The organism is Ectobacillus ponti, from assembly GCF_024294785.1.
Lineage (GTDB): Bacteria > Bacillota > Bacilli > Bacillales > Bacillaceae_G > Ectobacillus > Ectobacillus ponti.
Genome location: NZ_JANCLT010000008.1, coordinates 57,672 through 114,405, shown reverse-complemented (window position 1 = coordinate 114,405; position 56,734 = coordinate 57,672). Strand labels below are relative to the sequence as shown.

At 51.0% G+C, this 56,734-nt stretch carries 58 protein-coding genes and 1 riboswitch (2 of these 59 only partly in view); of the genes, 15 read left to right on the top strand and 43 right to left on the bottom strand.

Annotated elements, in window-relative coordinates:
- Positions 1-455 carry the 3' portion of a L,D-transpeptidase family protein gene (locus NK662_RS15480; RefSeq protein ID WP_254759846.1) on the top strand. Its footprint begins 982 nt before the window's first position, so the window shows 455 of its 1,437 coding nt (coding positions 983-1,437); its start codon lies beyond the left edge, outside the window; its stop codon occupies positions 453-455.
- Here the strand turns inward: NK662_RS15480 and NK662_RS15475 are convergent.
- Entirely contained in the window at positions 452-634 is a 183-nt protein-coding gene (locus tag NK662_RS15475; protein WP_254759845.1) for a hypothetical protein, read from the bottom strand. The genes NK662_RS15480 and NK662_RS15475 overlap by 4 nt on opposite strands.
- A gap of 70 nt (positions 635-704) precedes the next feature.
- Positions 705-1,301, bottom strand: a complete 597-nt coding sequence (locus NK662_RS15470; RefSeq protein ID WP_254759844.1) for a YdeI/OmpD-associated family protein — start codon at positions 1,299-1,301, stop codon at positions 705-707.
- A gap of 294 nt (positions 1,302-1,595) precedes the next feature.
- Between NK662_RS15470 and NK662_RS15465 the strand changes: the two genes are divergently transcribed.
- A complete protein-coding gene (locus tag NK662_RS15465; RefSeq protein WP_254759843.1) occupies positions 1,596-2,285 on the top strand; it encodes a YczE/YyaS/YitT family protein in 690 nt (229 codons plus the stop codon).
- Positions 2,286-2,383: 98 nt separating this feature from the next.
- On the opposite strand, the gene NK662_RS15460 is transcribed toward NK662_RS15465, so the two are convergent.
- From NK662_RS15460 to NK662_RS15425, 8 genes are all read right to left on the bottom strand, one after another.
- Positions 2,384-5,464: an MMPL family transporter gene (locus NK662_RS15460; RefSeq protein ID WP_254759842.1), complete on the bottom strand. Its 3,081-nt coding sequence runs from the start codon at positions 5,462-5,464 to the stop codon at positions 2,384-2,386.
- Entirely contained in the window at positions 5,461-5,988 is a 528-nt protein-coding gene (locus NK662_RS15455; RefSeq protein ID WP_254759841.1) for a MarR family winged helix-turn-helix transcriptional regulator, read from the bottom strand. Before NK662_RS15455 ends, NK662_RS15460 begins: the two co-directional genes overlap by 4 nt.
- A 225-nt stretch (positions 5,989-6,213) precedes the next feature.
- Positions 6,214-7,368 carry a DUF4317 family protein gene (locus tag NK662_RS15450; protein ID WP_254759840.1) on the bottom strand — a complete coding sequence of 385 codons (1,155 nt, stop codon included), beginning with the start codon at positions 7,366-7,368 and terminating at the stop codon, positions 6,214-6,216.
- Positions 7,369-7,622: 254 nt separating this feature from the next.
- Positions 7,623-8,606: a tRNA dihydrouridine synthase gene (locus NK662_RS15445; protein WP_254759839.1), complete on the bottom strand. Its 984-nt coding sequence runs from the start codon at positions 8,604-8,606 to the stop codon at positions 7,623-7,625.
- A gap of 411 nt (positions 8,607-9,017) precedes the next feature.
- Entirely contained in the window at positions 9,018-9,779 is a 762-nt protein-coding gene (locus NK662_RS15440) for an HIRAN domain-containing protein (RefSeq protein ID WP_254759838.1), read from the bottom strand.
- A complete protein-coding gene (locus NK662_RS15435) occupies positions 9,776-10,684 on the bottom strand; it encodes a HipA domain-containing protein (RefSeq protein ID WP_254759837.1) in 909 nt (302 codons plus the stop codon). The genes NK662_RS15440 and NK662_RS15435 overlap by 4 nt, the downstream gene beginning before the upstream one ends.
- Positions 10,685-10,767: 83 nt before the next feature.
- Positions 10,768-12,147: a 23S rRNA (uracil(1939)-C(5))-methyltransferase RlmD gene (gene rlmD / locus NK662_RS15430; protein ID WP_254759836.1), complete on the bottom strand. Its 1,380-nt coding sequence runs from the start codon at positions 12,145-12,147 to the stop codon at positions 10,768-10,770.
- 11 nt (positions 12,148-12,158) lie between these two features.
- Positions 12,159-13,010, bottom strand: coding sequence for a DNA-3-methyladenine glycosylase family protein (locus NK662_RS15425; RefSeq protein WP_254759835.1), 852 nt, complete (start codon positions 13,008-13,010; stop codon positions 12,159-12,161).
- A 117-nt stretch (positions 13,011-13,127) separates the two neighbouring features.
- On the opposite strand from NK662_RS15425, the gene NK662_RS24355 reads away from it, so the two are divergent.
- Positions 13,128-13,304 carry a DUF6954 family protein gene (locus NK662_RS24355; RefSeq protein ID WP_438503630.1) on the top strand — a complete coding sequence of 59 codons (177 nt, stop codon included), beginning with the start codon at positions 13,128-13,130 and terminating at the stop codon, positions 13,302-13,304.
- Between the two features lie 127 nt (positions 13,305-13,431).
- Here NK662_RS24355 and NK662_RS15420 read toward each other — a convergent pair whose 3' ends face one another.
- The 4 genes from NK662_RS15420 to NK662_RS15405 form a co-directional block, all read right to left on the bottom strand.
- A complete protein-coding gene (locus NK662_RS15420; protein ID WP_254759834.1) occupies positions 13,432-14,889 on the bottom strand; it encodes an NAD-dependent malic enzyme in 1,458 nt (485 codons plus the stop codon).
- A 196-nt stretch (positions 14,890-15,085) separates the two neighbouring features.
- The gene (gene pdaA / locus NK662_RS15415; RefSeq protein WP_497717178.1) at positions 15,086-15,898 is read right to left on the bottom strand and encodes a delta-lactam-biosynthetic de-N-acetylase; all 813 of its coding nucleotides are present in this window, start codon (positions 15,896-15,898) and stop codon (positions 15,086-15,088) included.
- A gap of 116 nt (positions 15,899-16,014) precedes the next feature.
- Complete coding sequence (locus NK662_RS15410) at positions 16,015-17,538, bottom strand: fumarate hydratase (RefSeq protein WP_254759900.1); 1,524 nt, start codon at positions 17,536-17,538, stop codon at positions 16,015-16,017.
- 186 nt (positions 17,539-17,724) lie between these two features.
- Positions 17,725-17,907, bottom strand: coding sequence for an SE1561 family protein (locus NK662_RS15405; RefSeq protein ID WP_254759832.1), 183 nt, complete (start codon positions 17,905-17,907; stop codon positions 17,725-17,727).
- Positions 17,908-18,032: 125 nt separating this feature from the next.
- Here NK662_RS15405 and yfkAB point away from each other — a divergent pair, with 125 nt between their 5' ends.
- Positions 18,033-19,160, top strand: coding sequence for a radical SAM/CxCxxxxC motif protein YfkAB (gene yfkAB / locus NK662_RS15400; RefSeq protein ID WP_254759831.1), 1,128 nt, complete (start codon positions 18,033-18,035; stop codon positions 19,158-19,160).
- A 36-nt stretch (positions 19,161-19,196) separates the two neighbouring features.
- Here yfkAB and NK662_RS15395 read toward each other — a convergent pair whose 3' ends face one another.
- The 3 genes from NK662_RS15395 to cax form a co-directional block, all read right to left on the bottom strand.
- Positions 19,197-19,991 carry a YfkD famly protein gene (locus NK662_RS15395; protein ID WP_254759830.1) on the bottom strand — a complete coding sequence of 265 codons (795 nt, stop codon included), beginning with the start codon at positions 19,989-19,991 and terminating at the stop codon, positions 19,197-19,199.
- Positions 19,992-20,085: 94 nt separating this feature from the next.
- Positions 20,086-20,691, bottom strand: coding sequence for a YczE/YyaS/YitT family protein (locus NK662_RS15390; RefSeq protein ID WP_254759829.1), 606 nt, complete (start codon positions 20,689-20,691; stop codon positions 20,086-20,088).
- Between the two features lie 120 nt (positions 20,692-20,811).
- Entirely contained in the window at positions 20,812-21,867 is a 1,056-nt protein-coding gene (gene cax, locus NK662_RS15385) for a calcium/proton exchanger (RefSeq protein WP_254759828.1), read from the bottom strand.
- A gap of 149 nt (positions 21,868-22,016) precedes the next feature.
- On the opposite strand from cax, the gene NK662_RS15380 reads away from it, so the two are divergent.
- From NK662_RS15380 to NK662_RS15360, 5 genes are all read left to right on the top strand, one after another.
- Positions 22,017-22,433, top strand: coding sequence for a pyridoxamine 5'-phosphate oxidase family protein (locus NK662_RS15380; protein ID WP_254759899.1), 417 nt, complete (start codon positions 22,017-22,019; stop codon positions 22,431-22,433).
- A gap of 185 nt (positions 22,434-22,618) precedes the next feature.
- Entirely contained in the window at positions 22,619-22,765 is a 147-nt protein-coding gene (locus NK662_RS15375; RefSeq protein ID WP_254759827.1) for a BH0509 family protein, read from the top strand.
- 151 nt (positions 22,766-22,916) lie between these two features.
- Entirely contained in the window at positions 22,917-23,426 is a 510-nt protein-coding gene (locus tag NK662_RS15370; RefSeq protein WP_254759826.1) for a processed acidic surface protein, read from the top strand.
- Positions 23,423-23,740 (top strand): sortase family protein, encoded by a 318-nt coding sequence (locus NK662_RS15365; RefSeq protein WP_254759825.1) that lies wholly within the window; start codon positions 23,423-23,425, stop codon positions 23,738-23,740. The genes NK662_RS15370 and NK662_RS15365 overlap by 4 nt, the downstream gene beginning before the upstream one ends.
- Positions 23,664-24,005: a sortase gene (locus NK662_RS15360; RefSeq protein WP_254759824.1), complete on the top strand. Its 342-nt coding sequence runs from the start codon at positions 23,664-23,666 to the stop codon at positions 24,003-24,005. Before NK662_RS15365 ends, NK662_RS15360 begins: the two co-directional genes overlap by 77 nt.
- Before the next feature lie 32 nt (positions 24,006-24,037).
- Here NK662_RS15360 and NK662_RS15355 read toward each other — a convergent pair whose 3' ends face one another.
- A complete protein-coding gene (locus tag NK662_RS15355; protein ID WP_254759823.1) occupies positions 24,038-24,649 on the bottom strand; it encodes a DedA family protein in 612 nt (203 codons plus the stop codon).
- Between the two features lie 70 nt (positions 24,650-24,719).
- Positions 24,720-25,226, bottom strand: coding sequence for a GNAT family N-acetyltransferase (locus NK662_RS15350; RefSeq protein WP_254759822.1), 507 nt, complete (start codon positions 25,224-25,226; stop codon positions 24,720-24,722).
- Between the two features lie 101 nt (positions 25,227-25,327).
- Between NK662_RS15350 and NK662_RS15345 the strand changes: the two genes are divergently transcribed.
- Complete coding sequence (locus NK662_RS15345; protein ID WP_254759821.1) at positions 25,328-26,236, top strand: NAD(P)/FAD-dependent oxidoreductase; 909 nt, start codon at positions 25,328-25,330, stop codon at positions 26,234-26,236.
- A gap of 1 nt (position 26,237) precedes the next feature.
- On the opposite strand, the gene lepB is transcribed toward NK662_RS15345, so the two are convergent.
- Positions 26,238-26,774 (bottom strand): signal peptidase I, encoded by a 537-nt coding sequence (gene lepB, locus NK662_RS15340; RefSeq protein ID WP_254759820.1) that lies wholly within the window; start codon positions 26,772-26,774, stop codon positions 26,238-26,240.
- A 78-nt stretch (positions 26,775-26,852) separates the two neighbouring features.
- Positions 26,853-27,797, bottom strand: a complete 945-nt coding sequence (locus tag NK662_RS15335) for a DMT family transporter (RefSeq protein WP_254759819.1) — start codon at positions 27,795-27,797, stop codon at positions 26,853-26,855.
- 236 nt (positions 27,798-28,033) lie between these two features.
- Here NK662_RS15335 and NK662_RS15330 point away from each other — a divergent pair, with 236 nt between their 5' ends.
- Positions 28,034-29,965: a heavy metal translocating P-type ATPase gene (locus tag NK662_RS15330; protein ID WP_254759818.1), complete on the top strand. Its 1,932-nt coding sequence runs from the start codon at positions 28,034-28,036 to the stop codon at positions 29,963-29,965.
- 279 nt (positions 29,966-30,244) lie between these two features.
- Here NK662_RS15330 and NK662_RS15325 read toward each other — a convergent pair whose 3' ends face one another.
- Genes NK662_RS15325 through NK662_RS15315 form a run of 3 tightly spaced genes read right to left on the bottom strand, consistent with a single transcriptional unit; the run spans position 30,245 to position 32,143 of the window.
- The gene (locus NK662_RS15325) at positions 30,245-31,108 is read right to left on the bottom strand and encodes a YihY/virulence factor BrkB family protein (protein WP_254759817.1); all 864 of its coding nucleotides are present in this window, start codon (positions 31,106-31,108) and stop codon (positions 30,245-30,247) included.
- Positions 31,109-31,121: 13 nt separating this feature from the next.
- On the bottom strand, positions 31,122-31,646 hold the full coding sequence (locus NK662_RS15320; RefSeq protein WP_254759816.1) for a hypothetical protein: 525 nt from the start codon (positions 31,644-31,646) through the stop codon (positions 31,122-31,124).
- Between the two features lie 17 nt (positions 31,647-31,663).
- Positions 31,664-32,143 carry a low molecular weight protein-tyrosine-phosphatase gene (locus tag NK662_RS15315; protein WP_254759815.1) on the bottom strand — a complete coding sequence of 160 codons (480 nt, stop codon included), beginning with the start codon at positions 32,141-32,143 and terminating at the stop codon, positions 31,664-31,666.
- Positions 32,144-32,278: 135 nt separating this feature from the next.
- Between NK662_RS15315 and NK662_RS15310 the strand changes: the two genes are divergently transcribed.
- Both NK662_RS15310 and thiT read left to right on the top strand, forming a co-directional pair.
- Entirely contained in the window at positions 32,279-32,503 is a 225-nt protein-coding gene (locus tag NK662_RS15310; RefSeq protein WP_254759814.1) for a DUF1128 domain-containing protein, read from the top strand.
- 64 nt (positions 32,504-32,567) lie between these two features.
- Positions 32,568-32,668: riboswitch (TPP riboswitch) on the top strand.
- A 72-nt stretch (positions 32,669-32,740) separates the two neighbouring features.
- Positions 32,741-33,328 carry an energy-coupled thiamine transporter ThiT gene (gene thiT / locus NK662_RS15305; protein ID WP_254759813.1) on the top strand — a complete coding sequence of 196 codons (588 nt, stop codon included), beginning with the start codon at positions 32,741-32,743 and terminating at the stop codon, positions 33,326-33,328.
- Positions 33,329-33,458: 130 nt separating this feature from the next.
- Here the strand turns inward: thiT and NK662_RS15300 are convergent, their stop codons facing one another.
- The 3 genes from NK662_RS15300 to NK662_RS15290 form a co-directional block, all read right to left on the bottom strand.
- Entirely contained in the window at positions 33,459-34,274 is an 816-nt protein-coding gene (locus NK662_RS15300) for a hypothetical protein (RefSeq protein ID WP_254759812.1), read from the bottom strand.
- A gap of 294 nt (positions 34,275-34,568) precedes the next feature.
- The gene (locus tag NK662_RS15295; RefSeq protein ID WP_254759811.1) at positions 34,569-34,826 is read right to left on the bottom strand and encodes a hypothetical protein; all 258 of its coding nucleotides are present in this window, start codon (positions 34,824-34,826) and stop codon (positions 34,569-34,571) included.
- Positions 34,827-35,009: 183 nt separating this feature from the next.
- Positions 35,010-37,274, bottom strand: a complete 2,265-nt coding sequence (locus NK662_RS15290) for an SH3 domain-containing protein (RefSeq protein ID WP_254759810.1) — start codon at positions 37,272-37,274, stop codon at positions 35,010-35,012.
- A gap of 288 nt (positions 37,275-37,562) precedes the next feature.
- Here NK662_RS15290 and NK662_RS15285 point away from each other — a divergent pair, with 288 nt between their 5' ends.
- Positions 37,563-38,555 carry an NADPH:quinone oxidoreductase family protein gene (locus NK662_RS15285; RefSeq protein WP_254759809.1) on the top strand — a complete coding sequence of 331 codons (993 nt, stop codon included), beginning with the start codon at positions 37,563-37,565 and terminating at the stop codon, positions 38,553-38,555.
- A 16-nt stretch (positions 38,556-38,571) separates the two neighbouring features.
- Here the strand turns inward: NK662_RS15285 and NK662_RS15280 are convergent, their stop codons facing one another.
- The 6 genes from NK662_RS15280 to NK662_RS15255 all read right to left on the bottom strand — a co-directional run bounded on the left by NK662_RS15280 (position 38,572) and on the right by NK662_RS15255 (position 44,373).
- The gene (locus NK662_RS15280; protein ID WP_254759808.1) at positions 38,572-38,895 is read right to left on the bottom strand and encodes a thioredoxin family protein; all 324 of its coding nucleotides are present in this window, start codon (positions 38,893-38,895) and stop codon (positions 38,572-38,574) included.
- An 18-nt stretch (positions 38,896-38,913) separates the two neighbouring features.
- The gene (locus NK662_RS15275) at positions 38,914-39,285 is read right to left on the bottom strand and encodes a DnaJ family domain-containing protein (RefSeq protein ID WP_254759807.1); all 372 of its coding nucleotides are present in this window, start codon (positions 39,283-39,285) and stop codon (positions 38,914-38,916) included.
- 72 nt (positions 39,286-39,357) lie between these two features.
- On the bottom strand, positions 39,358-41,016 hold the full coding sequence (locus tag NK662_RS15270; protein ID WP_254759806.1) for a DUF2357 domain-containing protein: 1,659 nt from the start codon (positions 41,014-41,016) through the stop codon (positions 39,358-39,360).
- Positions 41,000-42,952, bottom strand: a complete 1,953-nt coding sequence (locus tag NK662_RS15265; protein WP_254759805.1) for an McrB family protein — start codon at positions 42,950-42,952, stop codon at positions 41,000-41,002. Before NK662_RS15265 ends, NK662_RS15270 begins: the two co-directional genes overlap by 17 nt.
- A complete protein-coding gene (locus NK662_RS15260) occupies positions 42,949-43,986 on the bottom strand; it encodes a hypothetical protein (protein ID WP_254759804.1) in 1,038 nt (345 codons plus the stop codon). The genes NK662_RS15265 and NK662_RS15260 overlap by 4 nt, the downstream gene beginning before the upstream one ends.
- A gap of 219 nt (positions 43,987-44,205) precedes the next feature.
- Positions 44,206-44,373, bottom strand: a complete 168-nt coding sequence (locus NK662_RS15255) for a hypothetical protein (protein ID WP_254759803.1) — start codon at positions 44,371-44,373, stop codon at positions 44,206-44,208.
- Between the two features lie 186 nt (positions 44,374-44,559).
- Between NK662_RS15255 and NK662_RS15250 the strand changes: the two genes are divergently transcribed.
- Positions 44,560-44,916 (top strand): PH domain-containing protein, encoded by a 357-nt coding sequence (locus NK662_RS15250; RefSeq protein WP_254759802.1) that lies wholly within the window; start codon positions 44,560-44,562, stop codon positions 44,914-44,916.
- A 29-nt stretch (positions 44,917-44,945) separates the two neighbouring features.
- Here NK662_RS15250 and NK662_RS15245 read toward each other — a convergent pair whose 3' ends face one another.
- The 10 genes from NK662_RS15245 to NK662_RS15200 form a co-directional block, all read right to left on the bottom strand.
- A complete protein-coding gene (locus tag NK662_RS15245; RefSeq protein WP_254759801.1) occupies positions 44,946-45,635 on the bottom strand; it encodes a YqjF family protein in 690 nt (229 codons plus the stop codon).
- A 15-nt stretch (positions 45,636-45,650) separates the two neighbouring features.
- On the bottom strand, positions 45,651-46,607 hold the full coding sequence (locus tag NK662_RS15240; protein WP_254759800.1) for an NAD(P)/FAD-dependent oxidoreductase: 957 nt from the start codon (positions 46,605-46,607) through the stop codon (positions 45,651-45,653).
- A 159-nt stretch (positions 46,608-46,766) separates the two neighbouring features.
- Positions 46,767-48,092, bottom strand: coding sequence for a type I glutamate--ammonia ligase (gene glnA / locus NK662_RS15235; protein ID WP_254759799.1), 1,326 nt, complete (start codon positions 48,090-48,092; stop codon positions 46,767-46,769).
- 251 nt (positions 48,093-48,343) lie between these two features.
- Positions 48,344-49,576 (bottom strand): aminopeptidase, encoded by a 1,233-nt coding sequence (locus NK662_RS15230; protein WP_254759798.1) that lies wholly within the window; start codon positions 49,574-49,576, stop codon positions 48,344-48,346.
- Positions 49,577-49,713: 137 nt separating this feature from the next.
- Complete coding sequence (gene ilvA, locus NK662_RS15225; RefSeq protein ID WP_254759797.1) at positions 49,714-50,922, bottom strand: threonine ammonia-lyase; 1,209 nt, start codon at positions 50,920-50,922, stop codon at positions 49,714-49,716.
- 215 nt (positions 50,923-51,137) lie between these two features.
- Positions 51,138-52,859, bottom strand: coding sequence for an acetate--CoA ligase (gene acsA, locus NK662_RS15220; protein ID WP_254759796.1), 1,722 nt, complete (start codon positions 52,857-52,859; stop codon positions 51,138-51,140).
- Positions 52,860-53,032: 173 nt separating this feature from the next.
- Positions 53,033-53,788 carry a glucosamine-6-phosphate deaminase gene (gene nagB / locus NK662_RS15215; protein WP_254759795.1) on the bottom strand — a complete coding sequence of 252 codons (756 nt, stop codon included), beginning with the start codon at positions 53,786-53,788 and terminating at the stop codon, positions 53,033-53,035.
- Positions 53,775-54,953 (bottom strand): N-acetylglucosamine-6-phosphate deacetylase, encoded by a 1,179-nt coding sequence (nagA, locus tag NK662_RS15210; protein WP_254759794.1) that lies wholly within the window; start codon positions 54,951-54,953, stop codon positions 53,775-53,777. Before nagA ends, nagB begins: the two co-directional genes overlap by 14 nt.
- A gap of 105 nt (positions 54,954-55,058) precedes the next feature.
- On the bottom strand, positions 55,059-55,988 hold the full coding sequence (locus NK662_RS15205) for a D-2-hydroxyacid dehydrogenase (protein ID WP_254759793.1): 930 nt from the start codon (positions 55,986-55,988) through the stop codon (positions 55,059-55,061).
- A gap of 41 nt (positions 55,989-56,029) precedes the next feature.
- Positions 56,030-56,734 carry the 3' portion of an ATP-binding protein gene (locus NK662_RS15200; RefSeq protein WP_254759792.1) on the bottom strand. It continues 504 nt past the right edge of the window, so 705 of the gene's 1,209 nt are visible here — the last part of the coding sequence; its start codon lies off the right edge, out of view — the gene reads right to left on this strand; the stop codon is at positions 56,030-56,032.

Sequence of the window (56,734 nt, the reverse complement as noted above, 5' to 3'; positions counted from 1 at the left end):
ACATTTCCGGGAATGGCTGGGAAGGCGAGGGCTACGGCTACAACACGACTGCGAACAACGGCATCGGTGACACGTATGCCGAAGTTTCCATCCAAGAGCAGCGCATTTGGCTGTACCGCAACGGCCAGCTTGTGTTCACCACACCTGTTGTAACAGGACGGCATAACACAGCGGAAGACACATCACCGGGTGTTTGGTACATCCTGTACAAGCGGACTCCTGCCACCCTGAAGGGCACCTCGGTAGGCCACGGCGGAAGCTACTCGGTGAAAGTCGATTACTGGGCGCCGTTCACCAACAGCGGACAGGGCTTCCACGATGCGAGCTGGCGCACCAACTGGGCAAGCAACGCCTACCTGACTGCCGGCTCCGGCGGCTGCGTCAACGTTCCTCCGAGCGTTGCGAAAACCGTGTATGATAACCTCACTACACATCAGCCGGTGGTTGTATATTAAAAATAAAAGAAGGAAGTCGTCATGGCTTCCTTCTTTTTCTTTGTGCTGTAAGTCGCATGGGAGCCCAACTGCCAAAACCTGCAGGCAGCTGTTCCCTCTATGCTATAGCTCTGCTTTACAAGCTGCAGAAGCGCTTGGCCGGACGGTATGGAATATGTAACAGGAAAAAATGACACCATTCCCACCTTCCTTGTCATAGCGTGGAATACCCTGATAGTACAGGGTTCACTTGCCTGTTGTAAGACTCATTCATGTATACGAATCCTTTAATCCCTTTCCTTCGAGAATATTCCCTATGCATTTTTCAATCCTCGATTTGCGGGTTTTCGATTGCTTGGGTGCAGAAAAATGAAGAATATATGCCCTTTGCCGTCCCGGAGTCAATGCTTCGAAAGCAGGCTGCAAGTCCGGCATTTCAGCAAATGTATTTTGGAGTTCTTCAGGAATTACGAATTCTGCGTGCTCCTTCAGCTTCACTTCCAAACCTGCTTTTTCAGCTTCCACAGCCTCAGCAATATAGGATTTCAGAACACTTTCCATTTCAATTATTTCTTGTACATGCGTGAACCGAATCTGGCGCGCCGCCTGTACATTCTCCGTTTGTCGGACCAGAATCCCATGGGCATCCTGTAATAAAGCACCTTTATGAAACAGAAGTGCACAATACTCTTTAAATCCATGTATTAACACAATGTTCTTGTTCTCAAGCGTGTAGCAAGGATGCATCCACTTCCATTCTTCCGTTAACCCACAGCCAAGAACGACCTCCCTCAGCTTCTCATACTCATCTCTCCATTTACCAGTTCTGCTTACAAATTCGTCTACCTTAGGATTTCTATTCTCCATAATTCAAGCCACCCCGATCAAATGCTTCCTGCCACTTTTTCATTTCACTTAACTATTCATACTATGTCATCATTTATGATGTATCAACATAAATTTATTGAATATTCAAAGATAAAGTTGTCTAGGAAAGAAGGCTTGTAAACCGTGGATGTACGGCACCCTTTTCATGCTTTAACACATATATCTTAGAAATACCCATTAAGCATATTCTGATATAAGGCATAAGTATTTGTTATAAACGAAAGGGACAGCTAGAATAAATAACACAAGAGGAAAAGGCTGGAGGAAAGAAGAGTGAAACAGCTAAAAAGAATGCTTCTATTATCGATATTGGTGATGATCGTCGGGATTGGTGCAGCTTTCACATTAAAAGTGTCCATTGGTGTTGGGGCGTGGGATGCAGTATCACAATCTATCTTTTATTTATCTGGAATTAAAGTAGGGACCCTCGGCATGATGTTAAATAGTGCTTGTATAGTAGGCCAGTGGGTCATCCTGAGAAAGGATTTTCATCTCCGCTACCTCTTACAAGTACCTGTGACCCTTCTCATTGGTGTTGTTGTCAATTTCATTTTGTATGATGTTTTGGGCGCTGTTGTCATTGATGGTTATATGATGAAACTGACATTATTCCTTGCTGCCCTGACAGTACTGTCTTTTGCAATAGCAGCCATGATGGTACTGGACATTGTAACGTTCCCATTGGAAGCATTTTGTATGGCATTGGCCGGAAAAACAAAATGGAGATTTATTGCAGTAAGACAATCAGCTGACATTTCATGCATTCTTATCGCAGTTCTGCTTACATTTGGACTCTCGCTGCCGCTGACATTAAGGGAAGGAACCATAATTGGAATGCTGTTGTTTGCCCCATTACTGGGGTACTTTATGAAGAAGGTTCAACCGATTTTACAAAGGTTTGGACTTCTAGATGCAGAAGCAGAAAAAATAGACGCAGATAAGAATTCAATAAAAGCCGTTTAAATTAACACAGAAAAAGCCGACTCACATTCCTGTAAAATGGAAAGTGAATCGGCTTTTCATGTAATTCCAGCAGCAATCCGTGCTGGCTAACTCCTTACTTACATTGCCTTTTCCTCTAAATTAAACTCATCCTTCTCTTTTCCACCAGATCCTTTTTTCAACGCATCCGGAAGGGCAATCATCGCCGGCAAGAAAATAGGAAGCAGTATGAAGCAAAGCACGATGAGTCCTGTAATGACAGCTATGGCCAACTCAGATAAAAGTACGAGTCCGGAAGGCATGAGCGTGGCAAAGGTGCCTCCAAGGATAATGACAGCTGAAATGATGACACCGCCGGTATGCTTTGAAGCCAGCACAATGGCCTCTTTCGACGACAAATGCGGATACTCCTTAAAGCGCATCATCAGGAATATGCTGTAGTCCACTCCCAAAGCGACAATAATAATAAAGGAGAAAAATGGAACGAAGGACGAAATCCCTGCAAATCCCTGTAAATCTATGAACATATAGTTGATGGCGAACATCGCTGCATAGTACGCGCCCACAAGGGATGCCGTGATGAACACTGGTATCCAGAAGGATCGGATGACAAAGAACAGCACCAGCAAGACGCCCGCGATGACAATAGCCGTTGTTTTCTTCAAATCCCGGCTCAATATGTTATTCGTATCATTTGTCATGGCGCTTGGTCCGGATGTACCAAACTTGGCACCTGATAAATCTGTGCCTTTCACCACATTGGCAACAGCTGCATTCATTTGATCAATTGTCTTTAGAGCTTCCTCAGAATACGGGTCGGCTTTTAGAACAACGAGGAGCTTTGTAATCTTTCTATCCTTGGACATAAAGGAGTCCATTGCCTTCTTAAAGTCCTTGTCAGCTAATGCTTCCGCTGGCATAAAGAACGTTTTGCTTGTTTTATATTGCGTCAGGAAGCCGTTTGTTTGCTGAATGCCATCAGAAATTTGCGTTAACCCGCCATTGACATCCGCCAGCTTCTGGCCGAAGATACTGAATCCGCCGAGGCCGTCCGCCAGCTGCTGCTGGCCCGCCTTCATTTGGCCGAGCCCGTCATTGACACGGTTCATATTCGTCACAATAGTGCCAATTCCATCAGATGCCTGACCAAGCCCCTCTTCCAGCTTCTTTAAGCCGGCTGCCATTTGGGACAGACCGCTGCTCATGCTTGTCAGATTCTTATTTGCCTCAGCAAAGCCGGCAGTCACTGTATTATAATTCTTATCCAGTTGCTGTATTCCTTCAGGTGTAATCTGGCTCAACGATGAGGACAACTGATTGATGGTCTGCTTCAATGCCTGATAGTTCGGGTCGCTGGCAGCATTTGCATAGCTGCCGCCTAAAGCATCCACCATCCATTGCATCTGCGAAAGCGCACTTTTCACACCAAGAAGAGCCTGTGCAGCCGCTTGATAGTGGTTGCCCATCTCCGCATAGCCGGCCTGCATGTTCCCATAGCGATCAGCCAGCAGGGCTACTCCGCTGCTCATCTTTGTAAGGTTTGTTTCAATCGCAGCCATTCCGCTGCTGATTGTCTGCGTATTGCTTGAACCGTTTATACCGGCCTGGATTTTCTCTAATCCATCCGTTAAAGCAGTCATGCCTTCCTGGAGCTTAGCAGTGCCATCAACCATCTGGCCGACCTTGGAAAAGTCTGCTGATGCCAGCTTATCCTGCGCCAGCTTTAATCCATCATTGATTTGATCAACGCCACTTTGTGTCTTGGAAAGACCATCCGTAACCGATCCCACCTGATTGTCAACGTAAAAGCCCTCAACCTGCTTGCCCTGAGGCTGTGTGATGGAGGAAACCTGCTTTACTCCCTCAATCGACTTCAGCCTCTCCGTTACAGCATCAATGACCGCAAGTGATTCGTTATGATCAAGTGCTTTGCTGCTCTCAATCACGACAGTGGCAGGCATGGCTTGCCCTTTGCCGAAGTGCTTCGCAATGATATGAAAGCCTTGCGTAGAAGAGTACTTGTCTCCAAGCTCACCAATTGTATCGAAGTTGAGCTTCTCCTGATGAAAATACATAGTTGGCCCGATGATCAGCAGAATCACAACCACGGACAGAAGCGGACGCTTGATGGCGAAGGAGGAGGTGATGGCCCAAAACTTATTCTCCCCATGGCCGCCGGCGTTCTTGGAAGGCCAAAACAGCTTTTTGCCCAAAACCTTCATCATAAACGGCGTCAGCGTTACAATTTGAAGCAACAGTACCGTTACACCAATCGCAACCACAACACCGGATTTATAAATTGGAGACTCGGCAAACACAAGCGCCAAGAAAGCAATAAATACAGTGAGTATACTGTAAGCAATTGTCTTGCCCGCCGTTTTATAGGTGCTTACAATTGCTTGATCGACCGAGTGGCCAAGGGACAGCTCCTCCCTGAACCGGTTGAACAGCAGGATGTTATAATCGGTTCCAATCCCGAAAAGGATCAGCACCAACAGCATTTGGGTCAAACTGGTAAGCGGAAACCCGGCTTTGTCGATTAATTGAGCGGCAATTCCCATGGAAACAAGATAGGAAAAGGCTACAGCCACCAGGGATACCAATGGCGTTACGACGGACCGGAATGCGATGACCAGCACGGCCAAAATAAAGATGACCGTCAATGCCGCACTCTTTTCCACTCCCGTTAAAGATGCCTTCAGATAATCATTATTGATGAAGTCTTCCCCGCTCAGATAGTATTCCACCGGCACTTTGCTGAGCTTGCTTTCAAAATCCTTCTTGATGTCATCTACTTCTCTTCCCTTTTTATCAAGCTTCAAGCTCACCATAAGGGTCGTGCCGTCTTTGGACACTAAAGAGCTCTTCGCATCCGGCATACCAAAAGGATCAATCATATCTGTAATTCCCAGCTCTTTGCCGCTGTCACGGATTGTCTCTACGGCATCGCCGATTTTGTCCATTTCAGCTTGCGAAATCTTATTTTTATCATAGAAAACGATCAGATTATTCGTACCCTTAGAAGCATCCATCTTCTTCAAAATACCATCTGCGATGACGGAGTTGCTGTCGCTGCTCGCTCCCTGCTGCCCCTTGTCCCGCAGTATGGCATTAATGTCGGGCTGAATGACCGTAAGCACGATCATAATCACCAGCCAGATTGCGGCTATAGCCCAACGGCCTTTTATAATTGCTCTCACCTTGTATCCTCCCCGCTACTTTTCATCTCTGATTTGTTGTCTCCCTGGAAGTACAGAACATGAAAGAATTCATAGAATTCCATGCCTTCTTCCTCCATTTTCCGTTTCGCAGCTGTTACCAGCAGCTGCATTCCCTTCTCTACAATCTCCTGTTCATCTTGTTTTAGAAGATTCATTATACCTGCCAATGACCGCGTGCTGATTTCTGAGATGTTCTCATTTATATCTCCGGCAAGCTCAGCAGACAGGGAAATCGCAACAGAGCGTTTGTCCCCAGGATTAGGAGCCTTCACCAGAAGGCCTTTTGCCGTCAGCCGTTCTACGATATCTGAAACGGTGCTTTGGGTCATTCTCAGGTTTTGAGACAACTGCTTAATGCTGATGGCTTGATGGGCAAACACTTCTCCTATTACTCTTGCTTGCGGAATGGTGACCCCCTGCTCCTCAGCATGCTTCTGCAGGCTTTTCATCATATAGCTTTGCAGAAAATCAATAGATTCCCGAATAAAAGCCGCTCTTTCCAATCTTCCCCCGCCTCTCTAACACATCGGATACGATACATCGCATACGATACATTTTATAGGCGCCTGTCTCATTCGTCAATTCGAATATGTTTATGCGGTGAAATAAAGATAATACAATGACACAACCACGTATTCCATGCACAAAAAAAGAAGCCGCAGCCGATGAACTGCGACTGTGGCTTTCTATTGACACCTATATGATATAGACCTTACCAGGAAGCCGCCTTAGAACTGCTCCGGCTGCAGCTTCACGCCATCCACGGTAATGTCTTCTTCCACTTCAAGAATGAGGCAGCGCTTGCCATTCAAGATGACATACCGCATGGTGTGCATGTCTTGCGGAGACAGAGACACCTGGGCCGTTCCGGTGTTGATTCGCACACTCTTGCTTGTATAGTTTGGAACCACACTTGTTGCCTTCAGCTGGTGGTCCTCGGTGTAGAATGCTTCTTGGAATGCCAGCTCCACCCTTGAGGTGTCTTCAATGCCGCTTGCCTGCAAAATGCGGGCCACATCCTGCTGGTCCAGCACCGGAGGCTCTTCTTCCTCTTCATGCTCCTCAATGACCCGCTGTACTTCCTTGTAGACCTGGGCCAATACCTCTGTACTGACAGCATCTCCTGCCACCCGGCTCAGAATATGCTCAAAGCCCTCTTTATCCTCTCCTGCGGTAATCACATTCTCACAATGCAGCACATGCTGAATAAAGGCTTCATCCGGCTGGTTTGCCTTTTCTGCCATGTACAGAACGTGATTCACATCCCGTGCATTGTCAGTGAAGCATGGGAACAGGAAGCCTGTCAGCGGGGCCGCCAGATTAATAATGGCATCTACGACAACATTGGACTTAAACTCCCGCTCGATGTAGTCAAAGAGCAGCGCTTTTTTGGGCATGTCCGTCCGATTGACGCTGCAAAGGATGAAGGAGTTGGCATAGATCTGGTTGCTTTCATGCTCCTCATCCTCCCCCTTCTTTTTGACGGGCTTGCGATACTCGCCCCGGATGAAGGTCACAACCGCATCCATGGTATACTGCTGCTCACGGAACATCTTCTCCACAAGGCTTGCCATGCCATCCTCCCATGTGTCGCTGTCAGCTTCCAGTCCGTTGTACAGGATATATTGGGCCGCATCCTCTGCACCGTGCTGAAATTTGAGCTGAAAAAGCTTCGCATCCAGCTGTCCGGTCAAAACCTTCTTGAAGCCGCCAAGCAGCAGCTCCTGCTGTTCCTGCTCCAGCATTTCAAACGCCCGCCGCTCCTGATGGAAGACCTCCCCGCTTTCTTTCTGGATGTAGAACTGCAAAATCTCTCGAATGCGCAGGCTGTCATTGTCGCGCTTGAGCTGTTTGCGGAAGTCCGCAATGTCTTTTTTGTTCATTGAATTATCACTCCTGTAAGGTTGGAAAAGAGTCTATATCTCTATCACTTTTTCCTCATTGTACCATTTGAAAGAGATGCTGTGTTGCATAAGACCCAATTGGCGGACAGTTGATTGTAACGTCAAAAGACTAACACCAGATGAAAGCTAAAGAAAAGCCTGTCCGCTCCCTCTGCAAAGGGAGAGTGAACAGGCTGTTCCGCAAAACTGCATTCATCGTTTCTTATTCCATGGCAGCTGAAAGGAGGAAATTTCTACTGCTCCCCCACTCCATCCAGGTTCTTGGATAGAAAGCTGTCGAGCAATGTACGAACTTCATCTGTTGATCTTGTGTTCATCAATTGATTTCGTAATTCACTTGCTCCCCGGAAGCCTTTGACATAGATCTTGAAAAAGCGCTGAAGAGCTGTGAACGGACGCCGTATTACATCTGAATACGTATCATGCAAATCCAGGTGCAGCCGTAGGAGATCAAGCAATTCCTCACTGCTGTGTTCCCGCTGCTCTTTTTCAAAGGCAAATGGATTATGGAAAATACCGCGCCCGATCATAACACCATCCACACCGTACTGTTCAACAAGCTTCAAGCCTGATTGACGGTCAAGAATATCCCCATTAATCGTCAGGAGTGTATGGGGCGCCACTTGGTCACGAAGCTTCTTAATCTCCGGAATAAGCTCCCAATGGGCATCCACTTTGCTCATTTCATCTCGGGTACGCAGGTGAATGGAAAGATTCGCAATGTCTTGCTTCAATATGTGTGCCAGCCAGTCCTGCCATTCGTCTATCTCACTAAAGCCAAGCCTTGTTTTAACACTTACGGGCAAGCCTCCTGCCTTTGCTGCTTGGACCAGCTCCGCTGCCACATCCGGCCGCCGGATCAGGCCGCTTCCCTTCCCATGCTGCGCCACATTCGGCACAGGACAGCCCATATTGATATCCAAGCCACGAAACCCGAGCTCGGCCATCCCAATACTCATTTGCCGGAAGTATTCAGGCTTGTCTCCCCATATATGGGCTACAATAGGCTGTTCATCCTCCGTAAAAACTAAGCGCCCGCGTACGCTTTGTATTCCCTGTGGGTGGCAATAGCTTTCACTGTTTGTAAACTCTGTAAAAAACACATCGGGTTTCGCTGCGTGACTCACCACATGGCGAAATACAACATCTGTCACATCTTCCATTGGTGCCAGTATAAAAAAGGGCCGTGGTAAATCAAGCCAGAAATTATCTTTCATCTTTAAGTTCAAATCCTTTCGTTATGCTATTACTGAGCCCTCATTTTATTAAAAACCTGTCTTCTACCTCTCTTACAACCATATGATATTATACCTTTTATTCCTTTTATAATCATTGTGCATGTTTTAAAGTGGACACTTTTGATACGGAAGACCAACTGAGCTTACAAAATAGGCTTTGCACTCCTATATACTCCCTTAACGAGTAGCAATATTGCTTTAAGATTAAATACTAAGTCCGACATTGTTTCGATTGATTACAGCCAATGGTGCTTGTCACGATATGCACCAGGGAAATTGCGCATGCCATAATGAAAAATGCCAAAATGATTTTACCTTAGGCCTTGATACACGGAAAAAAGCAACAGGCTCTCTTGCCCCTGCTGCTCCATAAGAAGATGTTTAACTTTTTCACTCACAAACAGCCTGATACAGTTCTTCTGGTACCATCGAGAAATTCTGCTTTATTGAATCTGCAATGTCCTCTGTCAAGTATCCATCAACAAGAATACTCATACGCAGCTTTGGAATACTTTCAGTATCAATTCTGCCAATCTGCAGCTTATAAGGACAATGGTGCTCTAAAATTTTTGTTAAGAACTCACTATAATAAGCCGGAACGTACCCCAGAAGACTTTCTTCCTCCGTAAGTACTTGAATAGCAAAGGGATCTTGCTGGTTATCCGGTTCTGGCTTCAGCGAAACCAGGGATTGTTCAGTCAAGCAGTGCAAGAGTGCTTCACCTTGATAATAGCGCCAGCCGGCTACAAAGAAGTCAAAGCCAAATCGATTTTCACTCGTAAAAATAGGCGACACAAACTCATAAGAGTCAGTAGCAAGGCGGCCTCCTGTTGCCCGCAGCAAGTCCATATCCGTATAGTCTGCCGGTAACCCATGCCGCTTTAATAGATGTTTAAAATCAGGACGGCTTTTGCTTGGCAGTCTTCTTGAAAAGGCACTAAACAGAAAAGGTGAGTAGTAGGCCCTTTTCATATCAGGGAATGCCAAATGAGGCCGATAGCCATCACATAAAGCGGCCTGCAGACCGCGATGAACTTTTTGCTTTTCATACTCGAAATAGTATCCTGTTTCATCATGATACAGGTTTCCTACATGATAATTTTGTCTGCTTTTAGCATTTTGCCAAATAAGCCATAGTACGCACTTTTTCATGCCTGTCCTCCTTTATACCAGTCTTTTAGCCAATTTATGCGATGTCTTATCAATTTCATGACCCATTCTTTATAGGGAGGTGCCATGATTTCTTCAGATATATCCATACATATGTTACATATATCTTCTAATTGAAGCCTGCTCAGCCTGTCAATTTCAAGTTTGACTTCATCCGGATAGCGGTCCTTCAGAGCGTCCAACAATAATTTTAGTTTTGGCTTCCTTTTGCCATTAGTTTCAATGATAGACTTGGCTCGGTTCGTAAAACCATGAAATTGCGTTTCATTCTGCAGGTATTGTTGCAGTTTGGCTTCAGGAACATTGAATCCCAATGAAGCACCATTGTCATAGATGGGAGCCAGCCGTACACCTTCTTTACTCTGGATGATGCCCCAGTTTTCACAATGTCGATCTTGGTTTGCGATGATTGCATCAAACATGCAAATTTTGATAAATTCCTTTTGTAAGCCGAAAGGCTCTAGAGAAAGGACAATGTTATCCAGCGTATAACCGTCTAAGCTGTGAGGGTTGAACTCCTCTACAACAACTGATAACAAGTCCCCTCCCTCATAGAACTCCTCTTTTCCATGGTCTACAAAATTTTGGAGTAGTATACCTATTTTATCATGATAGCGCACAATCTCTGTTTCCATTGTAGACAGCCCCAGCAGCTTACCTATCTCAGCGGCAACCTTCTCTGCCCATATTTCCCCGATAACAGATTTAGGTAGCTTGAATAAGAAACGCCGCTTGGTCTCAGGACAAATCATCCAGTGCTTCTCCCTCGTCCCAGAAGCAGATTTTTCATAATCAACTTCCCAATGTGAGATATCCCTAATTCCCATGTATGTTTCAGCATCCCCTTTAAAAAGAAAAACAGGGAGAAATATTCCCTGTTTTGTCACGTTCAAGCTGTCATGATTCAATTATATATGAATTCGAAAAATAGCGTAAGACCCATTTTTGATTGGGCATCTCGCTGTGTTGTCTATTGCTTTATTAATAGCGCCACATTTTCAATATGCGCCGTATGCGGAAACATATCCACCGGCTGCACGTATTCCACCTTGTACTTCTTCTCCAGCTTCGCAATATCCTTCGCCAGGGTCGACGGATTGCAGGATACATACACAACCTTCTTCGGCTGCACCTGCAGGATGGTCTCCAGCAGCTTGTCATCGCAGCCCGTGCGCGGCGGATCAACTACAACAAGATCCGGGCGCCAGCCTTCTTTGACCCACTTCGGCAGCCACTGCTCGGCCTTGCCGGTTACGTAGAGCGTGTTGTCATAGCCGTGCTGCTTCGCGTTCTTCTTGGCATTCTCGATTGACTCCGCAATAATGTCCATCCCGCGGATTTCCGCTGCGCCGTCCGCCAGCCACAGCCCGATGGTGCCGGAGCCGCAGTAGGCGTCGACGACTTTTTCCTTGCCCGTAAGTGCTGCCGCGTTCTTCACTTCATCATACAGCTTGACTGTCTGTGTCGGGTTCAGCTGGAAGAAGGCACGCGCAGACAGCTCAAATGTCAGGCTGCCCATCGTTTCTTGGATGACTTCTTTCCCTGCCAAGCGGAAGGTTTCCTCGCCAAAAATGAGGGAGGTTTTCTGACCGTTCACGTTTTGCATAATAGATTTCACCTGCGGCAGAGCGGTTGTCAGCTGCTTGATGAGCTGCTCCTTGCGCGGGATTTCCTTTTTCGCCGTGATGAGAACGAGCTGAATTTCTCCTGTTTGCACCGCAACCCGCGTTACGATGGTGCGGATGAGGCCTGTTTGCTTCCGTTCGTTATAGACAGGAATGTCAAGCCGCTCCAAGACGCGCTTTACTTTTTCTGTCACTTCGTTCGTTGCCTTATGCTGAATGAGGCAGCCGGAGATGTCGATGAGCTCGTGGGAGTTCATCCCGTACAAACCGGCGACAATCCGCTGCTTCTGCAGGCCGACCTGGAGCTGGCTTTTATTGCGATAATGCCATGGATCCTCCATGCCGATTGTCGGACGAAGGTCGAGCTTGTCCATTGGTATGTTTGTATAGCGTTCGAATGCTTGTGCGACAACATCCCGCTTTTGGTTGAGCTGCTCGTCATAGGACAGGTGCTGGAGCTGGCAGCCGCCGCATTGCTCATACACCGGGCATGGCGGGGCCACGCGGTGCGGAGAGGCTTTGCGGATGCGTTTTACCTTTGCTTCGGCAAAGCCCCGCTGCAGCTTCGTCACCTCGGCAACCACCTCTTCACCCGGCAATGCGCCAGGGATAAAGACCACCTGCCGCTTGAAGTAGCCGACACCCTCGCCGTTAATGCCGAGGCGCTTGATTGTCACCGGGAAGGTCTGTCCCGGCTGCAGCTTGCTTTCTTGCTCTGTCTTCATCTATTCCACTCCTACTCAATGCTTCGCCACAGGTACAGGGAAGCGTAACTGCCATATGGGTTATACTCTTCTTGTAGTTTTGCCAAAAATGCCTGATCAGGCTTCTGCTCGAGGCCAAATAATTGCTGGACCGCGCGTTGGATGCCGATATCCGCCTTCGGGAACAGGTTCGGGCGGCCCAGGGCGAACATGAGGAAATTCTCCACTGTCCACGGACCGATGCCCCGCAGCGGCAGCAGCCGCTTCGCCACTTCCTCGTCCGATAGGTGGCGCAGCTCCTCCAGATCCAGCTTGCCGCTCACGATGTGCTGCGCCAGTCCAGTCAGGTATTCCGCTTTCCGCTGGCTGAACTGCAGCTCCCGCAATTCTTCTATCGGGATAGCCGCCGTACGCTCCGGCGTCGGGCCGAACCACACGCCTTCCTGTTCAAAGCCGTATTGTTTCACAAAGCGATCGGTAAGCGTGAAGGCGAATTTGAGGTTGAGCTGCTGGTGGATGATGCAGCGGGTCAGGCAGTCGAAATAGTCAAATTCCAGCACAAGCGGCGTATGGGCAAAGCGCTCAAACAACGGCTGCAGGGACGTAGCGGCAAAGTGGCGGTGAACCTCCGCCATCTCTGTGCTCCAGCCAAAAATCTCGCTGACCCGCTCCCGGACATTTTCTGACGCCGAAACAAGGAACTGTGGTGCTTCAAATGTACCAGTCCCCTGTACGGTTGCCACAACCGGTCTGCCGTCCTGCCAGACAGGCACCTTGATCGTATTTGTCGCTATGTCTGCGGCATTGAGCGGATTCAACGCCAACCGCTGCAGGACTTGTTCAAAATTATATGGCCGATCCAGTGTGACCGTTTCCCTCCACATCGCAATCCCCATCCTTTTTTACATATAACCTTCATTATAAGGCATACATACAACCATGAACAAGCAGACAGCGCCTGCATATAAAGGAGTAAGGACATAGGAAAGGAAAGTTGTACCGTGAATTTGATTTGGAGGATTTTCTTTACTGCTGCTTACTTGTTGATTACCATCTTTGGTTTGGGGCCGGTTTTGCTGGCGGATGGCTCACACACAGAGCGTTGGTTGGCACTTTTGATTACTTTGGGGCTCTATGCCGTTACAACTGCGGGCCTGAGGTATGTACTATATCGATAAAATCTCAAAAGTGTAAGATAAATCGAGAAAAGTGTAGGATAAATTCCAAAAAGTGTAAGATAAGTCGAGAGAAGTGTAAGATAAAACTTTCTCACGCAAAAAGGGAGCCCCGCGGCTCCCTCTCCTCTTACATCGTAATCGCAGCTTCCTCCGCGCCTGCTTCACGCTTGGCCTCGCCGCGCTTCCGGCGGGCCACGCCTGTTTCGTAGGCAGCCTGGATGACCGCTTCGCGAACGCGTTCCACCACCTTGCTGTTGAAGACGCTCGGAATAATGTAGGTTTCGCTGAGCTCATCCTCCTCGATAATGGAGGCAATGGCTTTGGCGGCAGCAATTTTCATCGCTTCGTTGATCTCCGTCGCACGGCAGTCCAGTGCGGCACGGAATACGCCCGGGAAGCAAAGCACGTTGTTGATTTGGTTCGGGTAATCGGAACGCCCTGTCGCCATGACGCGCACATGCGGCTCTGCCGCTTCCGGCGCAATTTCCGGCACCGGGTTCGCCATCGCAAACACAATCGGGTCCTTCGCCATTCTTTTCACATCCTCCACCTTCAGAATGTTCGGCGCAGATACGCCAATGAACACATCTGCTCCTGCAATGACATCGGACAGGCTGCCGGTCAGATTATCCGGGTTGGTCATCGCCGCGAACATAGTCCAGCTGTCATTCTCATAGTGCTCGGAGCGGTTGATGGCACCGTAGCGGTCCACACCGACAAGATTGCGGACACCGGCAGCTGTTAGAATCTTGGCACAGGCAATCCCCGCGGCGCCGATTCCTGTTAACACTACCTTGATATCCTCAATCTTTTTGCCGGTAATCTTCAAGGCATTCAGCAGCGCCGCCAGGATGACAACGGCTGTGCCATGCTGGTCATCGTGGAATACCGGAATATCGAGCTCCTCCTTCAAGCGCTGTTCAATTTCAAAGCAGCGCGGCGCGGAGATATCCTCCAGGTTGATGCCGCCAAAGGTTGGCGCAATCGCTTTCACGATCGCAATGATTTCTTCCGTATCCTTTGTATCCAGACAGAGCGGGAAGGCATCCACGCCGGCCAGCTGCTTAAAGAGCATCGCTTTTCCTTCCATAACCGGCATCGCCGCATGCGGGCCGATATCGCCAAGGCCGAGAACGGCTGTGCCGTCAGAGATGATGGCAACGGTGTTGCGCTTGATGGTCAGAGAATATGCCTTGCTTTGCTCCTCGGCGATTGCCGTACAAACGCGGGCCACACCGGGTGTATACACACGGGACAGGTCGTCCCGGTTTTTGATCGGAATTTTCGGCTGTGTTTCAATTTTGCCGCCGAGGTGCATGAGGAAGGTTTGGTCAGAAACGAATACGACCTTCACTCCTTCAATTTTTTCAATGGCCTGCTTCATAAGCTCCGCATGATTTTGGTCATATACGTTTACGGTGATGTCACGGGTGGTGCTCGTCTTGCTCGAGGAGATGACATCAATGCCGACAATATCACCGCCTGTGCCGCCAATGGTCGCTGCGATGGCGCCGAACGAGCCGAGCTCCTTATCAATTTGCAAACGCATGATGACATTCATATTCGTGTTGCTGGGAATCGCCATTTGCTGTACCTCCACATGGTTGCCCTGTTATATGGGGCTCCTTATTAACATGAATCAAAAAGCCGACCTTAATCCTATATTAGAATAAGGTCAGCCCTATTGTATCAGAAAACAGATGACTGCGCGGACATTATTTCCCACAAAGTTTACGAGTGACCATACACAAAAAGCCGCCGGGCTATAGCCCGTGCAGCTTTCAGTAATTGACCTCCGGACCGAACTTTTCGGCGACGAGATCATCGAGGCTTTTGAATTCATAGCCGCGCTTGCGCAGGTCATCAATGGCCTGGCTCAGTGCGCCGGCGTTATCGCTGGAGATGGAGTGAAGCAGCATGACAGCGCCGGGATGCGCCAGTTTCATCATATTGTCATATGCGTATTGCCAGCCCCGTTGCTGGTCCACCTTCCAATCCACGAAGGCAAGCGACCAGAACACATTGTAGTAGCCCATCTCACGGGAAATGGCGAGGGTGCGCTCGCTGAAAATGCCGCGCGGCGGACGCAGATACTTCAGGTCCCTCTGGCCGGTCAGCTGCTTGACCTCCTCTTCCACAAGCTGCAGCTCCTTTTTGAAACGAATATCACTGACTGTGGTGAGGTCAGGGTGGTGCCAGGAATGGTTGCCGATAATATGGCCTTCCCGTACCATCCGCTTCACAAGCTCCGGCTGCTCCTTTAAAAACTGGCCGGTCAGGAAGAAGGTGGCCGGCACATTCTTTTGCTTCAGCACATCGAGAATTTTTGGCGTGTAGCCATTCTCGTAGCCGTTATCGAAGGTCAGATACAAATACTTTTTGTCCGGATTTCCCATGAAAAACCCGTCGTACTTCGTCACCAGATCCGTAAACTCCTTGCCCGCATCCGGCTGCTGCTCATTCTTGCTGCGCGTGATGCCCCAATGGTTGGCCACATTGGCATAAGAAAAGGCGTCAAGCGGACAAATAAGCACGAGGAGCATTGCCAGCAGTACAATAACACGGCTTCTTCCCATAATGAATCCCCTTTCCATACTTTCTCGTACTTGTATTGTCTGCTTCGCCGACCCTTTTATAATGTGTATTGTTTTCCAGTGGCAGCAGGAGAACAAGCAAAAGAGCCTGCCCGCAGGCAAGCTCTCCATTATGCTTATTTAAATACCGGCTCCTTGAAGGAAGCAAGCTTTTCCAGAGACGTCTGATCCACCCCTGCATGCAGGCTGTTGCCGTGGGAGTCCATGGTCACAACGGCCTTGAAGCCTTCCACGCGCAGGTGCCACATCGCTTCCGGAATGCCGAACTCCATGAAGTCCACGCCTTCCACATTCTTGATGCACTCTGCATAGTACTGTGCCGCGCCGCCGATGGCATTCAGGTACACGCCGCCGTGCTCCTGCAGGGCTGCCAGCGTTTTGGCGCCCATGCCGCCCTTTCCGATGACCGCACGCAGGCCGAACTTCTTCATAATGTCGCCTTGGTAAGGCTCCTCACGAATGCTTGTTGTCGGGCCGGCAGCTTTTATTTCCCACTTATTGCCATTCTTCACGACAACCGGACCGCAATGGTAGATGATTTGTCCATTCAAATCCACCGGGCAGTCATGGTCGGACAGATGCTTATGGATGGCATCACGGCCGGTGTACATCATGCCGTTGATGGTTACGACGTCGCCGACGCGCAGTTCACGGATCTGTTCCTCCGTAATCGGTGCCTGCAGCACCACCTCGCGCACTTCTTCTACAGCAGCAGCCGCTTCAGCCCGCTGGAGTGTATCTTCCCCTTCCTGGTACAGCCATTCCTGAATGGCGCCAGTCTCGGGATTAAGAGTTACGCCAAGACGGCGGTATGCCCAGCAGTTATAAGCAACGGACACGAAAAAGCTTGCAGGCAGACGGTTGTAGACGCCGATTTTGCAGCCGAGCAGCGTGGTTTCGCCGCCAAAGCCCATTGTGCCGATGCCGAGCTTATTGGCATTCTCGAGAATATACTCTTCCATTTGCTTCAGCTCTGGAATCGGGTTCGCATCATCAAGAGAACGGAACAGCTGCTCCTTTGCCAGCTCGTAGCCGGAGGTGCGGTCGCCGCCGATGCCGACGCCAATGACGCCGGCGCTGCAGCCTTGTCCCTGCGCCTGATATACCGCATGCAGCAGGCACTTGCGGATGCCATCAAGGTCGCGGCCGGCGCGGCCCAGGCCTTCCAGCTCGCATGGCAGGCTGTACTGGATGTTTTTATTCTCGCAGCCGCCGCCCTTCAGGATGAGGCGCGCATCAATATAATCCTTTTCCCATTGTTCGAACTTGATAACCGGCGTTCCCGGCCCCAGATTGTTGCCGCTGTTTTTGCCGAACAAGGAATCAACTGAGTTGGAACGCAGCTTGCCGTCCTTTGTAGCCTGATCCACCGCTTCATAAATGGCTTGCTTAATGACAAGCTGGTTCACGCCGATTGGTGTTTTGATCTTAAATGTCGGCATCCCTGTATCTTGGCAAATTGGCGAGATTTTTTCATCTGCCATTCTAATGTTGTTTGTAATTGTATCCAATGCCATCGCTGAGCGTGTCCCCGCACTCTCAGTCTCCTTGGCGCGCTGAATGGCACGACGCACGTCCTTTGGCAGGCGTGTAGACGTTTCCACAATCAGCTTGTACATGCTTTCCCGCAAGTTCTCCATCATTATTCCCCCCTGAATGTGAACGCTCCCGTCTTTCAGAAAGCCCTTAACAATTCGATTATACTCCTGAATGCATATAAAACTGAAGAGATTTCTCTGAATTGTCCGGCTGGGGCGAAAGGCCGATACGGCAAAAAGGAGCGGTGCCAAAAGTCTGCCTGATGGCGGACTTTTGGACCACTCCTTCTACTCGCGTGTTTTGAACTGCTCGCACTTCTGCTCCAACTCGTCCAGCATCTCCAGCAGACGGTCGATGTCCTCCACCTCTACATCCTCCGGCTCGATGGACTCGATGACCTCCGCGAACATATTCAGGCGCTGCTTCAAATAAGATAGTTGTGAATCTTTGTCATATACAGGACTTCCCATTGCTACCGCTCCTTTTCCTTGTCTCAAACAAGCTGCTTTCTTAATTTTTCGCCAAAACCAGAACTGCTCTTTTCCTATGATAAGATAGGACTGTTTCCTATTTCAAGCTAAAGGAGTGACTGCCCATGAGCATATCACAAATACTGCCGCCCATCACCCCTTCCCATGATCCATGGGAAGCCTATATGGACGTGGAAGAGTATGGGAAGCTGACGCTGACCAATATTGAATTTACGACAACCACTCTCTGTAATATGAGATGCGAGCACTGTGCGGTTGGATACACACTGCAGCCGAAGGACCCGGATGCGCTGCCGCTGGACCTGCTGCTGCGCCGGCTGGAGGAAGTGCCCCATCTGCGCTCGATGAGCATCACCGGCGGCGAGCCGATGCTGTCCAAGCAATCTGTGGAGCAATACGTGATCCCTCTTCTTCAGTATGCCCGCGAACGCGGCGTCCGCACACAAATCAACTCCAATTTAACCTTGGACTTAGCCCGCTACGAGCAAATCATTCCGTACTTGGATGTGCTGCATATTTCCCATAACTGGGGGACAATTGAAGACTTTGTCGAGGGTGGCTTTGCCATGATGGAGAGAAAGCCTACATACGAACAGCGGGAGCGCCTGTTCCAGCGCATGCTGGATAACAGCAAGGCCTTAACACGGGCAGGTGTGCTGGTGTCCGCGGAAACCATGCTGAACAAGCGGACCTTGCCGCATATCGCCCATATCCACCGCCAAATTGTCGAGGAGATGGGCTGCCAAAGGCATGAGGTGCACCCTATGTATCCAAGCGATTGGGGATCCAGCCTGGAGCTCCTGACGAAGGACGAAATTCGCGAAGCCATTTCCCATTTGCTGGACATCCGTGATGAAAAGGTGTGGATGCTGTTCGGCACGCTGCCGTTCTATGCCTGCAGCAGCGATGAGCGTGACCTGGCCCTTCTCCGAAAGCTGCACGGCAGCAAGCATGTGACGGTCCGGAATGATCCGGACGGCCGGTCTCGCCTGAACGTCAATATTTTCAACGGCAGCATCATTGTCACGGACTTCGGCGATGAGCCCATGCTTGGAAATATTCAAACGGACACCCTGCAATCCGCTTATGAAAAGTGGATGGGAAGCGGCACAGCCAAGCAGCTGAACTGCCATTGCCCGGCCGTCAAATGTCTCGGGCCGAATGTCCTGGTGAAAAACAGCTATTATCCAGGTACAGACTTTACCACAAAACAAGCGCAAATTTCCTTCTGACTGAACAGGCGCCGGCACCATGTGCCGACGCCTTGTTTATCTTGGAGTGCGCGATCCCATAAACCCGAACGACACATGGTCCTGCACGGGAATCCAGGCACCAATGCCTTGTGACGTGACGTTTTTGATCATAAGAGACCGTTTGTTTCCCTTCAGCACAAGATAGACCTCCCCAAAGGTGACCTTCCCCTTTTCGTTCACTGCGGGCGCATAGGCCGACAGATAGCCGAGATGCTTGGGCGCTACATTATACACCCGGCTGTGCTTTGTGCCGTAGCCTATGACGGTCTGAAAGGCGAGCGGGAGATTCGTCTTCTCCATTGCCTTCAGCAGCATCATCTTTTTCACATCCTCGGCGCGGTTGATCCTCGCAGTCAATCCGCCTTGAATGATACGCTGTGTTTCCTGATTGTAGCGAAGATGCTGATAATCCTTTCCGCCCCGGTTATCAAGATAATTGCGGTTAATCTGCTGATACTCCCAATTCACTGCCGTTCTCACGGACTCATAATTCAGCGGCCATTGCCCGAGATACACCTTTGCCCGGTAGCCGACTGCCAACGGCGCATTGGAGACAGAGGTTTCATTCAGGATCCGGATCAGGTCCGGATTCTCAATGGAAATGGGGGAGGATTTCAGCAGCTCGGCCGCCAGCTTGCTGGGCTGCAGCCGCGGCAGATCCTGGGTTGGATTTGGATATGTATTTTCCTTGGAGATATCCAGTACCGACTTAGGAGGCCTAAACCCCTGGTTTGCCGCCTCCGCCCGGAACGGACCTGCACATGCGAGTAAGAGAAGAGCTAAGGTAAAGACCTTGCATATATGTCTCATTGGATGGCTCCTTTCACAGAAGAGATGCGTTGCCTTTATTGTTTTCTGTGATATCCGTTGTTATCCATATACGCCCACAAAAAATAGCCCCTCATCAGGAGCCAAAGCGCTGTAAAAGCTGGTGAAGCGGCTGGTAGGAAAGCTGAATCAACGGCCCGATGGTGAACGCAACAATCAACGTCCCGGCGCCAATCGGCCCTTTCAGTAAAACAGCAAACACAAGTGCCGAGATTTCCGCAACTGTTTTTGCCACCATCAGATTAACATGAAATCGCTTGTGCAGCGCAATCATCAGGTTATCAATCGGGTTGACCGGATACTGTGACTGCAGATACATGGATATCCCGAACGCAAGCAGAGCAACGCCAGCCAGCAGCACACCTGCGCGAAGGATGATCCCCTGGGGCTGCCAGTCTCCCAGCACCTTCAGCAGCCAGAAATCCACCAGAAGCCCGATGAGAACAAAGGTGATGCCGGCGAGGAACTGCGGCCGCTCCTGCAGCAAATATGCATTCACAAACAACAGAACAACGCCATTGATGATAACCCACGTTCCTACTGTAAAGCCGAAGGTGCGGGCGGCGCCGGCAGTCAGGGCATCCCATGGACCTGCGCCCAGGTTTGCTTTTAAGGTAAGCGCCACACCGAGCGTCAAAGTGACAATGCCGAAGATGAAAAAGAAAAAGCGGGCTAGCTTCATGCTGTTCTCCTTTTGCGATGTACTTAGTACAAGCATATGGACAAATAAGAAAAAAATTCCCGGCATCATGCAGGGAACTTTTTCTGGAAAAGCTGATTTGAAATTCTGAGGAGATGGAGCTTATAAAAGGTAAAACCCGATGCCCATGATGACATAGGCGGCCAACAGCGTTAAGCCCTCAAACCAGTTGGAGTCTCCATCGGTTGTCACGGCAATTGTAATGAAGACGGATGTGACCATTGCCACCAACTCCGGCACGGTAAACACAAGCGGCATCTGCTGCGGGAAAAACAGAGAAATGATGACGAGCACCGGCGCCACGAACATGGCAACCTGCAAGGTGGAACCAACAGCGATTTCCACCGCAACATTCAGCTTGTTCTTATAAGCCATAATAATGGCAGATGCATGCTCTGCCGCGTTTCCAACAATCGCCACGACAATGACCCCGATAAACAGCTCCGTCCAACCGAAGGAATGCGCCACCGTTTCAAATGTATGTACAAGCGCCTCAGATACATAGGCAACCGCCAGCGTCGCAACGGCCAATACAGTAAGTGCACGGCCTTTGCTCCATTCCGGCTCCTCATGCTCCTCCGCTTCCTCCTCCCCGTGCTGATAGACGCCCCGATGCGTGACAAGCTTAAAGAACAGGGCAGCCAAATACAGGACAATCAGGATAACGGAGACTCCAATGCTTAGATGGAACGTTTGGGCAGGCTTCATTTCCATGGAGAAAATCTCCGGAATGACAAAGGCAACCACCACTGCAAAAATTAATAAAGATGCATTATGCCGGGCGTCATGTATACTGAAGAATTGCCGTTTGTACTTCAAACCGCCAATGAAAAAGGACAAGCCGCCGACAAGCAGCAGGTTTCCAAGTACAGAGCCGGTCAGCGATGCCAGCACCACCCCGGTTAACCCGGCCTTTAATGCAAAAATAGAAATAATAAGCTCCACTGCGTTCCCAAAGGTGGCGTTCAACAAACCGCCAATCCGCGGTCCGGACACAATAGCCAGGCTCTCTGTGGCCCGGCCCATGAAGCTTGCCAATGCTATAATCGTTAAGCAGTATATCACGAACATGATGGTTTCCGGCCAATGCAGCAGATTGCCGGCAACCGACACAGGCACCCCGACAGCAGCAAGGATGAAAAAGATTTTGTTTGCCATGCGACTTCCTACCTTCCGTAATGAAATATGACAATACCCATTGTACCATTATTTCCCTGATATCATCTTAACTTTCACCTTAATTTTTGAGTAAAAATGCACATGCTAGAAAACAGTAAAGATGAGAGTACAGAAAGGGGTCAGCAATGATGGAACTAAAGGATAAAATTCAAAGCTTGCTGCGCAACCAGCAGCCTGGTGTTCTGGCAACAATCCGTGATAATAAGCCGCATATCTGCTTCATGATGTTCTTCCACGAGGGGCTGGACATATACGTGGCAACAGACCGCCAATCCAAAAAGCTCGAGGACATTCAAAATAATCCCAATGTACATGTTCTCCTTGGGAATGAAAACAGCAGCTGGGAAGAATCCTTCCTTGAGATTGAAGGCACTGCCTCTGTAGAGGAGGATCCCGCCCTGAAAAGCAAGTTCTGGAACAACAGCCTAAAGCGCTGGCTGCTCGGGCCGGAAGATCCAAATTATGTGCTGCTGAAGGTAACACCCAAGCATATTTACCATATTGATAAAGCCGGCACAATCAAGCCGGAGGTTCTCACTCTGTAATACAACAGCCTTTGATTTGCCCGCAAGAATTTCATTTCTTGCGGGCCTTTTTCATGTGAACCCGCTGTTCGGGACTGCCCTTTTTCAAATTTTTGTAAAAAAAATTGCACTTTCTGATTTTTGTGTTATATAATAGAATTAACTTAAATACACTGTATTAAAACAGAATCTAAGGGGGAAGCAAAATGAAACGTGAAGAGCGTAAGAACATGATTGAGTTTATTGAAAAGACAAAGGGCATGGGACGTGAGCAGCTTGTGTTCATGACGGATGAGGAGGTAGAACACATTTACAACGTGACCTACTTCATGCACGAAGAAATTGCGGAATGAAGCCATTGGCTGCCGGGGGCGGGGTCCCTCCGGCAGCCTTTTTTTATGAAGGCCTTTCTTTGCGGAAATTGTTGCGCATAGTCTGCAGTTACTTCGCATGATTATCCTTCTTTGGAAAATAATAACCAAAAAGGAAAGGGAGGATATTCATATGCGAAAGAAATGGCTGCTTTTCATCATAGCCGGATTGCTGCTGCTTCCTGTTTCAGCCCAGGCAGCAATCCCACCAGCGGATTTGGCCGCGTATACAGAGGAAATCGGTTGGCCGGAATGGGTGCTTGATTTGTACATCTCTTATAAATCTGGTGAAAAACGGGACTTGCAATCCTTTAACTCAATAGCGGAGCTGGAGAAGTACCTGGGGCCGCGCCTCACAGATGAACAGGCCTTTCAGGCTATGCTGAACCGCAACGGGCTTACCCGGAATCAGCTGAATGATTTGCTTGCGAAGAACGATACGTCCCTGTCAGACTATACCTTTGTGCAGGAGCTGGAGGATGACCTGCCGCTGCTGTTTGCTGACGGCAAAGCAGGTACAGAGAATGGCGGGAAGCTGCCGAATACAGCCGGCAACTACGCTGTATATGCTTTGGCCGGCGCTTTGATCATGCTTGGCGGAGCCGCTTTCCTGTACGGAGGCTGGCGCCGGCGCGCTTCATGAACAGATGGATGTTCACCGGGCTGCTGCTCCTCCTGCTCGGCGGAACACTGGCAGCCGTTAACGGACTTCAGCTGCTGAAGGGGACCGCCGCAACGCCGACAGTTCTCGCGGCGGCCAAGCTGCGGACCATTCCTCTCGAGCAGCACATGGATTCTCCTCTATATCTGAAGCGCCCGAAACCGGGCAGCCGGTTCGGTTCTTTAATTATTCCTTCCCTGAGCCTGTATCTTCCCGTATATGAAGGGACGGACCTCCCCCAGTTGCGGCAAGGCGTCGGCCATTACCCAAGAAGTGTGCTGCCCAGGCGAGCATGACAACAGCATTCTCTCCGGCCACAATGACAGCGTGTTCCGCCATCTGGACAAGCTGCGGCAAGGCGATACAGTCACAATCCGGACAGATGCGGGCTCCTTCACCTACATGGTCAGCAATACCCGTATTGTCGCCAAGGAGGACCGTTCTGTCATTGTGCCGCACCATGCACCCATGCTGACGCTGACAACCTGTTATCCATTTTGGCACCTTGGCGATGCGCCGCAGCGCTATATTGTCACAGCCGTGCTCATCCGGTCCATGTAAAAAGGAGCTGCCCTGAGCAGCTCCTTCCTCATTCAGACGCGATTTTGCGCCTTTGCTTTCTTCGTCATTTGCATATACACCGCCACAATCGCCAAAGCCAGAATCGCGAAGAAGAACAGCTTTGTCCCATACTGATGCACATAGTACTCCACATAGCGATAGTTGTCGCCTAGCTTCCAGCCAAGGGTTACAAACACCCCCACCCACAATAAGGCACCTGTGTAGGCATATAGGCAAAACTTTCGTATCCCGAGTCCGGTGATGCCGGCGAAGTAGGCTGTCAAATGCCTGACACCCGGGATAAAGTAGCCGACCATAAGGAGTACAGGGCCGTACTTCTCGAATAAATCATGCGTGCGCTGAATTTTTTCTTCAGTGATGTGGATTTTCGGCCCGACCCGGTGCAGCAGCGGAAGGCCAAGCTTCAGCCCAAGCAAATAGCTGACGGTAATGCCGAGGAACGCACCGGCAAATCCGCTGGCAATCGCCCCTGCATAGGTGAAGGAGCCAAGCGACACGTTATAGCCGACGAAGGTCAGCAGCACTTCATCAGGAATGGGCAGCCCGACAATGCCGCTTGCCAATGCCGCGATTATACCGATGTATCCGTAATGCATCCATAACTCACTTATATAATGCTCCATTGTCTGGCATCACCCATTCCTTTCAGATTACATATCTCTATATTTACCGAAAACCGAGGCAGCACGCAAGCTAATTTACGAAAAGCGCCATATGCATTTCGTCCAGGTAGATGTCTCCCAGCTTCAAGGCCCGCTGCTCCAAGCCATAGGTCTGGAAGCCAAGCGATTCATACAGTCTCCGGGCCGCCGTATTGGCAGTGACAACCGCTAAGAGGATTTGCTCCAGCTCCGGCAGCTCCTTCGCCTTTGCAATTGCTGCTTCCATCAGCCTGCGTCCGGTTCCTGTTCCGCGGCTGGCAGATTGCACATACATTCCCCAAATCATGCCCTTATGCTTCAGCTTCTGCCCTGTCTCCTGCCTGAATCCCACCATGCCAGCCAAGGTTCCGTCTTCCCGTAAGGCTCCCAGCGCCCAAAGACCGGGACTGCAGGGAAATGTGTCCCGCACCTGCTCCATGGTCCGCTGCACTGCATCCTCATAGCTGGAACCAAAGGCTTCCGGATGCTGCTGCAGCGCTTCCAGGCGCAGCCTCCAATAGCTTTCCGCATCTTCCCTTTGCAGCATGCGAATTTCCATTCCTCATCCCCCCGTTTCTCCAAGTATAACAGAATACGCAAGAAAGAGGACATAGTTGGACACACTACACGTTACCGCCCAAAGAAGAAAGGAGCAGCACCATGAACCCTTACGATTGTCTCATTGTCGGCGGAGGCATTGCCGGCTTGCAGGCAGCCATCCAATTGGGCCGCTATCAATACCGTGTGCTCGTCATTGATTCTCATGCAGGCAGATCCGTAATCTGTAAGAGCTATCATAACATTCTCGGCTGGCCGGACGGAGTAAGCGGTGAAACCCTTCGCCACCTTGGCATCCAGCATGCCCTCAAATATCATGTTTCCTTCGTGCAGGACACCGTGCTGTCCCTGACACAAGATAAGGATGTACAGCGGGCCACCACAGCGACAGGAACAGTTTATACGGCAAAAGCAGTCCTGCTGGCAACCGGCTTGACAGATCATATACCGGAAATTGCCGGCATCTATCCATGCCTTGGCATTAGTATCTATGTATGTCCGGATTGCGATGGGTATGAGGTCAGAGGAAAACAAACCGCTGTCCTCGGCTCCGGAGACGCCGGGGCCGGGCTTGCTTTGGCTCTCAGGCACTGGACTGATCAAATTGTATATATGAATCATGGAGGCCAAAAGGTACAGCAAAAGCTGCAGCAATCCATGCAGGAGCAAAATATCTCCTATATAGAAGGAAGCATTCACGAAATTGATACTTCTGCGCCGGGAATTTTGTGCGGCATCCGGCTTGCCGACGGAGCATATATTGGCGCCGAACGCGCTTTCGTTGCCTTCGGGGGCAATGAGGTGCACAGCAAGCTGGCAGAACAGGCCGGCATCCGGCTGAACGAAAAGAAGCACATTATTGTGAACCCGCGAACAAAAGAAACCTCCGTACCGAACATTTGGGCTGCCGGCGACCTTGCCGACCATTCCCAGCAAGTGACAATCGCCATGGGTGACGGCGCTCAGGCTGCCATCTGGATTCACAAGCGGCTGGCCGGCCTGGATGCCTGAATCATTTTACACGCCTTATATGGCTGAAGGGATAGTAAATCGCCTCCACGGTGCCCAGGACATCTCTTTGCTTAATAAAACCAAGCCCATTTCGGCTGTCACGGCTCACCTTGCGATTGTCGCCCATCACGAACAGCTCGCCCTTTGGCACCTCAATTGGACCGAAATTCTCAGTGAAGCGCATCATCAACCGGTGCGCTTCCTGCTGATTTTTCGACAAATACGGCTCTGCTTGCAGCCTGCCGTCCACATACAGCTTATCTTCAATCATCTGCACCTTTTCCCCCGGCAGTGCAATGACACGCTTGACGTAATAATCGCTTGTCTTCAAAACCACAATATCACCGTGCTTCACCTGATGCACATAACCCGGCAGACGGTTCACCAAAATCTTATCCTGAGCCAGCAGCGTGGGCTGCATGGAAGTCCCCTCCACATCAGTTACAAAGAATAACAATGCCTTTGCTAAAAAGGCCAGCAGACAAGCAGACAGCGCACACTCCAGCAGGCTGCGAAACCAGCTCTTTTGCTTCATCATCCATCCCCACCGTTGGTACAGAATACACGGATGCTGCACATAGCTGCAATCAGAAGAGACATTCGTCAGGACATCTCCTTAAGATACTTTCTTCACCGCGCTTCGTTTTCCTCCCGGCGACTGATTGACAATAATAATTCCGGCCGCCGCTGCTCCCAATCCGAGCAAGACAAACCAATGCAGCTGCTCCCCGAGCAACAGGCTTGACAGCATCACCCCGAACACAGGAATCAAGCAGATGTACATGGACACCTTCCCAACCTTATTATATTTCATGATGGTGTTCCAAATGAGAAAACCTGCTGCCGATAAGAAAGATAAATACAGCAGCATGCCGATGGCCGCCCCGGTGAAATGGAACGGAAACAGCCCAGTTTTCACGGCCCCCGCCAGCAGCAGCCCCAGAGAACCAAACAGCATTTGATACGCCGTCAGGTAGCCGACATCCATGCTGCGGCTCCCCTCCTTGGCCAGAATATTGCCATAGGAGTAAAGCAAGGCAGCCATAAGCAGGAGCAATTCGCCCCAGCCGAAATCCAGCCGCAGCTCGCCTTTTGTCATATTGACAAGGACCACACCGGCCAAGCCAAGCAGAATCCCTGCCGCTTTTCGAACGGTGAAGCTGTCATCCTTATACATAAAGTGGGCCAATCCAATCTGAAAGAAGGAAGAAGTCCCGGAAATAATGGCTCCCTGAATACCAGTGCTCATGCTCAGGCCAATATAAAAACAAACATACTGCAAAAACGTTTGAAACAGGCCGATCTTTATCACAGTGCCGGCTGTGCCCGGCTGAAAGGTCATTCTTTTTCCAAGCAGACGAAAAAACAGCAGGACAAGCAAGCCGGCTAAAAAGAAGCGGTATCCGGCAAACAGCAGCTGCTCCCCGACCTCATGCGGGGCAATGTCCAAGGCTGTGTAGCTCCGCTTGATAAATGGAAACGCGCTTCCCCACAGAAATGTGGCAAATACGGCTGCCAGCAGCACGCCAACCGGATGTGTGAAGAATTTTTGTGTATTCATTTCTGTCCCCCTCTCCTCACAATCTTTTAGTTATAACAGAACTTTCCGCGGAGCACAATCATTTTTCACTGCACTCTTCTCAACCTGTGGTATAATGAAGCATATACTATAATATGCAAACGCCTTTCAGGCTTGACCACAGTGCTGCTGTCCAATGGGACGGCAGCTTTCGTCGTTTTATAGGGATAGCGATTATGATTCTTTTTCTCATTGAGAACAAAAAGGGGGAATGAACGATGAGTTCTGAAGCAAGACAACTGACAAAGCCACAGCAGGCAAACCTGCAGGAAGCCTCTTGGCTGCAGCGGCTGCGGTCCAATTATGAGCTGGTGTTCGCTTTGACTTCCGGCGTGCTGATTGCCGCTGCCTGGCTGCTTGAAAAAAATGCTTATAATGCTGCTTCCATCACATTGTACCTGCTGGCCTTTTGCATCGGCGGCTACGCAAAGGCAAAGGAAGGCATTGAAGATACCATTGCCGAGAAGGAATTAAATGTAGAGATGCTGATGCTTCTGGCCGCCATTGGCTCCGCCATCATCGGCTATTGGGCGGAAGGGGCCATCCTCATCTTCATCTTTGCATTGAGCGGGGCCATGGAAACCTATACGATGAGCAAAAGCCAAAAGGAAATTTCCGCACTTCTGGATTTGCAGCCGGAGGAAGCGCTGCGCATCTCAAACGGCCGGGAGGAACGCATTTCTGTCAAAGACCTGCAGATCGCAGACATCATCCTGGTAAAGCCGGGAGAGCGCATTCCCGCAGACGGCGTAATCGTACGGGGAGAAACGAGTGTAGATGAGGCCGCCATCACCGGTGAGCCGATCCCGAATGAAAAGCGCCTGGGCGATGAAGTGTTTGCCGGGACTGTGAATTTGCGCGGCTCCATGGAAGTGCAGATTACAAAACCAAGTGATCAGACGCTGTTTCAGAAGATTATCCGCCTTGTACAGAGCGCCCAAAGCGAGAAGTCGCCATCACAGCTGTTCATTGAGCGGTTTGAAAGCACCTATGTCAAGGCTGTACTGGCAGTTGTCGCCGTCATGATGGTCGTGCCGCACTATGCGCTGGGCTGGAGCTGGAATGAGACCTTTTACCGGGCGATGATTCTGCTCGTTGTTGCATCTCCGTGTGCATTGGTTGCATCCATTACACCGGCCGCGCTTTCCGCCATCTCGAACGGGGCGCGCCATGGCATCCTATTTAAGGGGAGCGTCCATCTGGAGCGCCTTGCTTCCCTGAAGGCCATTGCGTTTGACAAAACAGGAACACTGACACAAGGCAAGCCAACCGTTACAGATGTATATACAAGGGAGGGCACGACGAAGGAGGAGCTGCTCTATATCACAGCTTCCATTGAAAACCACTCCAATCACCCGCTGGCAGCAGCCATCGTCCAATATGCAAAGCAGGCCTTCGGCGTGGAACCCGGCAATCCGGAGCTTGTGGAGGATATTACCGGCTTTGGTCTGCGCGGCACGCTGAACGGCAACGTGTACAAGATCGGCAAGCCCGACTTTATCGGCAGCGAAGCACATGATTTTGCGGGCGGAGCTGCAGCTGTACTGGCAGGAGAAGGCAAAACATTGGTGTATGTTGGAGATGATTCCGGCATTCTCGGCCTCATTGCTTTAAAGGATGTTCTTCGCCAAGAAACCATCCGGGCCATTGGGGAGCTGCAGAAGGTTGGAGTCCAAACCATTATGATTACGGGAGACAATGAACAAACAGCCGCTGCCATTGCCGCAGAAAGCCATATCCCGGAATTCTATGCCTCCTGTCTGCCCGAAATGAAGGTCGATACGATTCAGAAGCTGAAGGAAAAGTACGGCACAGTGGCCATGATTGGGGACGGCATCAATGACGCGCCCGCACTGGCAACAGCCAGCGTCGGCATCGCCATGGGAGAAGGAACGGATGTCGCCTTGGAAACGGCAGATGTGGTGCTCATGAAAAATGAGCTGTCCCGTATCGCTCAGGCCATCCGCCTGTCCAAGCGAATGAACGTCATTGTAAAGCAGAATGTGGTATTCTCTCTCAGTGTGATCGCCCTGCTGATCTGCTCCAATTTCCTGCAGGCTCTTGCACTGCCGTTCGGGGTTATCGGGCATGAGGGAAGTACAATTCTTGTCATCTTAAACGGACTGCGCTTGCTGAAAGCAAATGATTGAAGCAGTTTAGAGGGCTGAGCACAAGCTCAGCCCTCTTTTTTCGGACCTGCACCAGCTTTACGGTAAAATAAAGAGCCATCCTGATGAGGACGGCTCTTTGACATCTTAATGGAAATCGTTGCTGCCATTCGCGCTGCCGCTTGTCTTATGCTTTGGCTGCGAGCTCTTGCGCTGCTTGCGTTGATTTTTGTCATTTGTGTTATTGCCATGCTTGTTTTGGCTCATGCCAGAACCCCTCCTTCATAATAGATAGAAGCTTTTCTAGTATGAGATGCTCCGCTATGCTTTATGACGGGAATCTCTCCCATGCGTCCGGTAGCAATTCAGCAGAGCATTAATCTCGCCGCCAAGCAAAATGACCCAGGCGGTGAGATAAAACCAAAACATGAGGACAATAATCCCCCCCAGGCTGCCATATGTATTGGAGTAGTTTCCGAAGTTTTCCACATAAAAGGCAAAACCGTAGGAAACTGCAATCCAGCCGACCGTGGCAAATATGGCGCCGGATATCACCTCTTTGGGCCGCAGGCGTTTATTGGGGGCAAATTGATATACGAAAGCAAACACCAGCAATAAGACAAAGAAGCTGATTAAGAGCCGCACAATTTTCCACACATAGACAAACATCCCGGACAGGTGAAGCACCCGAAACACAGCTTCTCCAATGACTTTGCCGAATACCGGCAATGCCAAGGCAAAGATAATGACAAATACCATGGCAATTGTCAACAGAATGGAAAGCCCTCTTGTTACGAAGATGGAACGCGTTTCTTTCGTGTCATACGCACGGTTGAATGCGCTCATCACAGCATTGATGCCATTGGATGCGGACCAAAGCGTCGCAATGATCCCGAATGACAGCAAGCCGCCGTTGCTATGGTCGTCGAGCACCTTATGCAGGTTTGTCTCAATCAAGTCCAGGGCCTCTGCGGGCGCATAGGCTCTGACAAAGCCGAGCACATCATGTGTATGAATCGGCAAATAAGCAATCAGTGTCATGAGAAACACGAGCGCCGGAAACAAGGACAGAAGAAAGAAGTAGGCAAGCTGAGAGCCCAGACCGGATAAGTCATCGTCTTTGGTACGTACATACAGGTCCTTCAAGAATTTAAACATCCTACTTCTTCGTTCTGCTGATATCATTCAAATCACCTGCTTACACAGTTTGCTTCATTTCTTCCTCAGTTGCCTCAGTGTTTGTCTCCAGAACCGGCTCCGCTGCTTCTTCCACAGCAAGGACAGGCTGCATCAGCCCTTCTGCCTCTGCCGTATCTTCTGTAGCGGCAGGTGCCGGCACTTCTTCCGGGGCTGCTGCCTCCGGGACAACATCCGTCTGTGCTTCTTCCCGCTCAAGCAGCTCCTGCTTCTTCTTGTTGAAAATGTCTCTTGTTTCTTTTAATGTTTCCACAACTGCCGGGGTTAATTTCTTAATTTCTTCCAGTTTCTCCTTTACGGCCTTCAGCTCAGCCATTTCCCGGCTCTTGGCGCCCAAATCGTGCACGCCGTCCACAACACGGTCCTTCAATGTAATGGAGCCTTCCCGCATCTCATTCACCTTTGTTCTTGCCTTGCGGACATTTCCGGCAATCTTCTCGCGGTTATCCTTCTTCAGCATTGTGACCGCAGCGCCGACAGCCACACCGATTGCGATATTACGGACAATTGTACTTTTCTTTTCCATGATTCCTTTACCCCTTTCTATTTTTGAATTGAAGAAATTCCGTGCTTTTTTCGGATATAAGCAAGCAGCCCTCTGCACCCATCCGCCACAAGCTCGTATGTTTCCTGGAAGTTTCCGGTATAGTAAGGGTCAGGGACATCCTCCCAGCTGCTGTCCGGCACAAAGTCGGACAGCCGGCCCAGATAGCCGCCCGCCTTGCCAAGCTTCTGCAAATCCTGCAGGTTCTTGGCGTCCATGGCAATCACATAGTGAAACTCTGTTAAGTCATTACTTTCGACTTGCCGGGCGCGTATCCCTGTGTGGCTTATGGAATTTTCTGTTAACAATTTTCGAGTTCCTTCGTGCGGCGGCTTGTCGATATGCCAATCTCCCGTACCGGCAGAATCGACTTCAATCAGGTGAGACAACCCCTCTTTTTGCACCAAATCCCGGAAGATGGCCTCTGCCATCGGGGAGCGGCAAATGTTGCCGAGACAAACAAATAAGACACGAATCATGTCGCTTCCTCCTTCACGCGTTCCTGTTTTTAGTATAAGCCCAAATGTGAAAATGTAGGTATCTTTGTCATTTGTACAACCTTTTAATTGGGAAAGATGATAAGATAAGGCTATTACATAAGAGGAGGCAGACAGATGGATTTATCAGTGCAATCCAGAGAGAATATCGAGTATATGGTCGAAGCCATTAAAGAAAAACTGCGGATGGTCAATGCCGGCGCGGTGCGTGCGGAAAACTTCAATGCCGACTTATATGAAGACCTGCGCGACATCTATGCGCATGTGATGAAGCGGGACTCCTTCAGCATCAGCGAAATGCAGGCCATTGCGGAAGAACTCGGCTCACTGACGAAGAAGTAAGCGGCGCGGAGGAATTGCCAATTCCCCGTTTTCTTTGTATAGTAGAACTATCCAAAATTGAATCGCAATCCACAAGGGGAGCCTTTTGGCTGAGAGTGAACAATCTGTTCTGACCCTCCGAACCTGTTAGATAATGCTAACGCAGGGATGTGGCTTAGAATGAGACAGCGGTATTCTAGGTCCCCGCTGTCTTTTTGTTTGCACCTTGGGGCGATTCCACATAAGGAGGAAACAAGTGTGAGAAATTCACGCGTACAATTTTTGATTGAATTGTCCATGGCGTCAGCTTTGGCCTATATCCTGGACACCATGCCGTTCTTATCACTGAAGCTTTGGTTCCAAGGCGGATCTATATCTTTCGCGATGCTGCCGATTTTTTTAATTTCGTTCCGCTGGGGACTCAAGGCTGGTTTGCTGAATGGCTTCATCTTCGGCCTGCTGCAGGTGGTGACAGGCCAAGCTTCCCAATATATCGTACATCCGGTGCAGGGCTTTATTGACTACTTCCTGGCCTTCACCGTACTCGGCCTTGCGGGTGTATTTGCCGTAAAAGTGAAGGAGTCTTACGCGGCCCGCAATAAAAGAGCTGCCGTTTCCTTCGTAGTGTCCGGCGTTCTTCTGGGCGGCTTCGCGCGTTTCTTATGCCACTATGTGGCCGGCATCATTTTCTTTGCTGAATATGCGCCAAAGGGACAGCCGGTTGCCTTGTATTCTTTCGTATACAACATTTCCTATGTGGCTCCATCCGTCATTATATGCGCTGTTTTACTATCACTTCTATTCTCCAGCGCGCCGCTGCTGGCACGGGCGGGAGCGCGGGCATAAGAGTAAGGGGATGGCCGTCTTGGGCCATCCCCCTTCTTCCATCTAAACCGGAACACAGATCACGAAAGCAGCCCTCAAGGCCTCCATCAGTTCGATATTGTGAACAGTCCGTTTCGTCCCGTCCCTTCGGTTACAAAACAGACAGCTCCGGCTTTGTCTGCAATACCACATGGCGCATCGCTTCCTGGAAGGATGCCTCCGATGCCGGCTGAAACTCTGCATACGGGCCATCCGGCTGTGCAACCACCCGCATCAGCCAGTTCACTTCTCTTCCATACAAGAAATAGACACTGTCCATACGCCAGCGCTCCTGCACCTCATGGAAGGCTGCAAACTGTCCGTATGACTCATAGTTCTTGATGGTCTTGGCCAAGAGTCTTGCCGCAGTTGAGAATACTCCTTGCTCCTTCAGCTTCGCTTCCATACGGCGGACCGTCCAAGATTCGCGGAGCTCCAGCATTTCTTCAAATATATACAGCGGTATTTGGACCTTGCAGCCATACAAAACCGGTTTGCTGTCCGGCTTATGCCGCTGCAGCAAGTCATCCCAAGCCTTCTCCGGCGTACCGCAGTCCCGCAACACATAAGAAAGCCGGTCTCCTTGCTCAAATACTTTGCTCTCAATCACCTTACGCGGGCTCAGGTAATAGTAGCTTTCCGCAGATTTGCCGCCACGCTCTGTCTGCAGCCAAAGGGTGAGGTTCGTTTTCGTGCAGATTCTCATATATTCCAATAGCTCTGGCATCAAATTCATATCGCAGTCATCATGTACAACATAACCCTTCTGCTTCAAGGATTGTGCTGCCAGCTTCAGCTTGCCTTCCACATCCTCCGCCCAGTATCCAATGAAGGGATCCGGCACACCGATTAAGGCATCACAATCAAACAGACCTGCCAGAAAGAAGAACTCTTCGTTTGTCAGTTCTATTCCTTTTTTCTCATTCATTTTGCGAATCTCCTTCTTAGATTCCTCACAGCCCTATAAAGTCTCTTATTTTTAAATGGTATACCCACAAAATATTTCAATCATAAATTCTATTATACGGTTGCGAAAATCGCTTCTCAACCCATTCAGCTATTTTCTCAATTTATTACATCATTTCTTAAATTCGTAACATGGGGAATGAAAGGGTATATTTGAGGAGCTTCTCTTCCTTTGCGGTCCGCGATTTCTGAAAAAGCAGGCTCTGCAAAAGAAAAAAAGAGTACCCGCTTCCCGTCATGAGGAAAAGGAATACTCTTATGGCCCCAAAATTCTTCTGAAGCTCTCCTGTATGTCTGCATCACTCCAAGCAGGCTTCAGCTGAACGTGGCTGAACAGGCCGGGCTGGCAGCTTTCTCTTTGTGCATGATGCTGCTGTTTGGCCCGAAGCCCTGCACGGCTCTTCCGCCGAAAGGCAGATGATGGCCTGCTCACCTGAATTCCCTGCAGCTGCTGCAGCGTCTCATAGGAAACCAAGTTGATTTGGGGATGTAAAAAAGCTTGATCTTTAGTCATGTGTTCCATTAATCTCCTGTTTTTCAAACTGCTTGATACTTTTCTTTTCAGCGGCTGAGAAATGAGCTTTTGTATGCTTCAGCCACAGCAGATTTCCCGATAGCTTATTATACATTAGAATAATTATCATATACAATATATTTTTAAGTAGGGCAGGACGGCAGCTGCCGCCCTGTGTTTCTATTAATATGACGTGACAAGCTGCACTTGATTTGCCGGCACATACAGGGGGCTGCTGCTTGCATCCGAAATCACTTCATAGAAGCCATTTGCCTTCCCCTTTACAGCCACCAGCAGCCCCCTGTCCGCCTTGCTCTCCTGCTTCCCGCCCGCACTGCTGTAGAAGCTTGTGCCCGCTTGCACTTTTCCCAGCTGATACCGCGTATCCCGATGCTGATAGAACGCATCCAGCTGATGCATAAGCCTTGCAATTTGCCTGCCCCAGTTGCTGTCACTGGCATACATGACATTCATTCCATACGCTTTATCACCCAAGGCACCGCCTCTATACTGCCGGGAACCCGGCGTCAGGTAATGCTCACTGATATACTTTGCACAGTAGTCGATGCCTTCCCCCCAGCTTTTAAAGGCTGCCGCCCCATCATAAGGAGCTGCGTCCACCGCCTGAAATCCATACAGGTTTTTCTTATCTTGGGCAATCCGGCTTGTCCCCCATCCGGATTCCAGGATGGCATGCGCCAGCAAATAGCCGGCATTGACTCCATATTTCTGGGCAGCAGCCACAAAGGAAGAGCCCAATCCTGCAAGCGGGCTGTCGGGCCGTACAGAACGGACAAACGCATTCAGCTCCTCTGCTGTATAGCTTGTCTGGATCCGCAGCGGCATGTATGCGAAATAATAATAGCTTTCCTGGCCGCCAAGCTCTTTTGCATTCCAAGCTTCATAGACTTTTCCCTCCTGCAAATGCGCGGGGGCTGATCCCAGCCCATATGAAGTATAAGCTCCGGAGGCTGCCTTATAGGCATGATAGTACAGCTGGCCGCCCTTTACATCGTAATAGGAGGTTGCTTGTTTCAGCATCGCAGGAATCAACTCAACCTGAGACAGCGGCACATACCCCGTTGCCCCGTCTATTGTGACAAACACACGTTGGCCGGCAGCTTTTACAAACTTCAGGTCCGTTCCGGCAGCTACGTAAGTAATCTGGCTGTCTGTCTCCCCGTCATAGATGGTAGTCAGCGCCTTGGTGCGGACAAAACCGGCCTTCATATCTACAATCGTCTGATTCTTCTCAATGTAACCATCCTCCGCTGAGGTGGAGAAAGCCTGTTCAGCCTCTGTCAGGCTGGCTGCCGGCCGCCTTTGTGACGCTGTCACAACCGTATACGCCGCAGCTTCAGCAGCGGTTTGCAAATAGGAAAGGGACGCATACGCTGTTTGCCCTTGATATAAGAATTTGGCCCAGCCGTTTTCTTCTGCCGTAATCGTAATTTCTTCTCCCTGACGAAGCTGGCTGATTACTGCCCCTTCAGTAGATGGAGCGCTTCGTACATTCAGCAAGGAAACCTTCACAATGCCGGTCTTCTCCTGCTTCGGCTCCTGAAAAGCAAGAACAGGGACATAAGCGGCGGCTCCATTCAAGCTGACTCTCGCCCAGTCCCCCTCGTAAGCAAGAACAGACAATGTCTGTCCGTTTTTACCCGTTCCCAGAACCTGTGCACTATAGGATGGAGCTGTATAAAAGGATACCTGGGACACCGCAATCGGCTTCGCTTCAATCGGCTTTTCCGCCGCTTGCGTCTGTAAATAGGCGGTGTATATATAGGCTGTCTGTCCTTTGTACAGTACACTTGACCATTCACCAGCCTGCTTGATGACCTGCACTTGTTCTCCTTGCTGCACTTGGCCAAGAACCCCGCCTTGCAGGGAAGGACTCGTTCGGACATTCACACGGGATGCTGCGACAGTAGCTGCAGTTGTCTGTACAGGCTGCACTTGGGCGGCAGGCGAGGCTGTCTGCGGCTGCACCTCTTGGACATACTGGCTGTTGACGTAAGCGGCAGCTCCCTTGTACAGGACCTGAAGCCAGTCCCCTTCCTTTGCCAGCACAACAGCTGTCTCGCCTTTCTCCAATGTGCCGGCAATGCTGCCATACAGGGAAGGCTTGCTGCGGACATTCAGCTTGGAGGCTGTAACCTTCACTGTCTGAACAGCTGCCGTCCCCTCTTGTTTTATGTATTTCGCAGATACATAGGCATTTTTCCCCTGAAAACTGATTTGGGCCCAGCCATTGCTGACCGCGGCTATAGCAGCCTTTTGCCCCTTTTGCAGGTAGCCCAGAATCTTCCCTGTTGCCGAAGGGCTCTCACGAACACTAAGAGCATCAGCTGTCACAGTTCCTGTCTCTTGCGCTTCTGCATGTGCTTCTGAATGGATGGCGGCAACAATCGTTACCGCTGCTGCAATATGCTTCTTTGTCAGTTTCATTACAGTTGGAGTATATCTGCCGGCATACTCCTTCCCCCCTTTTGTCGCTTATTCTTGTTCCTTCTATTGTACAATATTTCCCAGTATATAAATATAAAGAATAAATGAATTTATTCCGTTTAACGGTAACTGAAATTAAAAGAATCTCTTAATCAAACGTTTGTTTAAACTGCTGCAGCCCTTCTGCCGCCTGCATGGTCCCCCTCTCAATCAAACGTTTGTTTAAACTGTTCAACCTTTGCCGTAAACTGTACAATAAAGAGGAAAACAAAGGAAAGAGGTGTTCGTATGCAAGAGCCATTCCGCGCCTTAGTTGTCAACAAAACAGAGACTGACTTTTCCGTGCAGGTGCAAGACCTGCACCTGCAAGACCTGCCTGAAGGAGACGTAACCATCCGGGTCGCGTACTCCAGCGTCAACTACAAGGATGGTCTGGCAAGCACGCCAAACGGAAAGATTGTGCGCACTTATCCGTTCGTTCCCGGCATTGACCTGGCGGGTACTGTCGCCGAGTCAAAGGATCCTCGTTTTACTGAAGGACAAGAGGTCATTGTAACAAGCTATGAGCTGGGTGTTTCTCACTATGGCGGCTTCAGTGAATATGCACGTGTCCCGGGTGATTGGGTTGTTCCGCTTCCTGCCGGCCTGACAACGAAGGAAGCAATGGCTTTCGGTACAGCAGGACTGACTGCTGCTCTATCCATTCATAAGCTGGAGCAGAACGGCTTAACGCCGGAGCAGGGGCCCGTGCTTGTAACCGGCGCGACCGGTGGGGTCGGCAGCACAGCAGTGGCGATGCTTGCCAAGCTTGGCTATCATGTTGTTGCCAGCACAGGAAAGGCAGGGGAAGCAGAATTCTTGCAATCACTTGGAGCAAAGGAAGTCATCTCGCGCGAAGAAGCCGCTCCGGAGACGTTCCCTCCCCTCGGCAAGCAGCGCTGGGCGGCAGTTGTGGATCCTGTAGGCGGCAAGACTTTGGCTGCAGCTGTCAGCAATCTGAAATATGGCGGCTCCGCTGCTGTAAGCGGGCTTACAGGCGGTTCCTCGGTGGCAACAACCGTTTTCCCCTTCATTTTGCGCGGGGTGAATATTCTCGGGGTTGATTCTGTATACTGTCCAATGGAGCTGCGTGCGGCTACTTGGCAGCGTATGGCCACCGATATGAAGCCGGAAGGGCTGCTGAACTATATTGCGCAGGAGGTTACGCTGGACGGGCTTCCTGAGGTGCTTGCCGCGATTCTTCGCGGGGAAGCGCGCGGACGCACCATTGTAAAGCTGTAAACAGAAAGCGAGGTCCTCATCCCAGGACCTCGCTCCATGTTTGCAGCTGCTCTTCCAATTGCTCAAAGATAATGAACCGGGACTCCCGCAGCACTTCCTTCCCTTCTGCAAACAACAGAATGGCCGGGGCTGTAAATACGAGCAGCTCTCCGGACACCTGCGGCACCTCCTCCAGGGAGACAAGATGGCCGGATATGGCCGGATACCGCTGCAGCAGCTGTTCCACCTGCGGCAGCACAGCATCACAGACGCTGCAGCTGCTTGTTTTTACAAAAATCAGGCTGAGAGGCCCGCTTTGTTTTGCCTGCTGCAGCTGCTCAAGATTGTGCAGCCTCTTCATTCGCAGCGCCCCTTTCCTTCAGTGAAGCCGGCGCAGCAGCTTCTCCCGATATGCACCGTAAGCTCCGCTGTCCTTTATCTTCCGTTTCTCCATCGCCTGATGGAAGCGAAGTGTCTTGGCATTCAGCTCCTGCTGCAGCCTCTCCTTCTCCGTCTCATCCTGACAGCAGGCCAGTAAATCGGATAGTGTCAGCATATCCTTCTTCAGCTGAAGCTCCTCAGGCAAAATCCTGGCATTTTTCAAGATTTTATAGCCCATTCTCAGCTCCTCAGGCACACCGGACAAATCCTCAAGCTCAAGCGGCCGGCCTTTGCCGGGCAGATTCTCGAAATCCCCTTTCGCCACAGCCTTCTTGATATGCTCCTCGGCAATCGTGAAAAACACATCCATTCTGCTCACCCCCTCTGCTATAGTGTATGCAAAAGAATCATCAGAAAAGAGGAACCCTGCGTAGGTTCCTCTCTACTTCATGAAGGCCCTTGCCTTCTCCTGCAGCTCCTCCAAGGCCGTCTGCAGACTGGCTGCCACATGCATATGGCTGTCACCCGGACTGAGCCTGACGATTCTGGCATCATGGAGCTCATATTTCTGCGAATCCGGGTAGTTGGAAATCTGATTTGGATGGATGGCCCACACCTCATGGACCGGGCGCACAAAGCGGGCATAGGCAGCCTCTCCATACAAGCAGCATGACCGGCAAAGCATCGCATAATTCGTCAGCTGCTTCATGACCGGAATTTTATTGCGGACCTTCCGCACATCCCAGATATGGTGCAGCGGCCGGTACTTGAAGTCAAATAGAAGACTGCCAATATACATTCCGCTTTGAAACACATCCAGGCGCATATCCGGGCGATTGTTGGGGCCCTCAATATACAGGACCTGCTCGGTCCGGTGCTCAAGCGGGAGTTCCCCTTCGTAATACAGCTGCAGCCGGATCTCCTCACGCTCCAGGTCGATTCTTGTATTCGGCGTTAATGCCGGCAGAGATGTTCCTTGTTCTCCGGAGAAAACCCAGCCGCTGACGGGGTGAAAGCCAAGCTGATGCCAAAGCAGCTGCACAAATTGAATGAAGCCCCAGATTTCGTACAGCTTGTCAGTCCGCCTCCATCTCGTTTCCGTCTGTCCGGCTTCTCTATGCTGCACCTGCCGCAGGTCCCGCTGCAGCTGCAGCATGGCACGGTAGCGGGCATCGAAGTGGATGCTGTGCGGCACATGGGTGTTCTCCGCTTCCTGCACGGATGCAAGCCAGCCTGTATGCCGAAGAGCATGCAGCGACTTTTGCAGCTTTCGCATATTCCGGATTACTTCCGTCCCCTCAGGAAGCTCGATCTGCTGCTCCTGCAGACTCTCCAGCATGCTGCCCAGCTCCTGCTGCAGCTGCTTCACTGTCCGCTTCAGCCAACGGTTCTCCGGCACATCATAATCAATCTGGTGCGCCGGCACCAGCCGTTCACGCCGTTCCGGATAGCGCAGATAATGCCGGATAGTCATCTCATCCATCTCCCTGGTATCCTCCGCGGCCACAAAGCGGTACTCCTTGCCCAGCCGGAAAGCAGCTCGTTCCCGTAAGTCCGCAGCAGCCGGAAGGACTGACTTATAATGCCGCTCTGCAGCCCGAAGCTGTGCGGCCAGCACAGGAGAAAGCAAATCCTGCCACTGATCCGGACGCTGCCGCACCCGTTCCCGGCCGAGCCCCTTCATAAAAGCATCAATTTCCTTCTTCATCAGCTCCAGCTGCTCTACCGACATCTGCTTTGGCACAACGCGCATCATTGTATAGTAGGAGGCACCGCCGCAAGCCACACGCACCAAATAGTCTCCCGGGATCAGCGGAAACTCGGCATGCCGGTACACCAAGCGGCTCTCGGCATTCGGCCGCAGAAACAAGCTTCCCCGCTCATCCTCCTCGCTGCTGGTGCCCTCCAGCCCCTCCAAATACAGCCGGCTTTCCATCCGGCTGCTTTGGAATAGCACCTTCAAGTCCAGATTCTCCCGGACAATCACATAGTCCGACTCCGGCACGTCATCCTCGCGTTCATACAGCACGGAAACTGTACCGGGACGTCCCACTTGTTCGAACACAAGTGTGAAGGGCAGCCGTTCAGTACATGTAGCCATTGTACTTCAACTCTCTTGCCTTTTGCTTCAGCACGCGAATGGTCTTTTCAAAAGAGGAGAGGGTACTGTAGGCCTGCAGAATTTGCAGAAGACGGGAAGCTCCGACATGGCCGCTTTCCTCATACACACCGACAACAGGCTTCCATATATCTTCCGGTCCGCGCAGCTTTGACAGAATCCGCTGTGTCAGCTGCAGATCCAGCGCTTCCCCCCTTGTGATGTAAGGCGTATCCGGAAGATTTTTCATATAGCTGTCAATCTGCCGGACGATGCGTGGCCCAATCCCAGTCCTTGCATCCGCCTCATGCATGGCCTCATGCAGCTCCCACAGTAAATCCAGCTCCTGTTGGGAAAGCTGCAGCTTGCCGTCTTGACTATAAAATGAGCGGTACTTCTTATAATGCACAGGCTGCACAGGCAGACAATCCGCCGCCTCCTCCACTTGTGCCAGAAGAGAATAGCGGAGCACCTCCAAGGTAATGACGTTCGCTCTGTCCAGCACCTTATCAGAGAAGTGATAGGTGGATTCGTCTAGATTCACGGTGCCGACGAACATGACATTATCACCGATTGTGACGGATGCCGGATACTGAGAGGCATTATACAGCTTGCTGGTCAAGCCTTCATTATACAAACGCAGCAGGCGTTCCTGCCCATCTGTCTCAAGCACCGATAAGAATTGGGAAAAATAGTGCTCCACTCTCGCCAGGTTCATCTCGTCAAAAGCAATAATATAGAGCTTGCTTTCCTGATTCTCTGCCTTGGCTGCCTCAATCAGGACATCGACCAGGCCGGTTTCACTCGGACGGTAAATCATATTCAGCGAATCTACATAGCCGAGAATATCTGCATCATCTGTCCAGGATGGGCGCACCGGAATAACCAACAGCTGCTTATGGGCCTCTAAGCCGAGCGCCTTGGCATAAGCTTGAATGAGTTGCGTCTTGCCAATCCCGCTCATTCCCTGCAGGATGACCAAATTGGATGTCTTCATGGCATTATGAAAATTCACCAGGTCCCTTTCGGCATACAATAATCCGCATTCACGGGTCACACGGATAAAACGGGAAAGGAACTCGTTCTCTTCATTTTGGGTGTATGCCGCATCCAGGGCCGGTGCCGGGGGATCTGGCAGAACCACAAGGGATGCAGCAGCTTCCAGTTCCGTAACAACCTGGGGAGCCTGCTCCAATTCACGCGCCTCCGGGTCCTGCATGAGCTGGTCGAGCGTATCGAATTGGTGAATATTCATGAACTGAATGGATTGATAGACCTCATACATATCATCCAGCCATGCTTCTGCAAGCGTATGCACCTTTAACGGAGCTGCGGCATGGAAGCAAAATCCGCCATGGGCATAGGAGTGGCTGGCAAACGGGCCAATGACATACAGCTCGGTTTCACTTTCCTTCCAAAGGATATAACGCGGCGTATCACTGCTGTCTGTGGAGATGCGCTCAATTTTGCCTACGTACTTCCGGTTCAGCAGCTTATCACAAAATTCCTGAAAGGTGCACTTATGCTTTTCCTTACTGTATACCGGAACAGGAACATACGGCGCATCCCATTGAAACGTATCCGCTTTGCGCAGCAGTTCAATATCCTTCGCCAAGTATACATCTGAAGAAGGCGTCGCCTTGCGCAATGGCGTGAATACAAGCAGATAGTTCTCAAGGAACAGCCGCAGCCGCTCCTCCCGGATATAATCCGGTTCCATCATGTCATCATGGAAGCCAAACCGCTCCAAGTCCGTTGCATAACAGGTGAACAGATTATGCTTTGGCAGACTCTCACTTCCCTCAGAGATACGTTTCACCAGAAATTGCACTGTATTTTGTTTATTCACGAACACACTGCGCGGCTTGCCCAGCTCCTGTTCGACGTCAGTATTTGTGGCGAGCAGACCCAATAAACAGTACTCCCATTGCTTGATCATCTTGCTACCTCCTTCTGCAGAAATTGCTCCAGCTCCCACATGTCGGCAAACTCCCGGAGCTTCTCCTTTGCAATCATCCGCTTTGCCTTACGAATACTCGCCGGCGCCAGGGAAAAGCGCAGCAGACAAACAAAGCGGCAGGATAACAGCCAGCCCTGCTGCATGGCCTCTTCCAAATCCGTTCCGGCAATCACCCTGCAGCGGTCATCATCTAAGCCATGCACCTCGCCGACAATGGCAATATCCTTCTCACTGCTTGCAGCCGCTGTCTCCTGTGCATATACAGCTGCCTCCATAAGCCTGCGAAGCTGTTCGGATTCCTGCGCCTGCAGCTTGAGCTGCTGCCGCAGTTCTTGTTGCCCCTGCTCAGCCGCCTGCAGCTTGCCTTCAAGCTCTTCCTTTTGCTTCTTCATCTGCTCCATCTGTTTTTTCAGCGCCTGGTGCTGCTGCTCCTGGCGGCGTAATTCCTCTTCCAGCTGCTTTTGCTTTTTGGCTGCCTGCAACAGGCGCGTTTGCTGCTCAAGCTGCTTATCTGCATACTTTTTGTTCTTTACTTCCAGCTGCTTGATAATTGTCTTTAGCTCCTGCACAGACCCCTCCTGTGCAGGCTTCTCAGCCTGGGCCGGCTGCTCCTGCTGCAGAAACAGCTCCTCAGCCCATCGTTCCTTCTCCTCATCCCCCGAGCTGATGAGCATAGGCAGGAGATGCGCAACGAAAGCTGTGTCATGCTTCTGCTGCCAAATCTCCTCCCTCGTCAACTGCAGCTCGGGCGGATTTGCTTTTTCGTACAGCTCATGGAACTCTTGCTTCACTTTATGAAATAACCGCGGCTTCAGCAATTCAGCCGTGATTCTCCCACGCAGCATTTCCATTTGCTTCAACTCCAGCCGCCGGAACCCCGGCAGCGATACATGCAAACGCTCGGTCAGCTGATATAATTGCTGGCCTGAGATGCTTCGCAGCACCAGTTTCCAGACTTCCTTCTGTGCGCGTTCTCCCCCAGCCGATATCTCCCTCTGTTCAATTGCCTTCATGTCATTCTTCTCCCGCCTTTTCCATATCGTCACATTTGTTCTAGTACTCTACACCATTTTACTATATAAATAGAATTTTTATGAGGATTGACAACAAAAGGCGTGTCTGCAAAGAGCACGCCTTTCTGCGTAAGGACTATTTGCAATCCCTTTACCTCTTATTTACATTCAAGACCGGGGGACGGATTTCCTTTCCTTTCAAAAAGAAAAAGCAGTCTCTTAGCTTACAAGAGACTGCTTCCCAATGATTTCTTTATATAGCTGCAACAGCTCTTCATCATCCAAAGCCAGCAGTTCCTCCGCCTTACAGCTTTGCTCTGCCAGCAGCAGCTGCTGTTCATATTGCTCCCGCTCCAGTTCACTCAAAAAATAGCTTTTGGTAACCATGTTGTTCTCTCCTCTAGTATGTATCTCTCTGCGTTCCCCACGAACATATAAATTATAACGCAACATTCAGTACATTTCGAGTTTTTTGCAAGCGCTTTATTCTTTTCGGCACTTTCGTGAACTTTATGGAGAGCGGCAGATTATAATGTATAATAATGGAAAGATAAGTAGAAGGAGGGCTTTGCTATGGAAGCTGAGAAGAGGCATTTAAAAGCCATACTTATGCCGGATGAAATGATTTTATCACTTGTCTGCTGTTCCTTAGAGGTGTTCCACAAGCGTTTTATCCCCCGTTCAGGGCTGCTGGCAGCAACAAACTCCCGCATCCTCTTTGTTGAATCCCATGGTTCCGCCGAAGAATATTCCTATGAGAAAATTACCTACTTTATGAAAGAAGAAAGTGCATCGGGCTACAAACTATTCGTGCGGTATGGCGACGTCCTGGCAAGGGTTACGTATGCAGAAGGCGAGAATCCAGAAGCCTTCACGGCTGTGCTGCAGCAGAAGATTTGTCCCTCTATTGTATTTCCAGCTTCCTCATAAAACAGAGGGTTTCCACGGCGGAAACCCCCTTACAGCTTTTGGTAGGAATGAATGTAGGTGTGCAGTTCCCGCGCATAATGCAGCAGCACATCCGGGCTGCTCCTGCTGAAGGGAGCCGACAGCGTTTCATACTCCAAATCGCAGACAGCCAGCTGCAGCTCCCAAGGATCATGTGAAATGTCTCCGCGGTACAGCTGATTTCCCTTATCCGTGTACAGGCAGTACCGCTCGGTCAGCCAGTGCTCCAGACTGCCGGGCTGTGTACGGAACGGCGCTGATGCCGGCTTATAGGAAGCGGCAAACTCCCCCGCCGGAAAGCCCTTATGCGTGCGCTTCGCCTCAAACCGGGTTTGCCCCTCATCTCTTGCCACCTTGATATCGGCGTTATAATACGGCAAATGAAAGAACGTACGGGCAATCCAGACGCTGAGCGGCTTGTCGCAGTCCAAACTGAAGAAATACACTCCGCTCTTGCTGCCGTGCTTTACATACGTCCGCACATTCAATTCAAACAGCTGGGATACATACGGTACAGCAGGAAGCCCGCGCGGATGGATGCCCTTCATTTCAAAGGGCACAATGCCAATCCAAGCCTGCCCGTCATATGTATCCAGCTCCAGCCCGGGCGGAATGCGATGGATTACATCCGCTTCATCCACAGGAATGTGCATAAACAGCAAGTCACTCCACACCTGCTTCATAATCCAAGAACGAGCCATGGACACAACCCCCTTTTAGAGTCGGTTTGCCAATTCCTCTCCCGCTGCCATTCCTGATAAAAAGGCGCTCTCAAACCGGGTGCGCCCGGACGGGTCATCCTCATGCAGAAAGGCATCCCCGGCAATCAGCAGCGGATATTCCGCAGCGGCAGACACAAACGGCTTCCGTACAATTCCTGTTGCTTCGGCATAACGCCAACGCTTCAGCTGCGCCGCCTCCACTGCTTCCCCCAACAACGGACCGACAAGCTGCAGGATCTTCTCCGCTGCCGTCTCCTCATCCAGTGCATAGTGCTCCTTGGACCAGTCTCCTTTCATATATACACTGACAACCGGCAGCTTAGACACACCTTTTTTCTGCTGGTCCACAAGCCGCTCTACGCCCTGCGGCACATTCTCCGTGATATGGCCATTCTCCGGGAAGGAAGTCGGCTGCTTCATCGTTGCCAGCAGCACAAAGCATGGATTGAAAGCCAGCCCGTCCAGCTCCTGCACCTCTATGCCCGTTCTCCCCAGCAGCTCTGTCGCTTGCGGGGCCGGAGCCGTCAGCAACACCGCCTCCGCCTGCCACTCCTGCCCATTATCCGCCTGCACCCGGAACCCGCTTTCTGTCTGCTCAATCGCTTCCACCTTTGTATGCAAATGTATGTCCAGCCCCTGCGCCAATTGCTTGACCAGCCCGTTCATTCCCTCTGTGCCGCGGTAGCGCGGATAGGGGTCTGCGTACCAAAGCTGAATCCAGCCCTGTCTGAGCCATTCTTCTGTCTCCCGCTGCAGCTCTTTGGTGCGCACGGTAAAAAACTGTGCCCCGTGGTCCGCCTTTCCTTCCCCGATTCGCCGGGTGGCCAGCCGGCCGCCGACGCTCCGGCTTTTTTCCAGGATGGCAACATCTGTGATGCCGCACTCCCGCAGTGTTCTTGCCGCCATGATACCGGCAATTCCCCCGCCAACAATAACAACTCGCTTCTTCATTAGAATTCCCCCCGTCTGTATAACTATTATATAACTTTTGTCCAATCACCGTCAGAGCATCTGCTCCTTTTATCACTTTTTTTGAGTTATCTTACACTTCTTCCAATTTATCGATAAAATAGCAAAAGGCCGAGTCCGCGGACTCAGCCTTTTAATCTATTAGAATTTCGCTTGGTAGTTTACAAGCTCCCAAGTATGAACTGCTGTACGGTAGCTGTCCCACTCTGCCTTCTTCAGCGCCACATACTCGCCGTATACGTGCTCGCCAAGTGTCTCGCGGCCGATTGTGCCGTTTTCCATCTCAGCAACAGCCAATTCCAGGCTGCCTGGCAGGTTTTCGATGCCGAACTCAGCACGGATGCCTTCGCTCATGTGGAAGATATCCTCATCCACTGGAGCTGGAGCAGTCAGCTGGCGCGCTACGCCGTCCAAGCCAGCTTCTGCAATCACTGCGAACGCCAAGTATGGGTTTGCAGACGGATCCGGGCAGCGAAGCTCAACACGAGTTGCCATGCCGCGCTTGGCAGGGATACGGATCAAAGCAGAACGGTTGGATGCGGACCATGCGATGTAGCAAGGTGCTTCATAGCCTGGCACAAGACGCTTATAAGAGTTTACCAGCGGGTTTGTTACTGCTGTAAAGCTCTTCACGTTGTCGATCAGACCAGCGATGAACTGGTAAGCTGTTTCGGACAGCTGGCGCTCATCTGTCGGATCGAAGAACACGTTCTCGCCATCCTTGAAGAAGGACATGTTCACGTGCATACCGGAACCGTTGATGCCGAATACTGGCTTCGGCATGAATGTTGCGTGCAAACCGAACTTGCTTGCAACTGTCTTAACAACCCACTTATAAGTTGTGGAGTTGTCAGCTGCGCTCAGCGCGTCAGCGTACTTGAAGTTGATTTCGTGCTGGCCTTCTGCCACTTCGTGGTGAGAAGCTTCGATTGTGAAACCAAGAGCCTTCAGGGCACGGTAGATTTCCAAACGGACGCGCTCGCCCAGATCCTTTGGAGATGGCTCGAAGTAGCCTGCGCCGTCATGCAGCTCCATTGTCGGGTTGCCGTTTGCATCAGCCTTGAACAGGAAGAACTCCAGCTCCGGGCCAACAGAAATTGTGTAGCCTTGCTCAGCCGCGCGTGCTACTGTCTTCTTCAATACGTTGCGAGTGTCGCCTTCAAACAGTGTGCCATCCGGGTTTGCAACGCTGCAAAGGAAGCGTGCTTCTGCGTAATCTTCCTCAACCGTCCAAGGAATAACTGCAAATGTGCTTGCGTCCGGCACCAGATACAGGTCAGACTTGTTGATTGGGGAGAAGCCCTTAATGGAAGAACCATCAAACATGATTTTTCCTTCTACTGCATCTTCTACTTGTGCGGCAGTGATGGTAATTTGCTTCAGTGTTCCTTCGATATCTACAAACTGCAAGTGAAGCAGTTCTACATTTTTCTCTTCAATTAGCGCTTTAATCTGCTCTAAATTCATGTTGAATCTCCTCACATTCACGTGTCATTTTTTCTAACATGTCAACATTATATGATAAAGGATGATTCTTGTACAATGGATTTTTTAGAAAATTTACAAGTAAAATTCTTCCTGATCGGAAAAAATTCGTATTTTTTGTGGTATACACGTAAGAAAGCGCTTCCTTATGGTTGAAATGTTCGTTAAGTGGTTTGTTCAATTGCTTCGCGCCCATTAAAAAAGCAGCAGACCTTTGTCTGCTGCCCTCCTAATTAAAATGCCCAGTTGCCGTTGCGGAAGATTGGCTCGATTTGGCCATCCTTCGTCACGCCATCAATATTCATTTCGGCGGAGCCGATCATGAAGTCTTCATGCACCAGGCTCTTATTTGCGCCGCGTGCCGCCAGGTCTTCCGGAGACAGCTCTGTGCCGCCCTCCAGGTTCACCGGATAGGCTTCGCCAAGCGCCAGATGGTTGGATGCGTTCTCATCAAACAGCGTGTTGTAGAAAATCAGGCCGGAATCAGAGATTGGAGAACGGTGCGGCACAAGCGCCACTTCGCCAAGACGGCGCGCGCCCTCATCCATGCCCAATAGCTTTTCCAATGTTTCATAGCCTTTTTCCGCTGTAAATTCCACAACCACGCCGTCCTTGAATGTCAGGGTGAAGTTGTCGATCAGATTGCCGCCGTAGTTCAACGGCTTTGTGCTGCTGACTGTGCCGTTCACGCCGTCCTTATGAGGCATTGTGTACACCTCTTCTGTCGGCAGGTTCGGGTTGAACGCAACACCGCTTTGGTCGATGGAGCCGCCGCCCTTCCACAGATGCCCGGCAGGCAGCTCTACCTCCAGGTTTGTGCCCGGCGCACTGTAAATCAGCTTTGTATATTGCTTTTCTGTCAGATGCACAGCCTTTGCCTGCAGAATTTCGTTATGCTCTTTCCATGCCGCAATCGGGTCTTCCTTGTCGATGCGTACGATTTGGAAAATCGCATCCCACAGCTTTTCAATCGCTTCATCAGCCTCCAAGCCAGGGAAAATTTTCGTTGCCCACTCTGCAGTCGGCACGGATACAAGAGACCAGCGCGCTTTGTCCGCCATCATATAGCCGCGGTATTTCGCCAGCGCTGTGCCGGCTGTCTTATTGAAATTGGCAATGCGCTCCGGATCAATGCCCTTCAGCAGCTCAGGATTCGGGGAATAGACGCTTAAGAAAGCGGCTCCATTTTCAGCCATTTCCGTAAAGCCTTGCGCGCGCCACATTGGATACTCCAAAAACGCCTCGTCAGGTGCCATTTCATACTTTGTCCGCGTAATCTTTTCGTCGTTATACTCTACGTGCACGTTCTTCGCGCCCGCTTCGTACGCCTTTACCGCCACCTTGCGGACGAACTCAGCAGCCGCAAGCGGTGCTTGTACCACAATCGTTTGTCCCGGCTGTGCATTCACGCCGATGCGGACCGCCAGCTCTGCATATTTCTCAAGCAACTGTTCAAAGTTTGTCATAGTATCCCTCCATTATGTATGGGTCTTCCTCATTATAATTGAGAATTCCAAAAATTTGAATTGAAACTATAGGAAAGCCTATTCTTTTTATCATGCCATAAAGAAAAAAGCAAGGAAGCGGCCTGTCGCACAGGCCGCTATTCCAGCACTTGAATGTCATAGGCTTTGTCCTTCAGCACCTGCAGCACACGTTCGATATGGGCTTGGTCCCGTGTCTCCAAAGAAAGGTGCAGTTCGGCATAGCCCGGAAACACACGCATGCCCATGCGTTCATGATGAATGTTCAGGACATTGGCACCCAAATCCGCAATGACCCGCAGGATTTTTTGCAGCTCCCCCGGCTTATCTTTTACAGTCGTGGCGATATGAATGAAACGGCCGGCCTCGACCATGCCGCGCTCAATGATGCGGGAAATGAAGTTCACATCCACGTTGCCGCCGCTCAGTACTGCCACTACCTTCTTTCCCTGCAGCGGCAGCTTTTCGTACAGCAAAGAAGCGAGTCCGCTGGCGCCGGAGCCTTCCACCAGGAGCTTGCTGCGCTCGAGCACCATCAGCATGGTACGGGCAATTTCCATTTCATCCACGCACACAATATCATCTACATACCGCTGCACCAGGTCAAAGGTTAATTCTCCAGGCCGCTTCACCGCAATGCCGTCTGCCATTGTGGGCGTGGACTCCACTGTCAGCAGCTTCTTTTCCTGCAAGGATTGCTTCATGCTTGGGCAGGCCAACGCCTGTACCCCGTACAGCTTGACGGAAGGCTTCTGCTCTTTAATGGCCATCGCCACCCCGGCCAGCAAGCCGCCACCGCCAACCGGGCATACCACCGCGTCCACATCAGACAGCTGCTCTAAAATCTCCAGCCCGACTGTTCCTTGCCCGGCAATCACATGGTTATCATCAAAAGCATGGACGAAGGTTGCTCCCGTTTGCTGATGCAGTTCTTTTGCATAAGCGAGCGCTTCATCAAATACATCTCCATGCAGCTCCACATTGGCGCCGTACCGTCTTGTTGCCAGCACCTTGCTGAGCGGCGCACCCTTCGGCATGATAATGGTACAGGGAATTCCCAGCATCCTGCTCGAATAGGCAACCCCTTGGGCATGGTTGCCGGCAGAGGCTGCAATAACGCCTTTTTGCAGGTCCTCCTTCGGCAGCGCCATCATCTTGTTATAGGAGCCGCGCACCTTGAATGACCCGGTTTTCTGCAGGTTCTCCAGCTTTAAGAACACCTCATTTTTGGACAACTCGCTGAAGGTCGCCGAGTAATCAAGCGGTGTCATGTGCACAATGTCCCGCATTTTCTTCCGCGCCGTGAAAATATCTTGCAGGGAAATCATCCGCTTCCCTCCCATCAGGAAAGATTTTCTTCCTGTTAGTGTCTGCATCAGAAGAATGATTATTCTCCATCAATGTATGGGACACCGCACCCGGGCATTCCAAGAAAAGCTTCTGGAGCCAGTTTTCCCGCAATTGCGCATAGCCCAAGACGCACAAAAAAGAGGATGCTCCAACAGCCGCCCGCAGGCAGTCTTTCGGATCATCCCCATTTCTCTTACTCTTCCATTGTAGACAGGTCACCTGTCGGCAAGCCCAGCTCCCATGCCTTCAGGACACGGCGCATAATCTTGCCGGAGCGCGTCTTCGGAATACTTTGGCGGATTTCAATGAGCCTTGGCGCTGCGTGGGCAGCCAAACGAGTTTTTACAAAGGTGCGAATCTCTTCCTTCAGCTCATCGCTTTCTGCAAAACCCTCACGCAGGGTGATGAATGCTTTGATGATTTCGCCGCGGACAGGGTCAGGCACCCCGATGACGCCCGCTTCCGCCACAGCTGGATGCTCCATGAGCTTGCTTTCCACCTCGAACGGGCCAACACGCTCGCCGGCCGTGTTGATGACATCATCCACACGCCCCTCAAACCAGAAGTAGCCATCCTCATCCATATACGCGGAGTCGCCGGAAATGAACCAGCCCTTCAGAAAGTACTGCTCATATTTCTCAGGGTTGTTCCAGATGGTGCGCACCATCGCCGGCCACTTCGGCTGAATGGCAAGGTTGCCCATATGCTTTGGCGGCAGCTCGTTGCCCTGATTGTCGATAATGGCCAGCTTGATGCCCGGCAGCGGCTTGCCCATGGAGCCCGGGCGGATTGGATTGCAGCGGAAGTTCGCACAGATGGAGGAGCCCGTTTCCGTCATCCACCAGTTGTCATGAATGCGGCGGTCCAGCGTTTCCAGCCCCCAGCGAATCACTTCAGGGTTCAATGGCTCACCTGCGGACAGAATATGGCGAAGCTTGGACAAGTCATAGCGCTTCGGCAATTCACTGCCGCTCGCCATAATCATCCGGAAGGCCGTAGGCGCACTGAACCAGACCGTCACTCCGTATTTCTCCAGCGTTTCATACCAGGCTTCCGCGCTGAAGCGGCCGCCGCGCAGCACAACTGTAATCCCGTTCAGCCACGGCGACCACATGCCTGCGGACGTGCCTGTCACCCAGCCCGGGTCGGCTGTACACCAATAGATGTCTCCTTCACGAAGGTCATATGTCCATTTTCCGGATAGGTATTGGTGAACCATGGCGTCATGCACCTGCAATACGCCCTTGGGCTTGCCGGTGGAGCCGGAGGTATAGTGCAGCAGCATGCCATCTTCACGGCCGAGCCATTCAATTGTATAGTCACTTGAAGTGTTCATCAGGTCTGTATACAGCACTTGCTTTTCGGCAGTTGTTTCATCTGCTCCGGTGAGAATCACATACTGAAGGTCTGGGAGGTCTTTCACTGGGATGCGGGACAAAAGTTGAGGTGCGGTAATAACGGCTTTCGCGCCGCTGTCGAGCAAGCGGTCCTTCACGGCTTCTTCCATAAAGGCTTCAAACAGCGGGCCGGCAATGGCGCCAATCCTGACAATTCCGAGCAGCGCGATGTACAACTCGGGGCTGCGCGGCATAAAAATGAATACCCGGTCGCCCTTTGTAACGCCCAGGGAACGCAAGCCATTGGCAAAGCGGCAAGATTGCTCCTGAATATCAGCAAAGGTATACGCTTCTTCGCGGACGCCGTCCGTATACAGCAGCGCCGGCTGTGCCCCCCGCCCTTCGGCTACGTGGCGGTCGATTGCTTCATACACCATGTTGACACGTCCGGTTTCATGCCAGGTAAACTGTTGTTCAACAGTGCTCCAATCCATCTCTAAAGCTGTTTTTTCATAGTTTTGCAGATTTGCGGCTTCGTCCATCAGTAGAATCTCTTGCGGCATTGATTGCGCTTTCATAATTCCTGCCTCCTTATGAACTGTTATGTAACAGGCTCTCGTCCATAACAATATTATACACGATTTTTCGTCAAATTTTCTAAAAATTCTTATATATGATTAGATTTTTTATGCAGAGATTGGAAGCTTCTATATGTAAAAAAGGTGCTGCAAACTGCACAGCACCCGCCTGATTACACAACAGATTCGCGAAGCGGCTTCCTTCGTTGCCGGCCCAAGGCGGCGGAGTCGGCAATAACCGTCACATGCGGATGCCGTTGTAAAATGGAGGCCGGAAACTCCTCCGTGACAGGCCCGTTCAACAGCTGCTTCAATGCCTGCCGCTTTCCTTCACCGGATACGAGCAGCAGGATTTCCCTGCTGTCCATAATGGTCCGGATCCCCATCGTAATGGCATGCGTCGGCACTTCCTCCCTGCTTGAAAAGAAGCGTGCATTGGCCTCTCTCGTGCTCGGATCCAACTCAACCAGATGCGTCAAGGAATGAAATGATGTTCCCGGCTCATTAAAGCCGATATGCCCATTGCCGCCAATGCCAAGAAGCTGCAAATCAATCCCGCCTGCCTTCCGGATCAAGTCCTCATACGCCTCGCATTCCCGTTCCGGATCGCTGCAAACACCGCTTGGCACATGCGTTTGCCCGGCTGGGATGTCAATCCAATGAAACAGCCTCTCCTGCATGAAATACCGGTAGCTGCCGGGGTTGGAAGGGTCCAGGCCGACATATTCATCTAAGTTAAAGGTAGTGGCCTGCCGATAGGCTGTGCCATTTGCTTCATGATCCAAAATGAGATTGCGGTAGGTGCCCACGGGCGTTCCGCCGGTTGCCAGCCCCAGCTTGATTGCAGGATTGCTTTTCACCCTGTCAATGATACAATCAGCCGCCACCCGGCTGAGCTCCTCATAGCTTCGCACCTCAATCAGCTTCATCCTCCTCCCTCCTTTCATATGAAAGATAGCCGCGGCACCAGGTCATAACTACCTCATGCCTCTCGTTCAGCACAACCAGGTCCGCATCCTTGCCTGCAGCAATGCTTCCCTTTCGCGCAAACACCCCCAGCTGCCTGGCGGGATTTTCCGAACTCATCCGGACTGCATCCCCCAAAGTGCAGCCTGTAAAAACAAGCATATTCCGCACAGCCTGGTCCATCCGCAGCACACTGCCGGCCAGTGTGCCGTCAGACAACGCGGCCCGTCCCTCCAGCACCCGGACATCCTGGCCGCCGAGCTTGTACATCCCATCCGGCAGCCCCTTTGCCCGCATGGCATCTGTAATGAGCACAATCTTATCTGTACCCTTCTGCAGCCAGGCGAGCTTCACCATTTCAGGATGGATATGAATACCATCCGCAATCATTTCAGCATACAGCTCCTCCCGCAGCAGCGCTGCCCCCAGCAGCCCCGGCTCCCGGTGGTGCATGCCGCACATCCCATTAAACAAATGCGTCACATGAGAAGCCCCTGCCTGCATCGCCGCCACAGCCTCTTCATAGGTTGCATCCGAATGCCCAATCGATACGACAATTCCCTGCTCCTTCAAATAGCGGACCAGCTCCAAGCCGCCCTTTCTCTCCGGGGCCAATGTGACAAGCCGGATGCTCCCGCCCGCAAGCTGCTGCCACTCCTGAAACAGCTCCAGATCCGGCTCTAAGATTGCATCCGCCGGCTGTGCTCCTGCACGCTGCGGATGCAGGAAAGGTCCCTCCAAATGAACACCGAGCAGCTCAGCTTCACCATCAATCGGCCGAAACCCTCCCGCATTCCGCAGTGCGGCGGCAATGCTCTCCTTATGTTGCGTCATTGTAGCAGCCAAAAAACTGGTTGTCCCTTCCTGCGGCAATGCGGCAGCAATGGTTCGCAGCGATTCCTCCGTTGCATCCATCGCATCCGCGCCGGCTGCCCCGTGGATATGCAGATCGATCCTGCCCGGCACAAGGCTGTAATCCGGCGGGAAGGAAAATATGTGCCTGTCCCGTCCGTCATATGTTCCCGTGCCAATTCTTGCAATTCTTCCATCCTCCACTACTGCAAAGCCATTAGAAAGAACGCCTGCCTCCGTGTATATGAACGGCCCTTGTATCACGCACCCACGCATACCCATCCCTCCCTTTTCTAGCTTCCCCCTTATATCATAAGCAGCCTGCCATAGCCTTGTACCTGAATTTTCAGGCTAAATGAAAATAAACCCTTTGGGAAGGGTTCAGTATCCTTTTTCAGTTGAAACTCTATTGGGCGGCATGAGCCCCTGCTCCACCAGATGCAATGTGTCCAAAAAGCACTGCACAGCCTCTTCCGGACCGGTAATGGCAGAGATATGCGGCGTGATCTGCACCTTGGGATGCTGCCACAGAGCGGATTCCTCCGGCAGCGGCTCTTCCGCAAATACATCCAGCACCGCTTGGCGGACAAAGCCATGGTCCAAAGCCTCCAGCAGCGCTTTCTCATCCACAGTCGCTCCCCGTCCCACATTCATGAAGCATGCCCCCTGCAGCTTTTTGAACCATGCTGCGTTGAACATCCCCTCTGTTTCTGTTGTTAATGGAAGTGTGGAAATTACCCAATCCGCTGAATTCAAGCTGCCAGCTGCTCCGGAAGCCGGAAGAACCTCGGCAAAATGCGGCTTCGTTGTCCCGCTTAAGGATATGCCAATCGGTTTGGCACCGAAGAAAGCAAGCGTCCGGGCCACCTCTTGCCCAATTTCGCCTGTCCCATATATGACAACCCTTTGTGAGGATAGAGACACAGGCTCAACCGGATTCCATTGCCGCTGTTCCTGCAGCGCCTGATACACCCCATGCTTTTGCGTTTCCCTCAGCATATAGCTCAAGCAATACTCACTAATCTTCTGTCCGAAGGAGCAAACGGTTCTCGTCAGCAGCACGTCCTTTTTCCAGGAACGGTTATGTAAAAAGCTGTCTACCCCCGCTCCAAAGGAGTGCACCCATTTGAGGCCGCCGAATGAAAAATTCCCGGTCGGACGAAAGCTTACATAAGCATCCGCCCAGTCAAAGTCCTGCGGCTTGACCTCTTCTTCAGCAAGAAAGCGAAGCTGCTTATTCAATCGCGTTCGAATCAGCGGCTCCACGGTTTTATATATACGTCCTGTCACCAAAATGTTATCAATTTTCATCCTGCCATCCCTCCGCTTTTATCATACAACAAAACAACCACTCACGCTGAGTGGTTGCAACAGACCGGAAAAGTCAGCTCTACCATGGTGCCTTCTCTCTTTTTGCTGGCGAACTTAAGGCTGCCCCCGCACTTTTCCATAATGTTATAGCAAATCATAAGGCCCAGCCCAGTTCCTTTGCTCTTCAAAGAGTAGAACGGGGTTCCGATCTGCAGCAGCTCTTCTTCTGTCATGCCGGCACCTGTATCCTGAATAGAAATGCCGACAGCTCCGGCACGCTGCTCGACCGATACAAAGATTGTCCCATCATGGCCGATGGCTTCAATGGCATTCTTCAGCAGATTCACCATCACCTGCTTAAACTCCACGGCACTGCAGGCAATACGATCATCCCCTTCCGCATCAAGCACAATGGAAACACTGTTCATCAAGGCGTAGGAAGACAACAGGTCGATTACACTGTGCAGCGTATCCTGTACATGAATACAGTCTGCCTGCTCGCTACGCGGCTTCGCAAGCGAGAGAAAGTCCTGGATGACGTGTTCAGCCATGCCCAATTCCCCCTGCATCAGCTGAAAGTTCTGCCGGACATGGACTGGAATCTCCTGATCCTGCTGATACATTTGCAAAAACCCGCTTACAACCGTAATGGGATTGCGGATTTCATGGGCTACTGCCGCTGCAAGCTGTCCGGCTGTGCGCAGCCTTTCCGCCTTCTGTATTTCCTGATAATAGACAGACAGCCG

Bases quoted from the DNA above. Each gene is read 5' to 3' on its own strand.
- NK662_RS15320 (WP_254759816.1), bottom strand. From the start codon at position 31,646: ATGGAAAAGAAAAGTACAATTGTCCGTAATATCGCAATCGGTGTGGCT.
- glnA (WP_254759799.1), bottom strand. From the start codon at position 48,092: ATGAATTTAGAGCAGATTAAAGCGCTAATTGAAGAGAAAAATGTAGAA.
- NK662_RS15355 (WP_254759823.1), bottom strand. From the start codon at position 24,649: ATGGAGCATTATATAAGTGAGTTATGGATGCATTACGGATACATCGGT.
- NK662_RS15470 (WP_254759844.1), bottom strand. From the start codon at position 1,301: ATGGAGAATAGAAATCCTAAGGTAGACGAATTTGTAAGCAGAACTGGT.
- NK662_RS15475 (WP_254759845.1), bottom strand. From the start codon at position 634: ATGGTGTCATTTTTTCCTGTTACATATTCCATACCGTCCGGCCAAGCG.
- ilvA (WP_254759797.1), bottom strand. From the start codon at position 50,922: ATGATTTCCCTGCAAGATATTTTCACGGCGCGGAAGAAAATGCGGGAC.
- nagB (WP_254759795.1), bottom strand. From the start codon at position 53,788: ATGAAGCTGATTGAGGTGCGAAGCTATGAGGAGCTCAGCCGGGTGGCG.
- lepB (WP_254759820.1), bottom strand. From the start codon at position 26,774: ATGATGAAGCAAAAGAGCTGGTTTCGCAGCCTGCTGGAGTGTGCGCTG.
- NK662_RS15280 (WP_254759808.1), bottom strand. From the start codon at position 38,895: ATGAAGAGGCTGCACAATCTTGAGCAGCTGCAGCAGGCAAAACAAAGC.
- yfkAB (WP_254759831.1), top strand. From the start codon at position 18,033: ATGAGCATATCACAAATACTGCCGCCCATCACCCCTTCCCATGATCCA.
- NK662_RS15325 (WP_254759817.1), bottom strand. From the start codon at position 31,108: ATGATATCAGCAGAACGAAGAAGTAGGATGTTTAAATTCTTGAAGGAC.
- NK662_RS15230 (WP_254759798.1), bottom strand. From the start codon at position 49,576: ATGACAAACTTTGAACAGTTGCTTGAGAAATATGCAGAGCTGGCGGTC.
- NK662_RS15250 (WP_254759802.1), top strand. From the start codon at position 44,560: ATGGAAGCTGAGAAGAGGCATTTAAAAGCCATACTTATGCCGGATGAA.
- NK662_RS15260 (WP_254759804.1), bottom strand. From the start codon at position 43,986: ATGAAGGCAATTGAACAGAGGGAGATATCGGCTGGGGGAGAACGCGCA.
- NK662_RS15240 (WP_254759800.1), bottom strand. From the start codon at position 46,607: ATGAAGAAGCGAGTTGTTATTGTTGGCGGGGGAATTGCCGGTATCATG.
- NK662_RS15205 (WP_254759793.1), bottom strand. From the start codon at position 55,988: ATGAAAATTGATAACATTTTGGTGACAGGACGTATATATAAAACCGTG.
- NK662_RS15405 (WP_254759832.1), bottom strand. From the start codon at position 17,907: ATGGGAAGTCCTGTATATGACAAAGATTCACAACTATCTTATTTGAAG.
- NK662_RS15360 (WP_254759824.1), top strand. From the start codon at position 23,664: ATGAAGGGACGGACCTCCCCCAGTTGCGGCAAGGCGTCGGCCATTACC.
- NK662_RS15445 (WP_254759839.1), bottom strand. From the start codon at position 8,606: ATGAAAGATAATTTCTGGCTTGATTTACCACGGCCCTTTTTTATACTG.
- NK662_RS15420 (WP_254759834.1), bottom strand. From the start codon at position 14,889: ATGGCGATTCCCAGCAACACGAATATGAATGTCATCATGCGTTTGCAA.
- NK662_RS15440 (WP_254759838.1), bottom strand. From the start codon at position 9,779: ATGAAAAAGTGCGTACTATGGCTTATTTGGCAAAATGCTAAAAGCAGA.
- pdaA (WP_497717178.1), bottom strand. From the start codon at position 15,898: ATGGAAAGGGGATTCATTATGGGAAGAAGCCGTGTTATTGTACTGCTG.
- acsA (WP_254759796.1), bottom strand. From the start codon at position 52,859: ATGAAAGCGCAATCAATGCCGCAAGAGATTCTACTGATGGACGAAGCC.
- NK662_RS15295 (WP_254759811.1), bottom strand. From the start codon at position 34,826: ATGACTAAAGATCAAGCTTTTTTACATCCCCAAATCAACTTGGTTTCC.
- NK662_RS15275 (WP_254759807.1), bottom strand. From the start codon at position 39,285: ATGGATGTGTTTTTCACGATTGCCGAGGAGCATATCAAGAAGGCTGTG.
- NK662_RS15285 (WP_254759809.1), top strand. From the start codon at position 37,563: ATGCAAGAGCCATTCCGCGCCTTAGTTGTCAACAAAACAGAGACTGAC.
- NK662_RS15245 (WP_254759801.1), bottom strand. From the start codon at position 45,635: ATGGCTCGTTCTTGGATTATGAAGCAGGTGTGGAGTGACTTGCTGTTT.
- NK662_RS15365 (WP_254759825.1), top strand. From the start codon at position 23,423: ATGAACAGATGGATGTTCACCGGGCTGCTGCTCCTCCTGCTCGGCGGA.
- NK662_RS15330 (WP_254759818.1), top strand. From the start codon at position 28,034: ATGAGTTCTGAAGCAAGACAACTGACAAAGCCACAGCAGGCAAACCTG.
- NK662_RS15315 (WP_254759815.1), bottom strand. From the start codon at position 32,143: ATGATTCGTGTCTTATTTGTTTGTCTCGGCAACATTTGCCGCTCCCCG.
- NK662_RS15350 (WP_254759822.1), bottom strand. From the start codon at position 25,226: ATGGAAATTCGCATGCTGCAAAGGGAAGATGCGGAAAGCTATTGGAGG.
- cax (WP_254759828.1), bottom strand. From the start codon at position 21,867: ATGGCAAACAAAATCTTTTTCATCCTTGCTGCTGTCGGGGTGCCTGTG.
- NK662_RS15395 (WP_254759830.1), bottom strand. From the start codon at position 19,991: ATGAGACATATATGCAAGGTCTTTACCTTAGCTCTTCTCTTACTCGCA.
- NK662_RS15380 (WP_254759899.1), top strand. From the start codon at position 22,017: ATGGAACTAAAGGATAAAATTCAAAGCTTGCTGCGCAACCAGCAGCCT.
- NK662_RS15410 (WP_254759900.1), bottom strand. From the start codon at position 17,538: ATGGAGAACTTGCGGGAAAGCATGTACAAGCTGATTGTGGAAACGTCT.
- NK662_RS15270 (WP_254759806.1), bottom strand. From the start codon at position 41,016: ATGGCTACATGTACTGAACGGCTGCCCTTCACACTTGTGTTCGAACAA.
- NK662_RS15290 (WP_254759810.1), bottom strand. From the start codon at position 37,274: ATGAAACTGACAAAGAAGCATATTGCAGCAGCGGTAACGATTGTTGCC.
- NK662_RS15345 (WP_254759821.1), top strand. From the start codon at position 25,328: ATGAACCCTTACGATTGTCTCATTGTCGGCGGAGGCATTGCCGGCTTG.
- NK662_RS15300 (WP_254759812.1), bottom strand. From the start codon at position 34,274: ATGAATGAGAAAAAAGGAATAGAACTGACAAACGAAGAGTTCTTCTTT.
- NK662_RS15265 (WP_254759805.1), bottom strand. From the start codon at position 42,952: ATGATCAAGCAATGGGAGTACTGTTTATTGGGTCTGCTCGCCACAAAT.
- NK662_RS15450 (WP_254759840.1), bottom strand. From the start codon at position 7,368: ATGAACAAAAAAGACATTGCGGACTTCCGCAAACAGCTCAAGCGCGAC.
- NK662_RS15310 (WP_254759814.1), top strand. From the start codon at position 32,279: ATGGATTTATCAGTGCAATCCAGAGAGAATATCGAGTATATGGTCGAA.
- NK662_RS15390 (WP_254759829.1), bottom strand. From the start codon at position 20,691: ATGAAGCTAGCCCGCTTTTTCTTTTTCATCTTCGGCATTGTCACTTTG.
- NK662_RS15375 (WP_254759827.1), top strand. From the start codon at position 22,619: ATGAAACGTGAAGAGCGTAAGAACATGATTGAGTTTATTGAAAAGACA.
- NK662_RS15335 (WP_254759819.1), bottom strand. From the start codon at position 27,797: ATGAATACACAAAAATTCTTCACACATCCGGTTGGCGTGCTGCTGGCA.
- NK662_RS15255 (WP_254759803.1), bottom strand. From the start codon at position 44,373: ATGGTTACCAAAAGCTATTTTTTGAGTGAACTGGAGCGGGAGCAATAT.
- nagA (WP_254759794.1), bottom strand. From the start codon at position 54,953: ATGCGTGGGTGCGTGATACAAGGGCCGTTCATATACACGGAGGCAGGC.
- NK662_RS15425 (WP_254759835.1), bottom strand. From the start codon at position 13,010: ATGTGGAGGGAAACGGTCACACTGGATCGGCCATATAATTTTGAACAA.
- NK662_RS15370 (WP_254759826.1), top strand. From the start codon at position 22,917: ATGCGAAAGAAATGGCTGCTTTTCATCATAGCCGGATTGCTGCTGCTT.
- rlmD (WP_254759836.1), bottom strand. From the start codon at position 12,147: ATGAAGACAGAGCAAGAAAGCAAGCTGCAGCCGGGACAGACCTTCCCG.